General features: G+C 71.8%; 46 protein-coding genes (2 of these 46 running past the window's edge). 15 read left to right on the forward strand and 31 right to left on the reverse strand.

What is annotated here, in order from left to right; genetic code table 11:
* From CFP65_RS36535 to CFP65_RS36565, 7 genes are all read right to left on the reverse strand, one after another.
* On the reverse strand, window positions 1–806 hold the 5' portion of the coding sequence (locus tag CFP65_RS36535) for a ricin-type beta-trefoil lectin domain protein (RefSeq protein WP_104820196.1). 535 nt of this gene lie to the left of the window's left edge; only the first 806 of its 1,341 coding nucleotides appear in the window; it begins with the start codon at window positions 804–806; the stop codon falls past the left edge of the window.
* 102 nt (window positions 807–908) lie between these two features.
* The gene (locus CFP65_RS36540; RefSeq protein WP_104821383.1) at window positions 909–2,477 is read right to left on the reverse strand and encodes an alpha-L-arabinofuranosidase B; all 1,569 of its coding nucleotides are present in this window, start codon (window positions 2,475–2,477) and stop codon (window positions 909–911) included.
* A 154-nt stretch (window positions 2,478–2,631) separates the two neighbouring features.
* Window positions 2,632–3,636, reverse strand: a complete 1,005-nt coding sequence (locus tag CFP65_RS36545) for a LacI family DNA-binding transcriptional regulator (protein ID WP_104820197.1) — start codon at window positions 3,634–3,636, stop codon at window positions 2,632–2,634.
* Between the two features lie 121 nt (window positions 3,637–3,757).
* The gene (locus CFP65_RS36550) at window positions 3,758–5,212 is read right to left on the reverse strand and encodes a glycoside hydrolase family 1 protein (protein ID WP_104820198.1); all 1,455 of its coding nucleotides are present in this window, start codon (window positions 5,210–5,212) and stop codon (window positions 3,758–3,760) included.
* 61 nt (window positions 5,213–5,273) lie between these two features.
* Entirely contained in the window at window positions 5,274–6,215 is a 942-nt protein-coding gene (locus CFP65_RS36555) for a carbohydrate ABC transporter permease (protein ID WP_104820199.1), read from the reverse strand.
* Window positions 6,212–7,189, reverse strand: a complete 978-nt coding sequence (locus tag CFP65_RS36560; RefSeq protein ID WP_104820200.1) for a carbohydrate ABC transporter permease — start codon at window positions 7,187–7,189, stop codon at window positions 6,212–6,214. Before CFP65_RS36560 ends, CFP65_RS36555 begins: the two co-directional genes overlap by 4 nt.
* A 70-nt stretch (window positions 7,190–7,259) precedes the next feature.
* Window positions 7,260–8,579 carry an extracellular solute-binding protein gene (locus CFP65_RS36565; protein ID WP_104820201.1) on the reverse strand — a complete coding sequence of 440 codons (1,320 nt, stop codon included), beginning with the start codon at window positions 8,577–8,579 and terminating at the stop codon, window positions 7,260–7,262.
* A gap of 277 nt (window positions 8,580–8,856) precedes the next feature.
* On the opposite strand from CFP65_RS36565, the gene CFP65_RS36570 reads away from it, so the two are divergent.
* Window positions 8,857–9,891 carry a LacI family DNA-binding transcriptional regulator gene (locus tag CFP65_RS36570; protein WP_104820202.1) on the forward strand — a complete coding sequence of 345 codons (1,035 nt, stop codon included), beginning with the start codon at window positions 8,857–8,859 and terminating at the stop codon, window positions 9,889–9,891.
* Window positions 9,892–9,944: 53 nt separating this feature from the next.
* Here CFP65_RS36570 and CFP65_RS36575 read toward each other — a convergent pair whose 3' ends face one another.
* Complete coding sequence (locus CFP65_RS36575) at window positions 9,945–11,510, reverse strand: cellulase family glycosylhydrolase (protein ID WP_104820203.1); 1,566 nt, start codon at window positions 11,508–11,510, stop codon at window positions 9,945–9,947.
* 132 nt (window positions 11,511–11,642) lie between these two features.
* On the reverse strand, window positions 11,643–13,640 hold the full coding sequence (locus CFP65_RS36580) for a glycoside hydrolase family 6 protein (RefSeq protein WP_104820204.1): 1,998 nt from the start codon (window positions 13,638–13,640) through the stop codon (window positions 11,643–11,645).
* A gap of 358 nt (window positions 13,641–13,998) precedes the next feature.
* Here CFP65_RS36580 and CFP65_RS36585 point away from each other — a divergent pair, with 358 nt between their 5' ends.
* Window positions 13,999–16,983, forward strand: coding sequence for a glycoside hydrolase family 48 protein (locus CFP65_RS36585; RefSeq protein WP_104820205.1), 2,985 nt, complete (start codon window positions 13,999–14,001; stop codon window positions 16,981–16,983).
* 347 nt (window positions 16,984–17,330) lie between these two features.
* Here CFP65_RS36585 and CFP65_RS36590 read toward each other — a convergent pair whose 3' ends face one another.
* The 10 genes from CFP65_RS36590 to CFP65_RS36630 form a co-directional block, all read right to left on the reverse strand.
* Window positions 17,331–18,086, reverse strand: coding sequence for a hypothetical protein (locus CFP65_RS36590; protein ID WP_104820206.1), 756 nt, complete (start codon window positions 18,084–18,086; stop codon window positions 17,331–17,333).
* Entirely contained in the window at window positions 18,083–18,430 is a 348-nt protein-coding gene (locus CFP65_RS36595) for a PadR family transcriptional regulator (RefSeq protein ID WP_104820207.1), read from the reverse strand. The genes CFP65_RS36590 and CFP65_RS36595 overlap by 4 nt, the downstream gene beginning before the upstream one ends.
* Window positions 18,431–18,683: 253 nt before the next feature.
* Entirely contained in the window at window positions 18,684–19,916 is a 1,233-nt protein-coding gene (gene mmsB, locus CFP65_RS36600; RefSeq protein WP_104820208.1) for a multiple monosaccharide ABC transporter permease, read from the reverse strand.
* A gap of 3 nt (window positions 19,917–19,919) precedes the next feature.
* The gene (mmsA, locus tag CFP65_RS36605; protein WP_104820209.1) at window positions 19,920–21,467 is read right to left on the reverse strand and encodes a multiple monosaccharide ABC transporter ATP-binding protein; all 1,548 of its coding nucleotides are present in this window, start codon (window positions 21,465–21,467) and stop codon (window positions 19,920–19,922) included.
* 158 nt (window positions 21,468–21,625) lie between these two features.
* On the reverse strand, window positions 21,626–22,723 hold the full coding sequence (gene chvE / locus CFP65_RS36610) for a multiple monosaccharide ABC transporter substrate-binding protein (protein WP_104820210.1): 1,098 nt from the start codon (window positions 22,721–22,723) through the stop codon (window positions 21,626–21,628).
* 297 nt (window positions 22,724–23,020) lie between these two features.
* The gene (locus CFP65_RS41945) at window positions 23,021–23,152 is read right to left on the reverse strand and encodes a hypothetical protein (protein ID WP_256387295.1); all 132 of its coding nucleotides are present in this window, start codon (window positions 23,150–23,152) and stop codon (window positions 23,021–23,023) included.
* 334 nt (window positions 23,153–23,486) lie between these two features.
* Window positions 23,487–24,269, reverse strand: a complete 783-nt coding sequence (locus tag CFP65_RS36615; protein ID WP_254552757.1) for a hypothetical protein — start codon at window positions 24,267–24,269, stop codon at window positions 23,487–23,489.
* Window positions 24,266–24,796, reverse strand: a complete 531-nt coding sequence (locus CFP65_RS36620) for a SigE family RNA polymerase sigma factor (protein WP_104820211.1) — start codon at window positions 24,794–24,796, stop codon at window positions 24,266–24,268. The genes CFP65_RS36615 and CFP65_RS36620 overlap by 4 nt, the downstream gene beginning before the upstream one ends.
* Before the next feature lie 122 nt (window positions 24,797–24,918).
* Window positions 24,919–25,923, reverse strand: coding sequence for an expansin EXLX1 family cellulose-binding protein (locus CFP65_RS36625; protein ID WP_104820212.1), 1,005 nt, complete (start codon window positions 25,921–25,923; stop codon window positions 24,919–24,921).
* 180 nt (window positions 25,924–26,103) lie between these two features.
* A complete protein-coding gene (locus tag CFP65_RS36630) occupies window positions 26,104–26,502 on the reverse strand; it encodes a glyoxalase/bleomycin resistance/extradiol dioxygenase family protein (protein ID WP_104820213.1) in 399 nt (132 codons plus the stop codon).
* Window positions 26,503–26,596: 94 nt separating this feature from the next.
* Between CFP65_RS36630 and CFP65_RS36635 the strand changes: the two genes are divergently transcribed.
* From CFP65_RS36635 to CFP65_RS36645, 3 genes are all read left to right on the forward strand, one after another.
* Window positions 26,597–27,586: a YafY family protein gene (locus CFP65_RS36635; RefSeq protein WP_104821385.1), complete on the forward strand. Its 990-nt coding sequence runs from the start codon at window positions 26,597–26,599 to the stop codon at window positions 27,584–27,586.
* A 66-nt stretch (window positions 27,587–27,652) separates the two neighbouring features.
* Window positions 27,653–28,015 carry a DUF1304 domain-containing protein gene (locus CFP65_RS36640; RefSeq protein WP_104820214.1) on the forward strand — a complete coding sequence of 121 codons (363 nt, stop codon included), beginning with the start codon at window positions 27,653–27,655 and terminating at the stop codon, window positions 28,013–28,015.
* Window positions 28,016–28,193: 178 nt separating this feature from the next.
* Window positions 28,194–29,543, forward strand: a complete 1,350-nt coding sequence (locus CFP65_RS36645; protein ID WP_254552758.1) for a PHB depolymerase family esterase — start codon at window positions 28,194–28,196, stop codon at window positions 29,541–29,543.
* 26 nt (window positions 29,544–29,569) lie between these two features.
* On the opposite strand, the gene CFP65_RS36650 is transcribed toward CFP65_RS36645, so the two are convergent.
* The 8 genes from CFP65_RS36650 to CFP65_RS36685 all read right to left on the reverse strand — a co-directional run bounded on the left by CFP65_RS36650 (window position 29,570) and on the right by CFP65_RS36685 (window position 40,402).
* Window positions 29,570–30,501, reverse strand: a protein-coding gene (locus CFP65_RS36650; protein WP_371682383.1) for an IS5 family transposase whose coding sequence is annotated in 2 segments (ribosomal slippage) — window positions 29,570–30,066 and window positions 30,066–30,501 — 933 coding nt in all. Because the reading frame shifts where the segments join, the coding sequence is not laid out codon by codon here.
* 137 nt (window positions 30,502–30,638) lie between these two features.
* Window positions 30,639–31,844 (reverse strand): endo-1,4-beta-xylanase, encoded by a 1,206-nt coding sequence (locus CFP65_RS36655; RefSeq protein ID WP_104820215.1) that lies wholly within the window; start codon window positions 31,842–31,844, stop codon window positions 30,639–30,641.
* 202 nt (window positions 31,845–32,046) lie between these two features.
* Window positions 32,047–34,542, reverse strand: a complete 2,496-nt coding sequence (locus CFP65_RS36660; protein WP_104820216.1) for a glycoside hydrolase family 9 protein — start codon at window positions 34,540–34,542, stop codon at window positions 32,047–32,049.
* A 277-nt stretch (window positions 34,543–34,819) separates the two neighbouring features.
* Window positions 34,820–35,845 carry a LacI family DNA-binding transcriptional regulator gene (locus CFP65_RS36665; RefSeq protein ID WP_254552759.1) on the reverse strand — a complete coding sequence of 342 codons (1,026 nt, stop codon included), beginning with the start codon at window positions 35,843–35,845 and terminating at the stop codon, window positions 34,820–34,822.
* A gap of 321 nt (window positions 35,846–36,166) precedes the next feature.
* A complete protein-coding gene (locus tag CFP65_RS36670) occupies window positions 36,167–37,096 on the reverse strand; it encodes a class I SAM-dependent methyltransferase (protein WP_104820217.1) in 930 nt (309 codons plus the stop codon).
* Window positions 37,097–37,125: 29 nt separating this feature from the next.
* The gene (locus tag CFP65_RS36675; RefSeq protein ID WP_104820218.1) at window positions 37,126–38,232 is read right to left on the reverse strand and encodes an NAD(P)-dependent alcohol dehydrogenase; all 1,107 of its coding nucleotides are present in this window, start codon (window positions 38,230–38,232) and stop codon (window positions 37,126–37,128) included.
* 2 nt (window positions 38,233–38,234) lie between these two features.
* Window positions 38,235–39,638, reverse strand: coding sequence for an aldehyde dehydrogenase family protein (locus CFP65_RS36680; RefSeq protein WP_104821388.1), 1,404 nt, complete (start codon window positions 39,636–39,638; stop codon window positions 38,235–38,237).
* Window positions 39,639–39,646: 8 nt separating this feature from the next.
* Entirely contained in the window at window positions 39,647–40,402 is a 756-nt protein-coding gene (locus CFP65_RS36685; RefSeq protein WP_104820219.1) for a (5-formylfuran-3-yl)methyl phosphate synthase, read from the reverse strand.
* A 469-nt stretch (window positions 40,403–40,871) separates the two neighbouring features.
* Here CFP65_RS36685 and CFP65_RS36690 point away from each other — a divergent pair, with 469 nt between their 5' ends.
* The 10 genes from CFP65_RS36690 to tal all read left to right on the forward strand — a co-directional run bounded on the left by CFP65_RS36690 (window position 40,872) and on the right by tal (window position 53,024).
* Window positions 40,872–41,357 (forward strand): PxKF domain-containing protein, encoded by a 486-nt coding sequence (locus CFP65_RS36690; RefSeq protein ID WP_104820220.1) that lies wholly within the window; start codon window positions 40,872–40,874, stop codon window positions 41,355–41,357.
* A 512-nt stretch (window positions 41,358–41,869) separates the two neighbouring features.
* Window positions 41,870–42,853, forward strand: coding sequence for an ABC transporter substrate-binding protein (locus tag CFP65_RS36695; RefSeq protein ID WP_104820221.1), 984 nt, complete (start codon window positions 41,870–41,872; stop codon window positions 42,851–42,853).
* A gap of 96 nt (window positions 42,854–42,949) precedes the next feature.
* Entirely contained in the window at window positions 42,950–44,473 is a 1,524-nt protein-coding gene (locus CFP65_RS36700; protein WP_104820222.1) for a sugar ABC transporter ATP-binding protein, read from the forward strand.
* Window positions 44,470–45,549, forward strand: a complete 1,080-nt coding sequence (locus tag CFP65_RS36705) for an ABC transporter permease (protein ID WP_104820223.1) — start codon at window positions 44,470–44,472, stop codon at window positions 45,547–45,549. Before CFP65_RS36700 ends, CFP65_RS36705 begins: the two co-directional genes overlap by 4 nt.
* Complete coding sequence (gene yjfF / locus CFP65_RS36710) at window positions 45,546–46,517, forward strand: galactofuranose ABC transporter, permease protein YjfF (protein WP_174805606.1); 972 nt, start codon at window positions 45,546–45,548, stop codon at window positions 46,515–46,517. Before CFP65_RS36705 ends, yjfF begins: the two co-directional genes overlap by 4 nt.
* Before the next feature lie 189 nt (window positions 46,518–46,706).
* Window positions 46,707–48,404, forward strand: coding sequence for a ribulokinase (locus CFP65_RS36715; RefSeq protein ID WP_104820224.1), 1,698 nt, complete (start codon window positions 46,707–46,709; stop codon window positions 48,402–48,404).
* Between the two features lie 5 nt (window positions 48,405–48,409).
* Complete coding sequence (locus tag CFP65_RS36720) at window positions 48,410–49,081, forward strand: L-ribulose-5-phosphate 4-epimerase (protein ID WP_104820225.1); 672 nt, start codon at window positions 48,410–48,412, stop codon at window positions 49,079–49,081.
* A gap of 13 nt (window positions 49,082–49,094) precedes the next feature.
* Window positions 49,095–50,600, forward strand: a complete 1,506-nt coding sequence (gene araA, locus CFP65_RS36725; protein WP_104820226.1) for an L-arabinose isomerase — start codon at window positions 49,095–49,097, stop codon at window positions 50,598–50,600.
* 173 nt (window positions 50,601–50,773) lie between these two features.
* Window positions 50,774–51,883, forward strand: a complete 1,110-nt coding sequence (locus CFP65_RS36730) for an aldose epimerase family protein (protein ID WP_104820227.1) — start codon at window positions 50,774–50,776, stop codon at window positions 51,881–51,883.
* Between the two features lie 16 nt (window positions 51,884–51,899).
* Complete coding sequence (gene tal / locus CFP65_RS36735) at window positions 51,900–53,024, forward strand: transaldolase (protein WP_104820228.1); 1,125 nt, start codon at window positions 51,900–51,902, stop codon at window positions 53,022–53,024.
* A gap of 68 nt (window positions 53,025–53,092) precedes the next feature.
* On the opposite strand, the gene CFP65_RS36740 is transcribed toward tal, so the two are convergent.
* The 4 genes from CFP65_RS36740 to CFP65_RS36755 all read right to left on the reverse strand — a co-directional run.
* Window positions 53,093–54,514 carry a non-reducing end alpha-L-arabinofuranosidase family hydrolase gene (locus CFP65_RS36740; protein WP_104820229.1) on the reverse strand — a complete coding sequence of 474 codons (1,422 nt, stop codon included), beginning with the start codon at window positions 54,512–54,514 and terminating at the stop codon, window positions 53,093–53,095.
* 154 nt (window positions 54,515–54,668) lie between these two features.
* Window positions 54,669–56,141 (reverse strand): endo-1,4-beta-xylanase, encoded by a 1,473-nt coding sequence (locus CFP65_RS36745; protein ID WP_104820230.1) that lies wholly within the window; start codon window positions 56,139–56,141, stop codon window positions 54,669–54,671.
* A gap of 66 nt (window positions 56,142–56,207) precedes the next feature.
* On the reverse strand, window positions 56,208–57,140 hold the full coding sequence (locus CFP65_RS36750) for a glycoside hydrolase family 11 protein (protein ID WP_254553251.1): 933 nt from the start codon (window positions 57,138–57,140) through the stop codon (window positions 56,208–56,210).
* A 412-nt stretch (window positions 57,141–57,552) separates the two neighbouring features.
* Window positions 57,553–57,671 carry the final stretch of an FAD-binding protein gene (locus tag CFP65_RS36755; RefSeq protein WP_104820231.1) on the reverse strand. The gene runs 1,129 nt beyond the window's last position, so the window shows 119 of its 1,248 coding nt (coding positions 1,130–1,248); its start codon lies beyond the right edge, outside the window; it ends in the stop codon at window positions 57,553–57,555.

Genomic DNA, 57,671 nt, shown 5'->3' on the forward strand with positions numbered 1-57,671 from the left:
GGGTAGCCGGACTTGCAGCCCGAGTAGGCGGTGACGGTGTGGGTCAGACTGCCGGACGCCGGCTCGGGCGGACTCTGCGGGGTGCAGCCGTTGTTCCGGACGAACTGGTCGCGCAGGGAGCGTCCGAGGGAGATCGGCAGGACGTCGTCCCGCAGGCCGTGCAGCCCCATGTACGCGATCGACTGGGTGCCGCCGTCGCATCCACTGAGGTTCGCGCCGGAGTACACCGCGACCGCGCGGAAGACCGTCGGACGGGCGCAGGCGAGCTCGTAGCTCATCGCACCGCCGTAGCTGAAACCGGCGGAGAAGAGCTGGGTGGTGTCGATGCACAGGCCGCCCTCGAGCTGCCGGGTCAGGTCGTCGATGAAAGTGACGTCCTGGCCGCCCGAGTTGGCCCAGCCGTTGTCGAAGCCCTGCGGCGCGACGAAGACGGTGCCGTTGTTGTCGGCGTCGGCCAGCTTCCGGAGCCCGTAGTAGGACCAGTTGTAGCCGTCGGTGCCGCCGGAGTCGACGTCGCTCGCGGTGCCGCCGCGCCAGTGGAGGCCGAAGACCAGCCGGTAGGCGCGGTTCTGGTCGTAGCCTGCGGGGACTCGCAGGATGTAGCTGCGGGTCTGGCCGCTGCTGGTGAGGGTGTGGGCGCCGCTCGCCAGCGGTGCCTTCCCGCAGCCGGCGGTGCCGGCCGCCGCTACGGCGGGACTGGCCGGAGCGGCGCCGGCGCGAGGGCCGGTGCCGAGCGCCATGGTGAGCGCGGTCGTGAGGACGACCAACGCGGTGAGGACGGGGGTGAGTCGGGACCTGCGTTTCATCGGCTCTGCCTTCGCTGTGGGTGGACAGGAGGTGAGGTGCCGGCCGGCGGGGCGTCCGCCGGCCGGCTGAAACGGGTGCGGAGAAAGGGTCCTGGCTGTCCGTCAGCTCCAGGGAGCCGCGGTGAGCCAGCTGGTGTCCTGGGCCCAGGAGGTGGTGGCGTCCCAGGCGTTGGCCCCGCCGTTGGCGGCGATGTAGGCCGTGTAGTTGTAGTGGCGGAGGTACTTGGTCGGGTAGTTGGCGGACTGGAAGGAGGTGCCGGTGCCGCTGTTGCCCGGGGCGGTGCAGAAGGTGGCGTCCTGGGCGAAGTTGCCGCCACCGTCGTCGGCTTGCAGGTGCAGCTGGAAGTTGTAGTGGCGCAGGAAGCGGCCGGGCTGGTTGGCGGATTCGAAGGTCAGGCAGGAGCTGTTGGCCAGCCCGGCGCGGACGATCCAGCTGGCGTCGGCCTTGTCGGTGGCCGAACTGGCCGCACTGATGGGCGAGATGACCACCTTGTCGTCGGCGTCGTCGTGCCGCAGGTAGTCGCCGGTGCAGCAGGGGGCGGTGGTGGCCTGGAGGGAGACCCGGGAGCCGGGGGTGAGCGAGCCGGTGCCGGTCGATCCGCCGGCGTAGCCGGCGGCGGTGATGTTGGCCTGGACGGCGTTCTCGGTGGCGTCCGAGGGGTAGCCGGAGGTCATGACGCCCTCGTAGAAGGTGCCGGCCGAGCCGTTGCTGTTGTCGCCGCCGATGCCGAGGATGATGGCGCCCTCCTTGTGCATCGGGTTGTAGCCGGAGGCGTTGGGGCGCACGCCGCTGTAGTCGGTGGCCAGGCCGCCCGACTGCGCGTTGCCGGAGCGGATCGCCCACTGGCCCGGGCCGCCCTTGACGGCGGCGGTGACGAACCGGTCGCCGATCGAGGGGTCGCCCGCGTTGAAGCGGGTGTTGGCGCCGGAGAAGAGGCCATTCTCCAGGTCGGCCATCACCCAGGGGCCGTTGCCGCTGCCGTAGCCCCAGACCTTGCTGTTGCCGAAGTAGATGGCCTCCATGTGACCGTTGCCGGTGTCGGTGCTGCTGGTCTCGGCGTTGCCGTAGTCGAAGCAGCAGCCGCCGTTGAAGTGCGTGCCGTCGAGGATCGCGTACATGCCCTCGGGCTGGTCGCCGGTGGCGATGCCGTTGGTGTGGTTGTTGCGGTAGCCGGTGCCGGGGGCCACGTACACGCCGTACGCCTTGTGCCCGCCGACGGTGACCGGCGCCTCGACGGCGTTGGCCAGGTTGTCGTTGCCGCCCGCGGCCGGGCCGGAGAAGGCGCCCTTGGGGGCCTGGGTGAGGTGGTTGCCCTTGCCTGACTGGTCGTAGAGGACGGTGATGACGCAGCTGGTGGCCGCGCAGAAGGCGTCCTGCTGCGCGGCGTCGGCGTATCCGCCGGTGCTGAGCAGGCCGATGTCCTTGGTCGCGCCGTCGGAGGCGCGCATGACCTGGTAGAGCGGGCCGTTGTAGGCCGCGTACAGGGCTCGGGTGGTGGAGTGCGCGGCGACGCACGGGGTGTTGCCCGCGGCGTAGATGTCGCACGGCGCCTGGGTGGCGGCCTGGGAGGTGCCGGCCGTGGCGGTGAGCAGGCCGGCGGCGAGCACGGCGGTGCTGCCGGTGGCGAGCAGCGCGCGGGCGGCACGGCGGAGCCAGGGGGGTTTGGTCATGAGGTTGTACCCCTTCACGTGGGTGGGCGTGAGGTGAGCGTCTGACAACTCCGGCGCTCTGCGCCTGGATTACTGTTAGCGTCAACAGAGTCTTGTTAGCGCTCACATGATGCAGAAGTGTCCATGGCAAGCCGGAGGGCGTCAAGGGATCCGGTCAGCCCGAGGCGCGGGGGACGAGCCGGGTGGGCAGTACGACGGACTCGCCGACGGCGGGCCCCTGGAGCAGTAACTCGATTGCGCAGGCGCCGAGTTCCTCGACCGGCTGGCGCACCGTGGTCAGCCCGGGTCGGGACCTGGCCGCCACCGGGGCGTCGTCGAAGCCGATCACCGCGACGTCCTCGGGCACCCGGAGTCCGCGCCGCCGCAGGGCTCGGAGCACACCGGCGGCCATCTGATCGGAGGCGACGAAAACCGCGTCCAGATCGGGGCGTTGGTCGAGCAGCCGGTGCATCGCGTGCTCGCCCGAGGCGCAGGTGAAGTCCCCGTACGCCACGGCCGGCCGGGCGGCCGGGCGGTGCTGCCGGACCGCCTGGAGGTAGCCGGCCAGCCGGTCCGCCCCGACGGCGGTGTCCGGCGGCCCCGCCACGGTGGCGATCGAGCGGCGGCCCGAAGCGCAGAGCCGCTGAACCGCGTCCCGGGCACCGCCCAGGTTGTCGGCGTCCACGAAGGCCACCACGCCGGGCTCCGGCGGACGGCCGAGGGAGACCACGGGCATCCGGGCCGCGTGCAGCAGCCGGGCGAGTGCGACGTCGCCCCACGGGCCGACCAGCAGCACGCCGTCGGCGTGACCGCCGCACAGGTAGCGCACCAGGGGCGGTCGACGCGAGCGTCTGGGCACCGTGAAGACCGCCAACTCCCGGTCCGCGCCGGGGAGGGCGCGCCGCAGGCCGGCGAGGAGGCGGACGTGGAAGGCGTCCACGTGGTACTGGAGCGGATCGGCGAAGACCACGACGGCCAGCACCCCGGTGTCCCGGGTGCTGGGGGCCCGGCGCCGGACGTACGCCAGATCGTGCGCCGCGCGCTCCACCCGGGCGGCCACCTCGGCGGAGACCCGGGCGGAGCGGTTCAGCACCCGGGAGGCGGTCGCCGTGGAGACGCCGGCGTGCCGGGCGACCTCGGCCAGGGTGGGGGCGGATTCGGTACGGGGGATCGACTGCATGCGGGCCGTCCTGGATCGGTCCATGACAGGGAGGGACTGCGCGTCGGCCGTCACCCGCATCGGGCCACCCGCAAGCTTGGGCCGCCCGGCGATCAGCGTCAAGACATCTGACGCGAACCGTTCACTCCGTTCCGGGCAGGGCGTTGCGCCGGATCACCTCCGCGTACCAGTGCGCGCTGTCCTTGGCGGTGCGCAGCTGGGTCGCGTAGTCCACGTGGTAGAGGCCGAACCGCTTGGCGTAGCCGTACGCCCACTCGAAGTTGTCCATCAGCGACCAGAGGAAGTAGCCCCGCACGTCCGCACCGGCGGTGATCGCCGCCCGGAGCGCGGCCAGGTGCGCGTGCAGGAAGGCGATCCGCTCGGCGTCGTGGACGGCGCCGTCCGGGGTCAGGGTGTCCTCGAAGGCCGCGCCGTTCTCGGTGACCAGCAGCGGCAGGCCGGGGTGCTCGCGGTGCAGGTCGAGCAGCAGATCGGTCAGGCCGGTGGGGTCGATCGGCCAGCCCATCTCCGTCACCTCGCCCGGAGCCTTGTGGAAGAGCACGCCCTCGCTGCCCGGCCAGGGCGACTGGGTGCCGTTGCCGTGGCCGTCGTCGCGCGAGCCGTCGGCCGCCGGGTCGTAGCCGGGCGGCAGGGCGGAGACCACGGTGGGGGTGTAGTAGTTGAGGCCCAGCAGGTCGACCGGCTGGGCGATCTCGGCGAGGTCGCCGTCCTGCACCAGCTGCTGCCAGTCGACCAGGTGGGCGGTGTCGGCCAGCAGGTCCTCCGGGTAACCGCCCTTCAGCATCGGCCCGGTGAAGACGCGGTTGCCCACCGCGTCGATCCGCCGGGCGGCCTCCTGGTCGGCGGCCGAGCCGCTGAGCGGGCGGACGGCGTGCAGGTTGAGCGAGGGGCCGATCCTGGCGTCGGCCGGCAGCACGGCGCGCAGCGCGGCGATCGCGCGGCCGTGGCCGAGGTTGAGGTGGTGGGCCGCCCGCAGCGAGTCGGCCCAGTCGGAGCGGCCCGGGGCGTGCACGCCGGAGCCGTAGCCCAGGAAGGCCGAGCACCAGGGCTCGTTGAGGGTGATCCAGGTCTTGACCCGGTCGCCGAGGGCCTCCGCCACCAGTGCGGTGTAGTCGGCGAAGCGGGCGGCGGTGTCGCGGGCCGGCCAGCCGCCCGCGTCCTCCAACTCCTGCGGCAGGTCCCAGTGGTAGAGCGTGACCACGGGGGAGATCCCCTGCTCGAGCAGTTCGTCGGTCAGCCGGCGGTAGAAGTCCAGGCCCCGCTCCACCGCCGGCCCGCGTCCGGTGGGCTGCACCCGGGGCCAGGAGACCGAGAACCGGTAGGCGTCCAGGCCGAGATCAGCCATCAGCCGGACGTCCTCGCGGTAGCGGTGGTAGTGGTCGGTGGCCCGGTCGCCGGTGTCGCCGCCGGCCGTCCGGCCCGGGGTGCGGCTGAAGGTGTCCCAGATCGAGGGCGTCCGGCCGCCGACGTCGACCGAGCCCTCGACCTGGTAGGCCGCCGTCGCGGCGCCCCAGACGAACCCGGTCGGGAAGGTGGCGGTGCGGGTGGGGGCCGATTCGGCCCGTACGGCTGTCATGCTGGCTTCTCCCTAACGAAGTATGTTGTCTGACGGTACGTCAGTACTGCATGGCGCCACGTCAGCTCTTGACGGCGCCGGCGGTGATGCCGCCGACGATGTGCTTGCCGAGCAGGGCGAACACCAGGAGCAGGGGTGCGGTGCCGAGCAGGGCGCCGGTGAGGATGACGGCCTGGTCGGAGTCGTAGGAGCCGCCGCCGAGGCCCGCCAGCGCCACCTGGACGGTGGGGTTGCTCTGGCTGAGCGCGATCAGCGGCCAGAAGAAGTCGTTCCAGGACTGCACGAAGACCAGCATCCCGAGCACGGCCATCCCGGGCCGGGCGATCGGCAGCACCACGCTGCGCAGGATCCGCAGGCTGCTCGCACCGTCCACCCGGGCGGCCTCGACGAGTTCGATCGGCAGCGCCTCGGCGAGGAACTGGCGCATGAAGAACACCCCGAAGGCGGCGACCAGGTTGGGCAGGATCACCGACTGGAGCTGGTCGGTCCAGTGCAGCTTCGCCATGACCTGGTAGAGCGGGATGACGCTCAGCTGCGCCGGGACGGTCATGGTGGCCACGACCAGGGTCAGCAGCGCCGACCGCCCCCGGAACGGCAGTTTGGCGAAGGCGAAGCCGGCCAGGGTGGCGAAGAGCACGGTGCTGACGGTGACGCAGCCGGCCACCACGGTGGAGTTGAGCAGGGCCTGGCCGAGGTGGACCTGGTTCCAGGCGATATCCAGGTTGTGCCAGAGGTTGCCGCCCGGCAGCAGCGGGGGCGGCGTCTGGGCGATCCGGGTGCTGGAGGTGGAGGCGCCGACCAGCGTCCAGTAGAGCGGGAAGAGCGAGACGAAGGCGACGAGGACCAGGATCGCGTAGGTGAGCGGTCCGGCGCCGTGCAGGCCGCGGGCTCCGGTGCGGGCCCGGGCCCGGGGGCGGGGGCGGTGGGCGGCGGTGGCCGGGCCGCTGGGGACGGCCGGGGTGGCTTGGGTGGCTGGGGTGGCTGGGGTGGCTGGGGTGGTCAACTTCCCTCCTTGGCACGGCGGTAGCGCGCGAACGCGAGGTTGACGGCGCCGATCGCCAGCAGGAGGAGCAGCATCGTCCAGGCGACGGCGGCGGCCCGGCCGAGGTGGAAGGAGTACCAGCCCTGGTCGTAGAGGTAGAGGCCGAGCGTCTGGTACTGGTGCGCGGAGCCGCCGCTGTGGCCGGTCGAGCCGCCGAACAGCAGCGGCTCGCCGAAGAGTTGGGTGGCGCCGATGGTGGAGACCAGGACGGTGAACAGCACGGTGGGGCGGATCGCGGGCACGGTGACGTGCCGGAACTGCTGCCACCGGCTCGCGCCGTCGAGCGCTGCGGCCTCGTAGAGATCGTGCGGGACGGCCTGCATGGCGGCCAGGTAGATCAGCGCGTTGTAGCCCGTCCAGCGCCAGGTGACGATGGTGGAGACGGCGATCTGGGAACTCCAGGTGCCGGCCTCCCAGTCGATGTGGCCGATGCCGACCTGGCCGAGCAGCCAGTTGATCATCCCGTAGTCGCGGCCGAAGAGCAGCGAGAAGACCAGGGTGGCCGCCGCGATGGAGGTCGCGTACGGGGCGAGCATCGCGATCCGGAGGAAGGTGCGGCCGCGCAGGCGGTAGTTGAGCAGGTGGGCCAGGCCCAGGGCCATCAGCAGCTGCGGCACGGTGGACATCACGCCGATGGTGAAGGTGTTGCGCAGGGCGTTCCAGAACAGGTCGTCGTGGAGCAGCCGGGTGTAGTTGCCGAAGCCCCGCCACTGGAGCTGGTCGGAGGTCTGCAGGTCGACGCTGTGCAGCGAGACCCAGGCGGTGTAGATCAGCGGGAAGAGGCCGAAGGCGGCGAAGCAGAGGAAGAACGGGGCGATGTAGGCGTAGGGCGAGCCCTTGACGTCCCACCGGTACAGGCGGGTCCGCCAGGGGTGGGGCGGGGGAGCGGGACGGGGGACACCGACGGTGGTGGCCGGTACGGCCTCGTCGAGCATGGGGTGGCCTCTCTCGGGAGCGGGCCCTGCCCGGGAAGTCCCGTGCAGGGCCGGGGCGTTGGCGCCGTGGTCAGCCGCTGACCTTGTCGTCGATCTCCTTGACGGCCGCGCTCCATGCCTTGGCCGGGTCGGTGTGGTGCTGCTCGATGCCGAGCAGGCCGTTGGAGAGCGCGTCCTTGACCATGGCGTCCCACTCGCCGATCACCGCGGGCTGGATGGAGCCGGCGGTGGCGGCGTAGATCTTGCCGGTCGGGGTGTCGGCGAAGTAGTCGAGCTTGGCGTCCTGCACCTCGGGCCGGCTCAGCGCGGCCGTGTTGGAGGGCAGGTTGCCGACCTTGGCGAAGACCTTGGCCTGCTGCTCGGGCGCGGTGAGCCAGGCGGCCAGCGCCTGGGCCTCCTTCTGGTGCTTGCCGGCCTTGGGCACGGCGAGGAAGGAGCCGCCCCAGTTGCCGGCCGCCGGCGGCGCGGCGATGTCCCACTTGCCCTTGTTGGCGTCCCCCGACTTGCCGGAGACGATGGCGGTCATCCAGGAGGGGCAGGCGACGGTGGCGAACTTGGAGTTGGCGTAGCCCTGGTTCCAGGGGGTGTCGAACTGCTTGAGCCCGGCGCTGATCCCGGACTGCGCGGCACTGACCGCCAGATCCCAGCCGGACTTGACCGCGGCGCTGGTCTTGTAGGCCAACTGTCCGCTGCTGTCGGCGTACTGGGTCGTGCTGGAGGAGACCACGGCGTTGAAGAGGCCGCTCGCGGAGTCGGTGAAGAAGGTGCCGGCGGGCGCTTTGGCCTGGTACTGCTTGCCGACCTCGACGAACTTGGCCCAGTCGCCCTGCCAGAGCTTGGCCACCTGGTCGCGGTCGGTGGGCAGCCCGGCCTGCTGGAAGAGGTCCTTCCGGTAGCAGACCGCCATCGGGCCGATGTCGGTGCCCAGGCCGATGGTCCGGCCGTCGGCGGTGGTGCCCTGCTGCCACTTCCAGGGCAGGAAGTCGCCCTGGTGGACGCCCTCGGCCTTGCCGAGGTCGGCGAACTTGTCCGCCTGCTTCTTCACCACCTGGGCGATCCGCCCGACCTCGATCGCCTGGAGGTCGTCCAGGCCGCTGCCGGCGGCCAGGTGGGTCTGGAGCGCGGGGTAGTAGTCGCCCTCCTGCTGGACGTTGTGCTCGACGATGGTGATGTCCGGGTGGGCCTGCTGGTAGGCGTCGAACAGGCCGGCTTCCTTGTAGCCGAAGGTGCCGAAGTCACCGACGGTCAGCGTGATCTTGCCGCCCGCGGCGGTGTCGCCGGGGGCGCTGGAGCCCGAGCTGCTGCACCCGCTGACCAGCAGGGCGCTCAGAGCCAGGGCCGCAGCTGTGGTCAGGGCGCTTCTGCCCGGGGTGGTGCCGGAGTTCCGCATGGCCGAATCTCTCCTCGTCCAGGGTGGTTCGTGAATGCGCCGCACTGGGCGGCCGGCTGTGCTGCGAAGTGAAGAGCGTGGAGTGGGGGTGGGAATTTCGGTGGCGCTCGGAATTTCGGTGGTGCAGGGTGGGAGCACATTTGGGAGCGCTCCCACTACGATGTGGGAAGATTGCTGCGTCGTACGAGGGAGTGTCAAGGGTGCGAGTCGGCTCTGTTACCGGAACGTGTCCGGCGCCCCTCGGAGCAGCCGCCCGCCGCCCTCCGGGAGACCGATCATGAGCCGAGCCGAACAACAGCCCGCCGCCGCCCGACCGACCCTGGAGGCGGTGGCCGCGCGGGCCGGAGTGGGGCGGGGCACCGTCTCCCGGGTGGTCAACGGCTCGCCGAAGGTGAGCGCCAAGGCCAGGGCGGCCGTCGAGCAGGCCATCGCCGAGCTCGGGTACGTGCCGAACCAGGCGGCCCGCTCGCTGGTCACCTCGCGGACGGACTCGGTCGCGCTGGTCATCCCGGAGAGCGTCGCCAGGCTCCGCTCCGAGCCCTACTTCTCCGACATCATCACCGGCGTCTCCGGCGAACTTGCCGAGACCGAGATGCAGTTGCTGCTGATTCTGGTCCGCGACGAACGCGAGCGGGAGCGGCTGACCCGGTACCTGACCGCCCGCCGGGTGGACGGCGTGCTGCTGGTCTCGGTGCACGAGGACGATCCGCTGCCCGAGCTGCTCGAGCAGCTGGAGATGCCCGCGGTGCTCGGCGGCCGCCGGTCCGGCGAGGAGTCGCTGAGTTATGTGCACGCCGACAACCGGGGTGGCGCCCGGGCGGCCGTGCGGCACCTGCTGGCGCGCGGGCGGACGACGGTGGCCACCGTCACCGGCCCGCTCGACATGGAGGCGGCCGAGGCCCGCCTGGCCGGGTACCGGCAGGCCCTCGCCGAGGCCGGCCTGGAGCCGGACGAGGGGCTGGTCGGCCACGGTGATTTCACCGAGCGCGGCGGCCGGGAGGCGATGCGCGAGCTGCTCGCCCGGCGCCCGGAGCTGGACGCGGTGTTCTGCGCCTCCGACATGACGGCGGCCGGCGCCCTCCAAGCCCTGCGGGAGGCGGGCCGGCGGGTGCCGGAGGACGTCGCGGTGGTGGGTTTCGACGATTCGGCGGTGGCCAGGCACACCGAGCCGGCCCTCACCAGCATCCGCCAGCCGACCGAGGAGATGGGCCGGTTGATGGTGCAGCTGCTGCTGAAGGAGATCGCCCAACCGGGCCGGTTCCGTCGGCAGGTGGTGCTGCCGACGGAACTGGTGGTGCGGGCCTCGGCCTGAGCCGCGGCCGCCGGGCTGGAACGGCCGTCAGGGCGTGGCCGCTGGAACTGCCCTCAGAGCGTGGCCAGATGGGCGCGGTAGCCCGCGCCGAAGGCGGTCGGAGTGCCGTCGTAGGCGCTGATCAGCGAGGGGCCGCTGCTGCAGTCCCAGGTGTTCCAGGTCCAGGCGAGGTAGGAGACGCCGTGCTGGTCCAGCCAGGGCAGCAGGGTGTCCAGGTAGCCGTGGGCGCAGTCGTTCTCGCCCAACTCGCCTGCCACGAGCGGGATCTGGCTCGCCAGCGGGGCGATCTGGGAATCCCAGCAGGAGCTGTTGGCGCAGGTGTTGAAGTTGTACGAGTGCCAGGAGGCGGCCAGGTTGTGCTTCGGGTCGGCGGGCTGGTAATTCGCCCACTGGGTCAGGTCGTTGGCGTACTCCAGGCCGCCGAGCAGTAGCACGTTGTCCGCGCCGGTGGAGCGGACGGCGTCGACCATCGCCTGCATCCCGGCGACCTGGTAGCCGATCCCCGCGCAGCTGCCGCCGTCCCGCCAGCAGGCCCAGCCGGAGGCGGTGCTGCCGGTGGCCCGCGAGGGGTAGGGCTCGTTGAACAGGTCGAGTACGGTGGCGTCGTCGCCCTTGAAGGTCTGGGCCACCGAGGTCCAGAACGGCAGGGCGCCGGCTGCGTCCGGCATCGGCTTCTGGCAGGTGGCGGCGGCGTCCGAGCAGCCGGCGGAGGGGCCGGTGTACACCCCGTCCGTCCAGTGCAGGTCCAGGACGGTCACCAGGCCGTTCTGGTGCAGCAGGTCGACGTAGCTCTTCACCGCGGCGATGTAGGCCGCACCGGCGTACTCCGGCTTGACGTTGGAGTGGCCGAGCCAGCAGTCCTCGTTCAGCGGGATGCGGACGGTGTTGATCCGCCAGGACTTCATCGCGGTGACCGAGGCCTGGTCCACCGGACCGTCGAAGAAGCCGTAGCCCTGGACGCACATGAACTCGGCGCCCGAACGGTCCACCCCGTGCAGGGTGATGGGGCTGCCGGTGGCGGTCACCAGCTTGTTGCCAGAGACGTGCACGGCTGGGGCCGGGCCGGGCGGGGGCGGGGTGGGGGTCGGCGTGGGAGTCGGCGTGGGGGTGGGCGTCGGCGTCGGGGTGGGGGACGGGCTCGACTGCGGGCCGCAGGTGGTGCCGTTGACGGTGAAGGTGGTGGGGGCGGTGTTGGTGCCGCTGTAGCCGAAGTTGGCGCTGGTGGTGTAGGAGGTGCCGGGGTTGATGGTGGCGGCCCAGCTGGGGCTGGTGACGGTGACGTTCTTGCCGGTCTGGGTCCAGGTGCCGTTCCAGCCGTTCTGGAGGGTCTGGTTGCCGGTGTAGGCGTAGCCGAGGGTCCAGCCGTTGATCGGGGTGGTGCCGGTGTCGGTGATGGTGAGGTTGGCGGTGAAGCCACTGCCCCAGTCGTTGCCGAGGGCGTAGCTCACGTTGCAGCTCACCCCGGCGGCGGCCCCGGCGGCCGGGGGAGTGGTGGCCGAGGGGGCGGTGGCGGCCGAGGCGGTGAGGGGGAGCAGCGCCAGGGTGCAGCAGGCGGCCGTGGCGGCCGCGATCCTGGCGGGTGAGAGTCTGAAGGAGCGGGGCACGGCAGTGCGAGTCATGTGGGGGCTCCTCTGGGTGGGAGGAGGCCGGGGCCGCCTGGGGCGGCCCCGGCCGGGGATGCGGCTCGCTTGCGGGTGAGCGTCTGGGTGGGGGTCAGCTCGCCGCGCAGGTGAGCCTGGATGGAGCGGGGCTCAGCTCGCGGTGCAGCTGAGGGTGGGGGCGGGGTTGGCTCCGGAGTAGCTGCCCTGGAAGCCGAAGCTGGTGGTGGCGCCCGGGGCGAGCGTGCTGTTGTAGGAGAGGCCGGTGGCGGAGACCGAGGCGCCGCTCTGGCTGGTGGTGGCGTTCCAGCTGTTGGTGAGCTGCTGGTTGCCGCCCCACTTCCAGGTGACCGTCCAGGACTTGGTGGCCGCGCTGCGGGTGTTGGTCACCGTGACGTTGGCGGTGAAGCCGCTGCCCCAGTCGTTGGCGACCGCGTAGGTCGCGGAGCAGCCGCTGCTGCCGCCGCCGCCCGAGCTCGCGGTGGTGGCGGTCACGGCGGCCGAGGCGGCGGAGACGTTGCCGGCCGCGTCCTGGGCGGTGACGGTGTACTGGTAGGCGGTGGCCGCGGTCAGCCCGGTGTCGGTGTAGCTGGTGCCGGTCACGGTCGCGACCTTTGCGCCGCCCCGGTAGACGGTGTAGCCGGTCACCCCGACGTTGTCGGTGGAGGCCGTCCAGCTCAGCGAGACGCTGCTGGTGGTGGTGCCGGTGACGGCGAGCCCGGTCGGGACGCTGGGCGCGGTGGTGTCGCCGCCGCCGGTGGAGCCGCCGACCGGCGGGTAGGCGTTCTGCACCAGCTGCTGGAACTGGGCGCCGAACCACTGCCCGGCCGGCACGTCGTAGCCCGGGATGGCGTCGGTCGGGTAGGTGTTGCCGTTTCCGTCGCTCTGGGTGCCGGCCGGGTCGCAGTGCGGGTCGCCGTGCGGGTGGGCGGCGGTGGGGTAGTCGCCGTCGGACTCACCCGGGGGCTTGACCCAGAGGAAGGCGATGATCGGGCTGTTCGCGCCGTACGGCTGGGCCTGCGGGCGCGCGCCGAGCCCGGCGCCGTTGATGTTGCACCAGCTGCCGCGGAAGTGCTTCTGGTCGACCTTGTTGGCCGCGACGTAGGTGTCCACCGTGCTCGGAGCGGAGTTGAGCGCGGTGGGCCTGGCCGAGCCGCCCCAGCCGTTGCGGGAGGTGTCGACCAGCATGCCGATGGTGCTCGGGAAGCCGTTGGACACCAGGGTGGAGTACATCGCGTTGTCGTAGTGGTACTCGTCGAACTGGGGGTTGTACTGGTAGAAGTTGGCCGACTTGAGCGGCTGGCCGCCCACCGTCAGCCCGGAGTCGGGCAGGAACGGCTCGCTCAGCGGGGTGGTGTTGGCGGTGTCGCTGATGAAGCCGTCGATGCTGGCGAAGCCGGCGGTGGTGGCCTTGGCGATCTTCGCGTACTCCTGGCCGGCCGGGACCATGTTGGTGGACCAGCCGAGCCAGCCCGCGTGGCCGATGTCCAGGTAGTTGTAGACGTTGGGGATGGGGTGCAGCTTGTTGAGCGCGTACTCGACGCCCGTTTCGTAGAACGGCGCGGCCGTGGCGCAGGCCGGCTTGGACTGGTTGGTCACGGTGTTGGGCAGCGAGTCGGGCTCGATGACGGCCGCGACCCGGACGTCGGCATACTTCGGATTGGCCAGCAGCGCCGCGATCGGGTCGATGTACTGGCTCTCGTAGGTGGTCAACCCGGCCGCGGTGGCCGGGATCTCTCCGTTGGAGGCGAGGGCGGCGCAGTCGCGGCCCGGCAGGTCGTAGACGACGATCTGGAGGACCACCGGGGTACCGGCCTGCTGCTGGGCGAGGGCGCGGTCGAGGTGCGCCTGCAGGCCGAGGTGGGTGGAGTCGCCGGCGATGGCGCCGATGTGGTCCAGCCAGATGGCGGTCGGGTTCGTCGCGACCTGGGCTTCGAGCGCGCCGAGAGTGCCGCCGTCGGCGGCCGCCTGGGCCTTGACCTCGGCCACGTAGTCGGGGTTCAGGTAGCCGGTGGCGCCGACGAAGGGGTTGGTCAGGTGGACGGTGGCCGCGTGGGCGGGGGTGGCGCCGATGCTCGGCAGCAGCCCGGTGGCGCCGAGCAGGGCGGCGGCGGTCGCCGTTCCGAGGCGACGCAGGACAGGGTGGGGCACGTCCGGGTCCTTTCTGACGGGTGGGTGGGGCCCGAATCGGTGGGAGCGTGTCCATGCGGGGGACACTCACCGTTCCCACATCAAGCCAGTGCTGGCGAATCCTCGTCAAGACGTTGGGGAGCGCTCCCACGGCGGCGCTGTAAGTTACACGGCGCCCGGCCGGGCCCGGCGGTGATCGCCGCGGTGGTTCCGGCGCTGGTCGCCGGGCGGGGCCGCGCCGCCGGGCGGCCCGGGGGCGTCCGCCCCGGTACGGTGTGCGCTTCCCAAGTGTCCCCGAGCGCCCCACGATCGCAGCCAACACCTCCGTCCGCCGCACGCCCCGCAGTGCGGCGGCACCCACCCACCTGGAGGAAGACGCATGCGACGTACAGCACGGCGTTCGCGCGACAGACGGCTCACCGTCACGGCCACGGCCACCGTCCTGGCCCTGCTCGGTGCGGCGGGCGGCGCGCTCTCGGCCCCGGCCGCCGAGGCGGCCGCCGGGGTGAGCTGCAACGTGAGCTACGCCCTCGGCAACGACTGGGGCAGTGGCTTCACCGCCAACCTCACCATCACCGACACCGGCACCACCCCGATCAACGGCTGGACCCTCGGCTACGCCTACACCGGCAACCAGACCCTCCAGAACGGCTGGAACGGCACCTGGACCCAGACCGGCAAGAACGTCACCGTCACCAGCCCCAGCTGGGCCGCCACCATCAACCCCGGCACCTCCTACACCACCAGCGCCAACTTCGGCTACAGCGGCACCAACACCGCCCCCACCACCTTCACCGTCAACGGCACCACCTGCCACGGTGCGAACCAGGCGCCGACCGTCTCGCTCACCTCGCCGACGGCGGGCCAGACCTTCACCCCCGGATCCACCGTCAAGCTCGCGGCCGACGCGGCCGACGCCGACGGCACCGTCTCGAAGGTCGACTTCTACGCCAGCACCTCGGCCGGCAGCAACACCCTGATCGGCTCCACCACCACCGCGCCGTACGGCGCGAGTTGGGCCAACGTGCCGGCCGGGGACTACTCGCTCACGGCCGTGGCCACCGACAACTCCGGGGCCACCACGACCTCCAGCCCGGTGGCGATCAAGGTGAGCGGGCCGACCCTGCTGGTCAGCCCGGCCACGCTGGCCGTCCAGCAGGGCAGCACCGGTACCTTCACCGTCGCGCTCTCCCAGGCGCCCGCCGCCGACACCACCGTCACGGTGGCCCGTTCGGGCAGCGACACCGACCTGAGCGTGAAATCCGGCGGCACGCTGACCTTCACCACCGCCAACTGGAGCACCCCGCAGACGGTCACGGTCGCGGCCGGCACCGACGCCGCCCAGGTGGGCGGCACGGCCACCTTCACCGCCTCGGCCACCGGCTTCGGCTCGGCGGCGGTCGCGGTCACGGAGGCGGCGAAGAGCTCGGGCTACGACCAGTACTTCCTGGACCTCTACAGCAAGATGAAGAACCCGGCGAACGGCTACTTCAGCCCGCAGGGCATCCCGTACCACTCGGTGGAGACCCTGGTGGTAGAGGCCCCGGACTACGGCCACGAGACCACCTCCGAGACGTACAGCTACTGGCTGTGGCTGGAGGCCGACTACGGTCGGGTCACCGGCGACTGGACGGCCTTCAACAACGCCTGGACCAGCCTGGAGACGTACCTGATCCCCAGCCACGCCCAGCAGCCGGGCCAGAGCACCTACAGCCCGTCGAAGCCCGCCACCTACGGCCCGGAGAAGGCCCAGCCCGACCAGTACCCGATCAAGCTCAACAGCGGCGTGCCGGTCGGCTCCGACCCGCTCGCCGCCGAGCTGTCCAGCACCTACGGCACCTCGGACCTGTACTCCCCGGCCTGGCTGCTGGACACCGACAACCGGTACGGCTTCGGCCAGTGCGAGGACGGCACCACCAAGCCCAGCCTGATCAACACCTTCCAGCGCGGGCCGGAGGAGTCGGTCTGGGAGACGGTGCCGCAGCCCGACTGCGACGTCATGAAGTACGGCAGCCCGGGCTCCGGCTTCCTCAGCCTGTTCAACGACGGCGGCGGCTCGTTCTCCAAGCAGTACAAGTACACCGACGCCCCGGACGCGGACGCGCGGCTGGTCCAGGCCGCCTACTGGGCCGAGCAGTTCGCCAAGGCCCAGGGCAAGAGTGCGGCGATCACCGCGACCCTGGGCAAGGCCGCCAAGCTCGGCGACTACCTGCGGTACTCGCTCTACGACAAGTACTTCAAGCAGGCGGGCAACTGCCTCGGCTCGACGGCCTGCCCGGCCGGCAGCTCCAAGGCGAACGAGCAACTCGGCCTGCTCACCTGGTACTTCGCCTGGGGCGGCGACACCGGCGGGGCCTGGTCCTGGCGGGTCTCCGGCTCCGCCGCGCACCAGGGCTACCAGAACCCGATGGCGGCCTGGGTGCTGGCCAACGACCCCGGCCTGAAGCCGAGTTCGCCGACGGCCTCGACCGACTGGGCGGGCAGCCTGGACAAGCAGCTCCAGTTCTTCCAGTGGCTGCAGTCCGGCGAGGGCGGCATCGCGGGCGGTGCGACCAACAGCTGGGGCGGCAACTACGGGGACGACGCGGCCCCGCCGGCCGGTGACCCGACCTTCTACGGCCTGTACTACGACTGGCGGCCCGAGTACCACGACCCGGCCTCCAACCAGTGGTTCGGCTTCCAGACCTGGTCGATGGAGCGGTTCGCCGAGTACTACAACGCCACCGGCGACGCCCGGGCGAAGGCGATCCTGGACAAGTGGGTGCCCTGGGCGATGTCGGTCGCCAAGGCCGATCCGGCCACCGGCACGCTGACCACCCCGGACGCGCTCACCTGGACCGGCGCGCCCGACACCTGGAGCGCCACCAGCCCCGGCGCCAACGCGGGGCTGCACGTCACGGCCGCCGGCGGTGCCACCGACCTGGGTGTGGCGGGTTCGCTCGCCAAGACGCTGGCGTACTACGCGGCCAAGTCCGGCAGTAGCACGGCCCAGAAGTTCGCCCAGAACATCCTGGACACCATCCACGCCAAGTTCGCCGACAGCCTCGGCTACTCGGCGCCGGAGACCCGGACCGACTTCAACCGGTTCACCCAGCCGTACTCGGCCACGACCCACCAGGGCCTGTACGTCCCGTCCGGCTGGACCGGGACGTACCCCGACGGCACCAAGATCAACTCGTCCAGCACCTTCCTGTCGATCCGGCCCTGGTACACCAGCGACCCGCAGTGGTCGAAGGTGCAGACCTACCTCGACGGGGGCGCCGCGCCGACCTTCAACTATCACCGGTTCTGGGCGGAGGCGGACATCGCGACCGCCTTCGACACCTTCGCCCAGCTCTTCCCGGGGGTGAACCCGGGAAGCTGAGCGATCCGCCCGGCAGCCCTGGTCCCGTCCGGTCCCGCCCCGGCCCTGGCTGGTGCGGGGTCGGGCGGGCCTTGACAGGTATGTTGTTAGCGTTAACAATTACCGTGGTGTTAACGGAACGGCCGCCCGTCTCGGCCCTTCCCATCCACTCCGTCGGCTCGGGGGCGACCGCAACCCGCTGCGGTCCCGTCCGCCCGGCGGCTCCCGTTCCGCGCTTCTTGAGGGTGAGGCGGCGGAACGGACGGCCGGTCGCCGGCACTTCCGCCACTTCGCGGAGCGTCGGCGACCGGTCTCGTCGGCATCGGCCGATCGCCCGGTCCGGGCAGCGCGGGGGTCCGCCCCCGGGTTCAGCTCTCCTCGCGGCCGGCGGTGACGTCGCGCTTCATCCGGTACCAGCCGGTGACGGCGCCGATCGGGCCCGCGACGGCCGCGCCGATGAGGATGGGGGCGATGCGGTCCGGGCCGCCGTAATGGATGACCAGGGCGCTCATGGTCCCGGAGATCACGGCGACGACCAGGAGCGGCTTCAGCTTGTCGCGGTAGGTGCGGCTGAGGAAGAGCTGCTTGTCGGGCCGTGCCGTCAGCTCGTCAAGTTCCGCTGCCGGTCCGGACATTGCCGCCTTCGGGCGCTTGAAGTACATGAAGTACATCCAGTGGCCGCACGCCTCCCAGCCGTCCGGGGCGAGTCCGGCGGCGGTCGCCTCGCGCTCCTTGGCGTTGTCGGCGGTCTCGCGGCGGTACTCCCAGCGCATCGCCGCACCCGGCGTGCGGCGGCAGACGAAGCGGCCGAGCCGGTCGAGGCCCTCCACCTCCCAGCCCTGGTCGCCGTAGTGGTTGAGGTGCCGGCGATCGGCGTAGATGTCGGTGGCCCACTTCCAGGTCTCCACCCCGGCGCCGGGCTCCTCGACGGTGTGGCCGCCGGTGAGCCGCTCGGCGAAGTCCGCCGGCGTGCCGAACTCCTCCTGGGCGTCCGGCGATCCGCTCTCCAGGAGGTAGTTGGCGAGGTCGGCGACGGTGGCCGTGACCTCCTGCTCCGGCCGGCCGGCGGCGCGCAGCCGCTCGGCGAGCTCGGTGAAGTAGTCGGTGCTGCTGTTCGGAGTCATGACGTCCCCCCTGGACGGGTGTTGTTCAGCATGGTGGTGACGGCGGCGTGGAAGGCCAGCCAGGACTCGCCCTGTTCGGCGAGCGCCTGGCGGCCCTCATCGGTGAGGCGGTAGTAACGGCGCCCCGGGCCTCGCTCGGCGGCCCTGAACTCCCCGACTGCCAGGCCGGCTTCTTCGAGCCGGTTGAGGACGGGGTAGAGCGTGCCGCCCTTGATCTCGCCGAGCCCGGCCTGCGCCAGGGCTTTGGAGATCTCGTACCCGTAGCTCTCGCCGTCGGTGAGACAGGCGAGGACGAGGAGGTCAAGGACGCCCTTGAGCCAGCTGGATCTGCGGTCTGCGGCCATGGATGTATTCCAGCACCATCTAGGTAGGAATGCAATCTAGCTAGGGGATCTACTTTCCGAGCGGGCCCGTCGGGCGGTCGTGTCGGCTGCCGACGGGCCGCAGACACACCGGCAGCCGGGCGTAGCGGCACCGTGGGGGCCGCTACGCCCGGCTGGGGGGCTCAGTTGGGGCCGGACTCCGGCACGGGCGTGGGCCGCCGCGTCCGGGTCCGCTGCCGGGCAGGCCGTGCCGGCCCGCCCGGTCGAGGTGGTGTCAGGATCCGCCCTTGCGCTTGTTGTAGACGTCGAAGCCGACGGCGGCGAGCAGGACCAGGCCCTTGATGACCTGCTGGTAGTCGGTGCCGACGCCGACCAGGGACATGCCGTTGTTGAGCACGCCGAGCACCAGGCCGCCGATGATGGCGCCGAAGACGGTGCCCACGCCGCCGCTGGCCGAGGCGCCGCCGATGAAGGCGGCGGCGATGGCCTCGAGCTCGAAGTTGATGCCGGCCTGCGGGGTGCCGGCGTTGAGGCGGGCGGCGAAGACCAGGCCGGCGAGGGCCGCCAGGACGCCCATGTTGACGAAGGCCAGGAAGACGACCCGCTTGCTCTTGACGCCGGAGAGCTTGGCCGCGGCCTCGTTGCCGCCGATCGCGTAGGTGTGGCGGCCGATGATGGAGTTGCGCATCAGGTAGCCGAAGCCGACCAGCAGCGCGCCGAGGATCAGCAGCACGACGGGGAAGCCGCGGTAGCTGGCCAGCAGCAGGGTGAAGACGGCCACGGCGGCGGTGATGACCGCGAGCTTGACCAGGAAGAGGCCCGTCGGCAGGACCTCTATGCCGTAGGAGGCGGCGCGCCGGCGGCCCCGGAACTCCTGCAGGACGGCGACCGCGAGCACGGCCGCGCCGAGCAGCAGGGTCAGATTGTGGTAGTCGGTGTGCGGGCCGACCGCGGGGAGGAAGCCGTTGCCGATCTGCTGGAAGCCGCGCGGGAAGGGCGCGATCGACTGGCCCTGCAGGATGATCTGGGTGCCGCCGCGGAAGAGCAGCATCCCGGCCAGGGTGACGATGAACGAGGGGATGCCGATGTAGGCGATCCAGAAGCCCTGCCAGGCGCCGGCCGCCGCACCGATCAGGAGGGCGAGGACGAGCGCCACCGGCCAGGCCATCCCGTGCTTGACCATCAGCACCGCCGAGACGGCGCCGATGAACGCGGCCAGCGAGCCGACCGAGAGGTCGATGTGCCCGGCGATGATGACGATCATCATGCCGATGGCCAGGATCAGGATGTAGCTGTTCTGCTGGATCAGGTTGGTGACGTTGAGCGGCTGGAGCAGGATGCCGTCCGTCCAGATCTGGAACAGCACCACGATCAGCGCGAGCGCCAGCAGCATGCCGTACTGGCGGACGTTGCCGCGCAGCGCCTGCAGCAGGACGGCGCCCACGGTGGGGCGCTCGGCGGCGGGCGGGGCGCTCGCCGTGATCTCGGGGGTTTCGGTCTGGGCCATCGGTTACACCTGCTCGTTCGGGGTTGCCGCGCTCACGGTCAGGAGGCGCATGAGTGATTCCTGGGTGGCGTCCGCGCGGTCCAGCTCACCGGTGAGCCGGCCCTCGGCCATGGTGTAGATGCGGTCGCACAGGCCCAGGAGTTCGGGGAGTTCGGAGGAGATGACGAGCACCGCCCTGCCCTGGGCGGCGAGGTCGGCGATCACCTCGTAGATCTCGGCCTTGGCGCCGACGTCGATGCCGCGGGTCGGTTCGTCGAGGATCAGCACCTCGGGCTCGGAGAAGATCCACTTGCTGAGGACGACCTTCTGCTGGTTGCCGCCGCTGAGCTTGCCGGTCTGCGCGAACACCGAGGGGGCCTTGATGTTCATCGACTTCCGGTACCGCTCGGCGACCCGGTGCTCCTCGTGCTCGTTGACCACCCCGCGCCGGGAGACCTTCTGCAGGGCGCTGAGCGAGATGTTGCGGCTGATGTCGTCCATCAGGTTGAGCCCGAGCTGCTTGCGGTCCTCGGTGACGTAAGCGAGCCCGTGCCCGATCGCCTCGGGCACGGTGCGGGTGGAGACCTCCTTGCCGTGCATTAGCACCCGGCCGCCGGTCCAGCGCCCGTACGAGCGGCCGAAGACGCTCATCGCGAGCTCGGTGCGGCCGGCGCCCATCAGCCCGGCGATGCCGACGATCTCACCGTGCCGCACATGGACTGACACACCGTCAACCACCTTGCGCTGGTGCTGGATCGGGTGCTGGACCGTCCAGTCCTCGATGGCCAGGGCGACCTCGCCGATCTGCGGGGTGCGCTCGGGGTAGCGGTGTTCGAGGTCGCGCCCGACCATGCCGCGGATGATCCGGTCCTCGGAGATGCCCGACGGTCCGACCGCGAGGGTCTCGATGGTCTGCCCGTCCCGCAGGATGGTGACGGAGTCGGCGACCTTGGCGATCTCGTTCAGCTTGTGCGAGATGATGATGCAGGAGATGCCCTGGGCCTTGAGCTCCAGGATGAGGTCGAGCAGCTTGCGGCTGTCCTCGTCGTTGAGCGCGGCGGTCGGCTCGTCCAGGATGAGGAGCTTGACCTCCTTGGCCAACGCCTTGGCGATCTCGACCAGTTGCTGCTTGCCCACGCCGATGTCGGCGATCCGGGTCTGCGGGTTCTCGGTGAGCCCCACCCGCCCCAGCAGCTCGGCCGCGTGGCCGAGCGTGCGGTGCCAGCTGATGATGCCGCGGGTGGCGTGCTCGTTGCCGAGGAAGATGTTCTCCGCGATCGACAGGTACGGCACCAGGGCGAGTTCCTGGTGGATGATCACGATCCCGCGCTGCTCGCTCTGCCGGATGGACCTGAACTGGCAGGGCTCGCCCTGGAAGAGGATCTCGCCCTCGTAGGAGCCGTGCGGGTAGACCCCGCTGAGCACCTTCATCAGGGTGGACTTGCCGGCGCCGTTCTCGCCGCAGACGGCGTGCACCTCGCCTGCGGCGACCGAGAGGTTGACGTCGGAGAGGGCCTTGACACCGGGGAAGGTCTTGGTGATCGAACGCATCTCGAGGACGGGTCCGGCCATGGCTGTGCATCCGTTCGGCTGGGGGGAGGCGCGGGCGGGGGCGGACCGGGCACAGGTAGGTCGGCCGGCCCGCCCGCGCCTCCCGGCTGGGGCGGCCCGAGGGCCCGTCTTCGCGCCTCCGGAGGGGGAAGACGGGCCCTCGGGCCCCGGGAGGTGGGCTACTTGAGCTGGTCCGCGGTGTACTGGCCGCCGTCGACGAGCACCTTCTGGTAGTTGTCCTTGTCCACGCTCACCGGCTGCAGCAGGTAGGCCGGGACGGTCTTGGCGCCGTTGTTGTACTGGGTGGTGTCGTTGGTCTCCGGCTTGCCGCCGGTGAGCAGCGCGTCGCCCATCTGCACCGCGACCTTGGCGAGCTCCCGGGTGTCCTTGTAGACGGTCTGGGTCTGCTCGCCGGCGATGATCGACTTCACCGAGGCCAGCTCGCCGTCCTGGCCGGTGACGATGGGCAGCGGCTTGCCCGAGCCGCCGTAGCCGACGCTCTTGAGCGAGGAGAGGATGCCGATGGAGATGCCGTCGTAGGGCGAGAGCACGGCGTCGACCCGGGCGGAGGTGTAGGACTTGCTCAGCAGGTTGTCCATCCGGGACTGGGCGAGACCGCCGTCCCAGCGGAGCGTGGCGACCTGGTTGAAGCCGGTCTGGCCGCTCTGGACCACCAGCTTCTTGCTGTCCAGGTACGGCTTGAGCACGCTCATCGCGCCGTTGAAGAAGAAGGTGGCGTTGTTGTCGTCCGGCGAGCCGGCGAAGAGCTCGACGTTGAACGGGCCCTTGCCGTCCTTGAGGTCCAGCTTCTGGGCGATGTAGTCGCCCTGGAGCACGCCGACCTTGAAGTTGTCGAAGGTCGCGTAGTAGTCGACGTTCTTGGTGCCGCGGATCAGCCGGTCGTAGGAGATCACCGGGATGTGGGCGTCGGCGGCCTTCTGCAGGACGTCGGTGAGCGAGGAGCCGTCGATGGCCGCGACCACCAGCAGCCGGGCGCCCTTGGTGATCATGTTCTCGAGCTGCGAGACCTGGTTCTCGACGACGTTGTCGCCGTACTGCAGGTCGGTCTTGTAGCCCTTGGCCTGGAACTGCTTGACCATGTTGTCGCCGTCGTTGATCCAGCGCTCGGACGACTTGGTGGGCATCGAGATCCCGACCAGCCCGCCCTTGGTGTCGGCCTTGGGAGCATCGCCCCCGACGCCGTTGGCACCCTGGCCGCAGGCGGCCAGCGTGAGCGACAGGGCTGCGGCGGCGAGAGGCGCCACAAGCTTCCGCACAGTTCCTCCAGTGGTGTACCGGGATCGACCCAGCCCGCGCGGACGCCGTGGATCGGTCGAGCAGCGATTGAGCGTGAGGTTCAGAGGTGAACGCCGTGTTGCGGCCCGGTGGCGCGGGACGGACCGTCCCGGGCCCGTCCTGGCCTGGCGTTACCTGAGTGTTAACGCTCACACTCCGGTCGTCAAGGGCCCTTGGGATCACTGTTGGATATCGTGCGGCCGCGCCGGTCGCGGCGGTGCGGGGGGAATTGACCCGGCGGTATTGTTAGCGATAACAATGCGGCTGGGACCGTTGGTTCACCTCCGGCGGCCCTGCCCGCGCCAGCGTCGGACGGCACGTCCGAGCAGCACCGGCCCGAGCGCGGTCACCGTGGTCGGCAGCGCCTCGCGCGCGTCGGTCTCCGTGGCGAACGCGAACCGGCCGCCCACGCCGCCCTCGGTCTGCCGAGGTTCTGCAGGGACTGCATGGTGTCGTCGCGCTCCCGGTTCGCCATCACGTCCGAGTAGCTGTCGCAGACCCGGGCGACCAGGGGCAGTTGGAGCCCGCCGCCCGCCCTCGGTGCGGCCGCAGCGGTGGTCGTGGCGGCGCCGCAGAGCAGGAGCGGTGCGGAGCAGACCAGGACACGGCGTCGGGATCTCATGCCACCACCGTGCGGCGCCCGGCCCGCCGCCGCAGTGTTCGGGCCACCGTGCCCGGGCAGCTTCACCCTGTCGGTGCGCCCGGCCCGCCGGACGGCCCGGGCGCACCGTGGCGGCCGGCCCCTCACTGTGCCGGGGCGAACCCTCCCCAGACCGTGGCCGGTCCGGCCGCCGACCTGCCGTCGACCCGGTAGCTGTCGTTCGCGGCGTCGCGGGCCCCGGTGGCGTGGTTGAACTGGGCGGCGAACTCGTGCTGTCCGGTCGGCACGGTGCGCCCCGACTTGAGCACCCAGCGGTAGACCAGAACGCCGCCGGACTCCTGGGCGGTGACGGTGAAGTCCACGTCCGGCAGGGTCCGCCAGTTGCCGGTGTCCCGTACGCCGCCGGTCTGGGCGATGCGCAGTTCGACGGTGAGCGAGGTCAGCGGCTGGGCGCTCCGGAGGGTGAGGTTCTGCTGCGACCAGTAGACGCTGCTGTGCGCGTCCACCGCAGCCTGCGACCAGAGCGGCCCGAACTGGGGCCGGCTGCTCGCCGACGGGGTGGGGCGCGGGGTGACCGCCGGGGCGCTGGCCTTGGCCGGGGTGGAGGAGACGGCCGACGGGGTGGCCGAAGGAGTCGGGGTGGGGGTCGGGGAGGGGACGGCCGGGGCGACGGTGGGCTCGGCGGGCGGCGGAGTCCGCACGATGGCGGCGACGGCCAGACCGCCGGTGGCCAGGATGCCGGCGGCGGCCAGCGAGGCGAGTGCGGCCCTGGGCCAGGACCGCAGGCCGGAGCGCTGCCGGTGCCGGACGGCGGGGCCGGCAGCGCCGCGCTGCACGCGGGCCAGCATCCGGGCGCGGTCGGGCCGGTGGGCCTCGGCTGCCTCGCGCAGGTGCTGGGCGATGTGCTCGTCGATGTTGTCGTTCACCGGGTCCTCCTTCCGGTCGCCAGGGCGCCGACCACTCCGGCGCCGAGCAATTGTTCCAGCTCGGCCATGCCCTTCGAGGTCTGGCTCTTCACCGTACCCACCGATATGCCCAGCGCCGCCGCGGTCTCCTTCTCCGAGAGGTCGAAGGCGTGCCGCAGCACGACGCAGGACCGCTTGCGGAACGGCAGCCGACCGAGCGCGGTCCGGACGTCGAGGACGGCGGCCACATCCGGTCCGGCGGTCTTCTCCGGGTGGCGGGACCAGAACAGCCCGACCCGCCGCCGCTCCCGGACGGCACTGCGGATCCGGGTCCGGGCCAGATTGGCGACCACCCCGCGCGCGTAGGCGAGGGGGTGGTCGGCGGCGCGCAGGCGGTCCCACCGCTGCCACAGGGCGAGCAGGGCGTCGGCGGCGAGGTCGTCCGCCGCGTCGGTCTCGCCGGTCAGCAGGTGGGCGAACCGGGCGAGTTCGGCGTAGTGGCGTTCGAAGAAGTCGTGGAACTCCGCGGAAGCGTCATCGAGGAGCATCTCCCTCGGTAGCCCTCTCCCTGCATGGTGATGTGCGATGTGGTCGTGCCGGTGGTCGTGATCCGCGCGGCCGTCGTGGTGGGCTGCTATGTGATCGCTAACAAGCAGCCCGAGCATACCGGTCAATGTTGGGCGAACTGCACGCGGGTCGCCTGGACGACATCGGGCCGCACCGCGATCCCGTCCACGGTCAGCTGCTCGCCGTAGATGTCGGTGACCCGGATCGGGCCCCCGCACCCGCTGCCGTCCGGCGAGAGGAAGTAGTTGTAGTCGGTGCGGTCGAGCCGGCGCCAGCCGCCCCCGGCCCGAACCTCCAACCGCGCCACCGGATTGCGGTGCCCGAGCACCTGGATCCCGCACCACCACTGCGTGGACCCGGGCTTGTACCGGATCGACATCGTCCCCGCCGCTCCCGGGCTCTGCAGCGACCAGGTGATCGGGAGCCGGCCCACCGAGAGGGCGGCGAGCTTGGCGAAGGCCTGGTGACTGAGGTCGAGCTGCCCAGGCGCACAGGGCAGCGGGCACTCGTTGACGATCCGGACCGTGATGCTCGCTCCGTCGGCCGCGCGGACCAGCACCGTGGCTCCGCACGCCTGCGAGGTCTCGTAGTCCGTGTGGTTCATCGCCGCGACCATCAGATCCTCGGTCGGGCCGAACGAGCAGGCGCCGTTGCCGTCCGCGGCGTCGTACGAGGTGGCGACGCCCGGGTAGCTCGTTCCGGGCTTGATCCGGCCGGCCAGGGCGGTGGCGGTGCGGGTGGTGTCGCCCGGGCTCGGGCTCGGGCTCGTGCTCGTGGCGGCGCTCGGGGGTTGGGACGGGGCGGACGGGGTGTCGGCCGACGGGGTCGGCGAGGAGGACGGGGATGCCGTGGCGGAGGCGGGGGGCGGGGTGGTCGCGGGCGGCGGGGCGGTGGACGGTGCGGCGGCGACCGGGAGGCCGGCCGCGACGGCGGTCGGGGCCGTCGCGGCGGCTGCGGCCACGGGGTGGCCGGAGGCGTCGCGGCTCTCAGACAGCAGCATGGCGGTCAGGCAGAGCAGCAGGCTGACGGCTGCCAGCGCGAGCGAGAGGCCCGTCCTCGGTCCTCGGCCGCGTCGGGCGTGCGGGGCAGTGTGTCTGGTCGTCCTCATGCCAGTTCCATCCGGTAGATCGAGTCGCGTTTCACCGGCCAGTGGTCGCAGCGCGCGGAAAGGTTGCCGCCCGCCGAAAATTTTTCGCGGGGGAGCGTCCCGCCACCCGATTCGGTCCCTGCGGAGGGTGCCGTGCCGGGACCGGCCCCGCGCCGGCCCGCCCCTGCGGCCGCGCCGTCGTCAGCGAGCGAACTTCTCGATGGCCGCCGGCGTGACGGGAGTGAAGAAGTTGACGAGGTTGCCGTCGGGGTCTCGGAGCAGGAGCGACCGGTTGCCCCAGGGCATCGTGGTGGGCTCGGTCACGAAGTCGGCGACGAGATCGACCAGGTTCCGGTACACGCCGTCCACGTCGGCGACGAGGAATTCGATGATCACGGTGTGGTTGTCGGCCGGACGGGCGGAGCCGGGTGCGAAGAGCGCCACCGTGCGGGTACTGCCGATCGCGAGGGTGCCGCCGGCGGTCCGGAGTTCGGCGAAGTCCTCGGTGGACCAGTCCGCCCGCACTCCGGTGGCTCGCTCGTAGAAGTCGACAAGGCGTGCGATGTCGCCGGTGATGATCCGGATCGAAACCAGGTCCATGGTGCTCTCCTCAGGTGGGTGAAGCCGTTGCACCTCGGACGCTAGAGCAGATAGTGGACAGAATCGGTCCGGTATCGACGCTAGGCTCGTGGACATGGCTCGACCCACCGGCCGCGTGCTCACCCTCCTGGAACTCCTGCAGTCAGGCGGCATCAGAACGGCGGCCGAACTCGCCGACCGGCTCGGCGTCGACGGGCGCACCGTGCGGCGGTACGTGGAGCACCTGGTCGACCTCGACATCCCCGTCGAGACGGTCCGTGGCCGCTACGGCGGATACCGGCTCGCCCCCGGATACCGCCTGCCGCCGCTCATGCTCAACGACGACGAGGCGCTCGCCGTGCTGCTCGGACTCGTGGCCGGCCGCAGGGCGGGGTTGCTGACGGCGACGGAGACCGCGGGGGAGACGGCGGCGGCCAAGATCCGCCGGGCGCTGCCCGAGCGGCTGGCCCGTCGGCTCGACGCGGTCATGGAATCCCTCGCCTTCACGGCTGCGCCCGGCGAGTCGGCCACCCCGGAGACGGGGGTGCTGCTCGCCGTCTCCGACGCGGTACGACACCGCCGCCCGATCTCGATCAGGTACACCGCCCGGGACGGCCGACGGAGCGAACGCACGCTGCACCCGTACGGGATCGTCACCCATGAGGGCCGGTGGTACGTCACGGGCACCGATCCCGGGGTCGGCCAGGACCGGACGTTCCGGCTCGATCGCATCGCGGACGCGAGGACCCTGCCCGGCTCGTTCGAGCCCCCCGCCGGACTCGATCCGGCCGAGCGGGTCCTGTCAGGGCTCGCCACGGCCGCGTACCGGCACGAAGTGACGCTGCGGATCCTCGGGACGGTCGAACAGATCCGGGCCCGGCTTCCCGCCAGCGTGGCGAGCGTGTCGGAGCTCGCCCCCGAGGCAGGGACGGATCCGCACACCGAGCGTTGGCTGTGCGTCGAACTGCGGGCGGAGCGGCTCGACTGGCTGCCTCCGGTACTCGCCTCGCTCGACCGGCCGTTCGTGGTCGAGCGACCGGAGGAACTCCGAGACCTCGTCACCGCGCTCGCCGACCGGCTCGCAGCCTCGGCCCACCGCGTCTGACCTCGCCACCCGACGGGGCGCCGGGCCTCGCCTCGGTCGGGCCGTCGGCTGCGTAGTATGCGCGTCATGTCCACAGCTGCCGTGATCGCGGTCCTCGCCCTTGCCGTCCTGCACGTCTACATCCTGGTCCTGGAGGTCTTCCTCTGGACCACGCCCCGGGCCAGGGCCTCCTTCGGCACGACGGAGGAGTTCGCGCTCTCGACCAAGGCGATGGCCGCCAACCAGGGCCTGTACAACGGGTTCCTGGCGGCCGGCCTGTTCTGGGGCGCCTTCGCCGGTGACCCGGTGGGGTTCCAGGTGCGGCTGTTCTTCGTCTCCTGCGTGGCCGTGGCCGGGCTGTTCGGTGCCGTGACCGCCTCCCGCAAGATCCTCTTCGTCCAGACCGTGCCCGCCCTCGTCGTGCTCGCCCTGGTGCTGGCGGCGCACTGACGGTCCGTGAAACTTTCACCCCGGCAGGCAGGGTGAATCCGCAGGTGGCGGGCGTTCGGCCGGGCCGACGGCCGCGGGAGCGTTGACGGCGGAGCTAGATCGACATCAGCATCGGCATGTTTCGGTCGGATTGCCGGAACATTTCGATCGACTGTACGTTCTCGGACGGAGAGCTCCTGTGCGCCCACCCCGCCTCATATCCCGTCTCCTCGGCCTGGCCGCCGCCGTCGGCCTGGCGGTCGGCCTGAGCCTGCCGGCCGCCTCGCCCGCCGCCGCCGCCTCGCTGACGCAGATCGGCAACTTCGGCACCAACCCGACCGGCCTGGTGATGAACCTGTACGTGCCGGCCGGCGCCAAGGCCAACCCGCCGATCCTGCTGGCCCTGCACGGCTGCCAGGGGTCGGGTCCCTACCTGTACTCGAGCACCGACTTCGCCTCGCTGGCCGACCGGTACGGCTTCCTGGTGATCTACCCCTCGACCAACCCGAGCGGCAGCTGCTGGGACGTCTCCTCCGGCCAGGCGCTGACCCGGGGCGGCGGCAGCGACCCGGTCGGGCTGATGTCGATGATCACCTACGCGGAGCAGCACTACGGCGGCAACGTCAACGCCGTGTACGTGACCGGCGAGTCCTCGGGCGCCATGATGACCAACGTGATGCTCGCCGACTACCCCGACGTGTTCAAGGCGGGCGCGGCGTTCATGGGCGTGCCGTACCACTGCTTCTACACCGGCACCGTCCGGGGCTGGAACTCGGCCTGCGCCCAGGGCCAGGTCTCGATGACCCCGCAGCAGTGGGGCAACCTGGTGCGGGGCACGGGTGACCCGGGGTACACCGGCCCGCGTCCGCGCGTGCAGCTGTGGCACGGCACCGCCGACACCATCCTGAACCACAACAACCTCGGCGAGGAGACCAAGGAGTGGACCGACGTCCTCGGCGTCAGCCAGACCCCGTCGGCCACCGACACCCCGGCCGCCAACTGGACCCGCACCCGGTACGACAACGGCGCCGGCACCACCCAGGTCGAGGCGTACAGCATCGCCGGCGCCGGGCACGAACTGCCGATCAAGGGCACCGCGATGGCCGCCACCGCGATCCGCTTCATGGGCCTGGACGGGGCGAACTCCGGTGGTGGCGCGACCGGTGCGCTGCACGCGGTGGCCGCGGGCAAGTGCCTGACCGATGCGAACAACACCACGCTGGGCACCCAGCAGCAGATCTACGCCTGCAACGGCGGTGCCAACCAGACCTGGACCCACACCGCGGCCAACCAGCTGACCGTGAGCGTGGGCGGCAGCACGCTCTGCCTGGACGCCGAAGGCCACGGCACCACGGCCGGCACCAAGGCGATCGTCTGGTCCTGCAACGGCCAGGCCAACCAGCAGTGGCAGCTCAACTCGAACGGCACCGTCACCGGAGTGCAGTCGGGGCTCTGCCTGGACGTGAGCGGTCTGGGCACCGCCGACGGCACCCCCGTTCAGCTGTGGAACTGCAGCGGCGGCACCAACCAGCAGTGGACCCTGAGCTGAACTCCGCCTAGGGGCTGTCCGGTCGATCATGTTCGGAGCCAGATGACGAGGGCTGCCGCGGTGACAGTGCCGAGGTAGACGTAGCCGCGTTTGTCGTATCGGGTGGCGACGGCTCTGGCGTGCTTGAGCTTGTTGATGGCCCGTTCGACGGTGTTCCGCTTCTTGTACCGCTCCTCGTCGAAGCCCGGTGGCCGTCCGCCGCGTGATCCCTTGCGCAGGCGGGCGGCCCGGCTGTCGGTCTTCTCCGGGATGGTGTGCGGGATGCCGCGCCTGCGCAGGTAGGTGCGGCACGGCCCGTTGCTGTAGGCCTTGTCGGCGGCCAGGCTGTCGGGCGTCTTGCGGGGCCTGCCCGGGCCGGTCCGCGGGACGCGGATCCTCTCCAGCACGGGCTCGAACTGCGTGCAGTCAGCCCGCTGCCCCGCGGTGACGACCAGGGACAGCGGGCGGCACCGGCCGTCCGCGCTCAGGTGGACCTTGGTGGTGAACCCGCCGCGCGAGCGGCCCAGGCCCTCACCTCCAGCACCACCTCCGCCAGACGGGCGACGAGGCTCTGCCACGGTGTCTCGTCCTGGTGTTCTCCTGGCCCATCCCCCTTTGGGGCGAGGGCTGGCGGCAGGTCGGTAGGGGCGCCGGCCGCGTGCTGGTGGGCCCGCACGACGGTGGAGTCGACCGAGATGTCCCAGTCGATGTCGCCGCTCGCGTCCGCCTCGGCCTGGACCCGCTGGAGCAGGCGCTCCCAGGTCCCGTCGGCCGACCACAGTCGGTGGCGTTCGTAGATGGTCTTCCAGGGACCGAAACGCTCGGGCAGGTCACGCCAGTGCACACCGGTCCGCACCCGGTGCAGAATCCCGTCGATCACCTGCCGGTGGTCCCGCCACCGCCCGCAACGCCTGTTGCTGACCGGCAGGAACGGCCGCAGCCGTTCCCACTCGGCATCTGTCAGATCACCCCGCCCCATGACCGAACCAACGACCAGAGCAAGCGAAAGTCACATGATCGGCCGGACAGCTCCTAGTCGAGCCGCGCCTGGTCGAGCTTCGCCGAGTCGAACTCCGCCGGGCCCGCAGGGGTACGCCCCCGCGGGCCCGGCCGCGGTCACTCCTGCCCGGTGGCGCTCCGGCCGTGGCGCCCGTGGCCCGCCGCCGAAGCCAGGTCCTGCCGGAGCGCGAAGTAGGCGGCCTTCGGCTGGTACTTGGCGTCGTAGAGCAGGCCGTAGCCCTCCCCGGCGAAGGTGCCCGGGATCCAGGAGTCGCCGTCGTAGACGCCCCAGGCCGTGAACGAGATGCACTGCCGGACGAGTTGGCAGCCCTTGAGCATCTCGGAGAACTCGTACGGCTGGGCGAGCTCGGCGAGCGGGCTGGTCGGCACCTGGTCGGTCGCGTTGTTCACGAAGGTGCGCACGTCCGCCTCGGTGACGGCGGTCTTCAGCCCCAGGTCGCCGTAGCCCTGGAGGTCGGCCTGGAAGCGCTGGGCGTCGAAGCCGTACTGGGTGTCCAGGTGGCCCTGCTCGCCGATGCCGTCGATCGGCACCCCCTGCGCGCGCAGCTTCGCCACGTAGTCGTGCACCGCCTGGTACTTGGCGTTGGTGCCGTCCTGGCCGGCGATGTTGTAGTCGTTGTAGAACAGCAGCGCCTTCGGGTCGGCCTGGTGCGCCCAGCGGAAGGCGTCGGCGATGACGTCCTCGCCCAGGTGCTGGACCCAGAAGTCCTTGCTGTTCAGGCCGTTGGGCAGGGCGGCGTCCCAGGAGTTGGAGAAGACCTCGTTGGCCACGTCCCACTGCCAGATCTTGCCGCGGAAGTGGCCGACCTCCTCGGTGATGTGCCGGTGCAGGATCTCGCGCAGCTGCGCGTCGGTGATGGAGCCGTCGCTCACCCCGGTGGTGAGCCAGGCCGGCAGCTGGTTGTGCCACAGCAGGGTGTGGCCGCGGACCTCCTGCCCGTGCTGCCGGGCGAACCGCACCAGCTGGTCCGCGGCCTTCCAGTCGTAGCTGCCCCGAGTGGGCTCCACCGCCTCCCACTTCATGACGTTCTCCGGGGTGACGACGGAGAACTGGTCGGCGGCGATCCGGGTGTACGCCTGGTCGGACCCCAGCAGGGCCATGTCGACGGCGGTGCCGATGCGCAGGCCCTGCTTCGCTCCCAGCGCCCGCAGGGAGTCGCTCGGCGCCCGGTAACCGGCGTCCGCGGCGGCGGACCCGGCTGCGGACCCGGCTGCGGACGGGGCGGACGCGGCGGCGGACGGGGCGAGCATGAGGACGGCGGCGATGCCGGCGGCGGTGGCGAGCTGACGGCGTAGCTTCACGGCGTACTCCTTGGATCACGGGTGGGGTGGGGGCTCGGCAGCCCGAAAGTTTCGAGAATGTTGCCGAACTTCGGGAAAGCTAGCCCCAGGAATCCACTGGCGTCAATGGTCTTGCAGACGAGGGGAGTTGGCGCCGACCGGCCGAACGCAGGTCGGCCGCAGCACCGTGACGGTGCTGCGGCCGACGGATCGCGTGCAGTGCTCAGGCGCAGTCGGCGCCGTTCAGGGTGAACTTGGCCGGGGCCGGGTTGCTGCCGGAGTACGTTGCCTGGAAGCCGAGGCTCGCACTCGCGCCGGGGGCGAGGGTGCCGTTCCAGCCGGCGTCCCGGGCGGTCACGGTGGCGCCCGACTGGGTCACCGTGGCGTTCCAGGCGTTGGAGATCCGCTGGTCACCGGCGAAGCTCCAGCCGAGCGTCCAGCCGGAGACGGTGGACGTGCCGGTGTTCTTCACCGTCACGGTGGCGGTGAACCCGTTGCTCCACGCGTTGTCGACCCGGTACGCCACCGAGCAGGAGGCCGCCGGGGGCACCGGGTCGTCGTCCGCCTCGGTCGCGGTGAAGCCGCCCGCCTGCACGCCCGGGCCCGCGACCGAGAACACCGCGCTGCCCGCCACGCTGTCGGCGTCCTGCGCCGCCGCGAGTGAAATCTGCTGCGGGGTGGCCCAGTTGGCCGGGGTGAAGAGCAGCGAGGAGGTGGTCGCCGACAGGTCGGTGTCCCCCGAGACCCGGGTGACGGTCAGGGTGACGTTCTGGGTGGGCGCGGCCGAGAGCCGTGCCGCCACCGTGGCGGAGCCGCCCTCGGGGACGGTCACCGACGCCGGGGTGACCTGGACGGCGGGGGTGGCCGGTGCGGGCCGCCGCTCGGCGGCGAAGGCCGCGAGCCAGGCCAGCGAGGCGTTCCAGTTGATCGCCACCTCGTTGGTCGAGTACGAGCCGATGTCGTCCACGTAGCAGGCTGCCGGTGCGCAGCCGGTCAGTTGGGCCTTGGCCACCGGGTCCTCCAGGCCCGCGTCCGGGCCGCCCGCGAAGGCGCCGGCCGGCGGGTGCGGCAGGGAGGGGTCGTTCTCGTGCGCCCAGAACCGGTGGTGCTCGTTCTCCGAGGCCCGCGCGCCGTAGCCGGAGACGTAGGAGCGGTCCAGGGCGTTGCGGCCCAGCAGGTAGTCCATGGTCTCCAGCGCACCCGCCCGGTAGCGCTGGGCGCCGGTCAGCTCGTAGGCCACGGCCAGCACCATCGCGTTGTTCGCCACCGCGCCGTTGGACCCCCAGACGTAGCCGTCGGCGGGGAGCGGCACCGCGTAGCCCTGCCCGGCCATGGTGGCCAGGTAGCCGTCGGCGGCCGAGGTCAGCAGGCCCCGCAGCCGGGTCAGGTCGGTGGCGGGCAGGGCCACCCCGGGCACGGTGGCCAGGGTGATCCGGCCGAGGGTGGCCGTGCCGCCCCAGTAGAAGGCGTCGGCCGGCTCGGTGTGGTGCGGCGAGGAGGTGACCGCGTCCCGGTACTGCGACTCGCCGGTGGTGGCGAGGAGTTCGGCTGCCGCCCAGTAGAACTCGTCGGAGACGTCGGAGTCCTCGTAGGCGCCGCCGCCGGTGCTGTCGCTCGCCGGGGCGAGCAGGTTCGGGTTGGCCTTGGCCGCCGTCCAGGCGCGGCGGGCCGCGTCCAGGCAGCGGGCGGCGAAGGCGGCGTCGTACGGCGCGTACACCCGGGCGCACTGGGCGGCGGTGGCGGCCAGGTTGAGCGTGGCGGCGGTCGAGGGCTTGTGCAGCTCGCGCTGCTGGTCGTCGAGGTCGGGCCGGGTCGGCAGCCCGGTCCACTGCGCGTCGTGGATCTTGTGGAAGGCCATCCCGGCCAGCGGCTGGCCCGCCGGCACCTGCATCCGCAGCAGGAACTCCAGCTCCCAACGGGCCTCGTCGAGCACGTCCGGCACCCCGTTGCCGCGCTCGGGTACGCGCAGCGTGCTGTCGCCGACGGCCGCGTCGCCGCCCGAACGGTGCGCCCGCTCGAAGGAGTTGACCAGCTCCCAGGTGGCGATGCCGCCGTTGACCACGTACTTGCCCTGGTCGCCCGCGTCGTACCAGCCGCCGCGCACGTCCAGCCGGTAGTCGCAGACCCCGGCCTGGCAGGGCACGCTGGTGTCACCCTTGTTCGGCGCCACCCCCAGGTGGCCGGCCGGGCGGGCGTACGCGCTGCCGGCCAGGGCGGCGTCGATCGGGATGCCGCTGCGCTGCTGGTAGAAGAACGACATGCTGTCCGCGCGCAGCCCGTCGTAGAGCGCGGGCGAGATGTCGAAGGGGTGGCTGGCCTGGCCGTTCACGGCCAGGGTGTAGCCGGAGCCGGTGCCGGTGTACGCGCCGAAGTCGACCAGGTGGGTGGACTGGCCGGAGGCCGGGTCGGCGCCGTGCACGGTGGTGGTGCCGGTGGCGACCTGGGTGCCGGCTGCGTCGCGCAGCTGCCAGGTGAGCGGGGTGGTGGCGGTGCTGACCACGGTGGCCCGCTTGGGGCCGTCGGGGAGGTAGCCGAGCTGGTTCACCCGGACCGGGACGTCGGCGGCGGAGCCGACGGCGCCCGAGGTGGCGGCGGTGGCGGCGATGGCGGTGGCCGGGGTGAACGCGGCGGCGGTCACCCCGCCGGCGGCCAGGGCCAGGCCGGTCAGCACGGCGGCCGCGCGGTGCGGCAGCCCGCGGCCGGAGGGGACGGGAGGCATGGGTGGGCCTTCCTGCACGGGGGAGGGGAAGGCGGGAGCCCCGAAGACATCTGGGAGCGCTCCCACTTGGTCCCATGAAGCCAGCAGGACGACGGGTGCGTCAAGATGCGGTGAACGAGCAACAGGTGACGTCTCGTCAGAGAACCTGGGCCGCGGAGCGGGTCGACCGGCGGCCGGCGAGCTCGGAGGGTGACCCCGGCGCGGCGGCCGGCGAGCTCGAAGGGTGACCCCAGTGCGGCGAGCTCGGAGGGTGGCCCCGGCGCGGCGGCCGGCGGCGTCAGCCTCGGCGGGCGGGCGCGGTGCTGCGGCGCAGCACCAGCTCGGGGGCGATCTGGACCCGGGTGGCGGGGTGGGCGGTGCCGCCGAGCTCGGCCACCAGCAGTTCGAGGGCGCGTCGGCCGAGCTCGCCGAAGTCCTGGCGGACGGTGGTGAGCGGCGGGATGAAGTAGGCGGCCTCGGGGATGTCGTCGAAGCCGGCCACGCTGATGTCGCCGGGCACCGAGCGGCCGGCCTCGTGGAGCGCGCGCAGCAGGCCGAGGGCCATGTGATCGTTGGCGCAGAAGACGGCGGTGACCTCCTCGAGTCGGGCGATCCGCTGCCCTGCCTCGTAGCCGGACCGGGCGGTCCAGTCGCCGAGCTCGACGGGCGGGATCCAGGCCCCGGCGGCCTTCAGGGCGCGCTGCCAACCCTCCCGGCGGTCCTGGCTCTCCAGCCAGCCGGCCGGTCCGGCCAGGTGGTGGACGGTGCGGTGGCCGAGGTCGAGCAGCTGCCGGGTGGCGGCGTCGGCGCCGGAGCGGTTGTCGACCGAGACCATCGGAATGGTGGAGCGGGTGCCGGAGCCGACCGCGACCACCGGGATCGAGCTGGAGAGCCGGCCGACGGCGCTGACGGCGGAGGTCTGCGGCGCGATCACCACGACCCCTTCCACGCCCTGGTCGCGCAGCCGGTCGACGGCCTCCTGGAGCGAGCGGCTGTCCAGAGAGCGCAGGCTGGCGACGCTGACGAAGTATCCGGCGCTGCGGGCGGCCCGCTCGATGCCGTCGAGCATCGAGGCGGGGCCGTAGAGGGTGGAGTCGAAGCTCACCACGCCGAGGGTCTGGGAGCGGCGGGTGACCAGCGCGCGGGCGGCGGAGTTGGGCCGGTAGTCCAGCTCCCGGATGGCGGCCAGCACCCGCTCGCGGGTGTCCGGCCGCACGTGCGGGGCGCCGTTGAGTACCCGGGACACCGTCTGATGGGACACGCCCGCCAGTTTCGCCACGTCCGCCATCACCGGCTGCCGGGCCTCGGCCGTTTCGGTCTCCACTTGCCCTCCTCGCCGGCAGCGGACGCCTGGGGCCCGCCGGTTCGCCCCGTGCGGGTGCCCGGGAGGGCGGCGAGATCATCGCGCGCCGGTGCTACAGAGTACCTGGTCATGATTGATGTGTGCGTTAACAATTGCGGCTCCGGATGGCCGGCCGACCGTCGGGGCAGCGCTGCGCCGCCGCCGACCCGGGCTCGGCGCCCGGGCCCCCTGGTCGGCCGGACTGGTCGGTGGGTGCTGTCGGTCAGTGCGAACAGGGCTGGTCAGTAGGGGAGCTGCCCAAGGTGCGCTGGGGCTGCACCCCGGTGCGGGTGCACCGGGGCGTCACGGCCGGGGCTTGTGGGCGAACACCCACCGGTTGCCCTCCAGCGCGTCGTTCGGTTCGGGGAGGGGGCCGCGCCGGTGCCGCCGGGTGAACTCGAACGGCGTGTGGATCGAGGTCGACCAGCCCTTGGCCGTCAGGTCGCCCGCGGAGTCGGGACGTGGACCGGGATCGAAGAGGCGGAGCAGGTCGATACCGATCTGCTCCCGCGTCGCCGTGTAGATCGCGCTGTCGCGGTACGCCAGCAGGTCCTTCTCCAGCTTGGCCTCGAAGGCCAGAGCGCTGCCTGCGGTGGTGAGCCGGTCCACCGTGTCGATGAGGCGCGTCTCGGCGGGGCCCGGCAGGTAAAAGAGGAGCCCCTCGGCCAGCCAGACGCTCGGCGCGGCCGGGTCGAAGCCGGCGGCGGTCAGCGCGCCGACCCAGTCCGCGCGCAGGTCCACCGGTACGGGGACGCGCTTCACCTTCGGGGCGGCCGCCAGGTCGGTCAGCACCCGCTGCTTGAAGGCCAGCACGCCGGCCCGGTCGATCTCGAAGACCGTCACGTCGGACGGCCAGTCCAACCGGAAGGCGCGCGTGTCCAACCCCGCGCCCAGCAGCACCACTTGGCGGGCCTCGGTGCCGGTCGACCGGGGCTCGGTGCCGGTCGACCGGAGGAGGAAGTCGTCGAGGACCCTGGTCCGCAGGCCGAAGTAGCGGGCGAACCGCCCCCACAGCGGGTTGTCGTCCCCGCCCGGGACCTGCTCGATCCGTACCGGCCAGTCCGTGCAGGCCGGGGCGGCGTGCACGAAGTGCTGGGCGTAGACGTCCTGGGCCAGGCTGTCGTGGCGGTGGGTCTCGATCGCCCGTGCCGCGGCGACCAGGAGGGCGGTCAGGCCCACCCCGCCGTCCACGCCTTCCGCCTCTGGCTGCTGCTGCGGCGCTGTGCGAGCCATGTTTCCTCCGTCGGTGTCGCGTGCCTCGTTCATCGGGTGGTCCGCTCCGGTAGCAGGACGGGCTTCACCACGCGGCCCGCGTCGCAGTCGCGTTCGGCCTCGTTGATGTCGGCCAGCGGGTAGGTGCGGATCAGCTCGTCGAACGGGAAGCGACCGGCCTGCCACAGCCCGGTCAGCCTGGGTATCAGCAGCCCGGGTACGGCGTCCCCTTCGCAGATGTGGCGGATGCTGCGGCCCCGGTCGAGCGTGCCCGGTTCGAGCGGCAGGGCGGTGTGCAGGCGTGCCACCAGGCCGAGGCAGCCGGTGGGGCGCAGCGCGTGGAGCGCGTCGTTGACGAGCCGGGCCGAGGCGGTGGTGTCCAAGGCGTACTGCGCGCCGCCGTCGGTGAGCCGACGGATCCGTGTCCGCAGACCGGGCGCCTCGGCCGGCAGGGGGAGCGCGCCGAACCGTTCGGCCAGGGCGAGCCGCCCCGGATGCCGGTCGACGGCCACGGTCCGGACGCCGGCGGCGGTGGCCGCCATCACCGCGGCCAGGCCCACGGCTCCGGCACCGAGGACGGTCAGGGTGTCGCCGGGGCCCGCACCGAAGGTGTTCAGCACGGCTCCGGCGCCGGTGAGGAAGCCGCAGCCGAGGGGCCCGAGCAGTTCGAGCGGCAGTGCGGGGTCGACCCGGACGGCGTTGCGGGCCGGGACGAGCGCGTACTCGGCGAACGAGGACTGGCCGAACCAGCGGGGGGCCAGTGCCTTCCCGGCCGCGTCGGTGAGCCGCGGCGGTTCCTCCTCGCGTCCCCCGTAGAGGTTGAGGGAGGCGAAGGAGTCGCAGTAGGCGGGGGCCGCGCCGCGGCAACTCCGGCAGTGTCCGCAGGAGTCGAAGCTCAGCACGACGTGGTCACCCACGTCGATCGCAGCGTCCGGGCCGCCGCCCGTGCGCACCACGACCCCGGCGCCCTCGTGGCCGAGGACGGCAGGCAGCGGGCTGCGGCCGGCGGATCGCCGGACCGCGAGATCGGTCCGGCACATCCCGGAGCCGGCGATCTCGACCAGGATCTCGCCGGCGGCCGGCTCCGGTGGCAGGTGCACCTCCTCGACCGTGAACGGGCTCTCGGACGAGCGCAGTACGGCCGCCTGGAACTTCATCGTCACGCCTCCTGCGGGCGGTGGACGACGAACGGCCGCAGGTTGCCGTAGAGCCCCCACGGTCCGCCCGCGACGCCGACCCCGCTGTCCTTGACGCCGGCGAAGGGCTGGGCGAGGGAGAGTTCGGCGTGGTGGTTGATCCAGGCCGTGCCGCATTCGAGCCGGTCGGCCACCGCCTCGGCCCGGTCGAGATCGGTGCCCCAGACGGAGCCGCCCAGCCCGAAGCCGGTGCCGTTGGCCGCGTCGACGGCGTCGTCGACGCTCCGGTACGGCAGCACCGGGAGGACCGGTCCGAACTGCTCCTCGGTCACCACCGCACTGCCGGGCGGGAGGTCGGTCAGGATGGTGGGAGCGAAGAAGTACCCCGGCCCGTCCAGCCGGTGGCCACCGGCCGCCGCCCGGGCGCCGCCGGCCAGGGCCTGCGCCGTGACCTGCTCGACCCGGGCCAGCTGCGCGGCGTTGTTGAGCGGCCCCAGCCGGGTTTCGGGGTCGAGGCCGGGCCCGACGGCGACGGTTTTGGCGCGCTGGGCGAGGGCCTCGACGACCTCGGCGTGGAGCCGGGCCGGGACGTAGACGCGTTTGACCGCCATGCAGACCTGCCCGCAGTTGCGGAACGCCGCCCAGAACAGCCGGTCCGCGATCCGGTCCACCTCGACGTCGTCGAGCAGGACGGCGGCGTCGTTGCCGCCCAGCTCCAGGGTGACCCGGGCGAGCGAGGCCGCCGCCGCAGCGGCGACGGCCCGCCCGGTGGGCACCGAACCGGTGAAGGTGACGTGCCGGATGCCCGGATGGGAGGCGAGGCGGGCCCCGAGGGGTTCGCGGCCGGTGACGACGGTCAGGACGTCCTCGGGCAGGGCGGTGGCGAGGACGGAGCCGAGCAGGCGGGTGGCGAGCGGCGTGAACGGCGACGGTTTGAGGACCATGGTGTTGCCCGCCGCCAGCGCGGGCGCGAACTTCGCCGCCGCGAGCTGGAGGGGGAAGTTCCACGGCACGATCGCGGCAACGGGCCCGAGCGGGCGCCAGCGGATCTCGCTGTGCACGGGCCGACCGTCCTCGATCCGGCGGGTCCGGGGGGCCAGGTCGGCGAAGTAGCGCAGGCGGGCCGCCGTACGGGCGACCTCCGCGTGCGACTCGGCCAGCGGCTTGCCCTGTTCCCGGGTGAGCAGCCGGGCGAGGTCCTCGCCGGCCGTCTCCACGGCTTCGGCGGCGCTGCGCAGCGCGGCGGTACGGGCGGCCGGGTCGGCCCGCCAGCCGGGCCAGGCGCGCTGGGCGCGGGCGACCACCTCGTCCAGCTCGCCCGGCTGCTGGTCGGGAGCCTCGTCGAAGGACTCCCCGGTGGCGGGGTCGACGACGGGGAGGCGGCCGGCCCGGTCACCGGGCACGTGGTCGGTCTCGGGCATCGGCATGCCGGAGGTCACTTCACGGCGGAGACGCCGACGGCCGCCTCGCGCGCCTGCCGGTCCATCTCCGCCCGGAAGGCGGTCACCAGGTGCGGCCGGATCCGCCCGGCGTTGCGGTCGCCGCCCTCGCAGACCGCTCCCCGCACGCCCACGATGTCCGTGCCCATGCGGGTCAGCGGGCCGAGATCGGCCTGCCTGACGCTGCCCGCGAGGGCCGCGAGCAGGCCGGCGGCGTGGGCCCGCCGGACGAACTCGGCACAGACCTCCGGCGGAACGTGGTCGAACAGCCGGGTCCCGTCCTTGATGGCCGTGTCAAGCATGGCCGCGTCGGCGCCGGAGCGGGTGGCGATGTCGGGCAGGGCGAGCGGGTTGACGCAGCCGATGCGGTGGGCGTCGGCGTAGCCGGAGGCCACGACCAGGGCGTCGGGGCGGTGGTCCTTCACCGCCCGGACGACCGCGCGCATGACCTCGATGCCCTGATCGGGCGTCGTGCACCCGTAGAGGCCGACCTTGATGTACGTCGCGCCGGAGACGACGGCGCCGAGCGCGGCCTGCGCCACCGTGCCGGGCTTGTACGGGACGTCCCCCACGGTGGCGGACACCGGCTTGTCCGCCGGCACCGCGTCGCGGATCTCCCTGATGACCCAGGGGAAGTTGGCGCCGAGCGAGCCCTCGTCCGGCTTCTTGACGTCGACGATGTCCAGGTGCTCCGCTGCCTTCGCGCAGTCGAGGGCCTCCTCGACGCTGTCCGGGGAGATGAGAAGCAACACCGTGAGCTCCTTCCGCCGCAGGCCCGCCTGGCCGAGGCACAGGGGCGCGGATCGTCTGGGTCGTGTGCGGTGCGCTCATCATTTCCGCTACCCGTGGGCGCCGGTAGGGCGCGCCGTGTTCGCCGGGGGCGCTCGGATCGACGTGGTGTGCGCCGTGAAGGCCGGAGCGAACGGAGCTCACGGCGACGCTCTGCCCGCCGGATTCCGCCCGGAGTGCGGCGTCGGCAAGGGGCGCGGCGGGGTGTCAGTGCGCCTGGAGCGTGCACCTGGCATGTGCCAGTGCGCCCTGGTGCCGGTGATCGGGGACAGGACAGGAGGTCGAGTACATGGCATTGGTCGATCGCGGCAGCACCACCCCGTCCGGACGCCTGCGGCGGCTGCGCCGCAGGACAACGGCCGCCCTGGCGGTCGGGGCGCTCGGCGCCGTGGGAGCGGTCGTCCCGCCGGCGTCGGCGCAACCCGCGCGGTCATGTTCGGCGGCGCGCCCGCCACCGGGGTCACCGTGGTCAACGACTTCACCGTCACGGCCACCGCCCCGGCCTCGACCGCGGTCGGCGCCGTCGACGTCACCGTCACCACGCCGGGCGGCACCAGCACCGCCTCCGCCGCCGACCAGTACACCTACGCCTACGCCTTCTTCGGCTTCGACGCCCCGGTCGGCAACTCGCCCACCGTCAACAAGGCCCACGCCGGCCGGTCGATCCCAATGAAGTTCAGCCTCGGCGGCAACCACGGCCTGAACATGCTGGGCCCGGGCCAACCGACCGCCCAGCAGATCGACTGCACCACCGGTACGGCGACCGGGCAGCCCGTCCCGCCCTCTTCCAGTTCAGCTGACCCGGCGCCGCCCGCGCCACCGCCTCGGGGGAAGCCCAGCCACACCGCGCCCCCGAGGCCGGCACGATCAGCCGTGGGCGGCGGCCAGGGTGATGCGGTCGAGTGCGGCACGTGTTAGCGCTAACAGGGCGGCGCACGGTCGATCACGGCCCGGAGGTAGGCGCCGTCGGTGACGGGCTGTCAAGGTGCGCCCGCGATTCCGGCCGCGAGTCGTGGGCGAGTCGCGGGTGGCCAAGTGCACCGGCCGTCGGTCCGATTGACGGTGCGGTGAGCTGCGACTGCGGAAGCCGGCTGCCACCGGGGTGGCGGAGTGGTGGAGTGGGGCGGGCGGCAGTCCGGTGGTGGACGGAGGAGCCGGAAGGGGCGCGACGGGTCGGCCTCGGCGGGCGGTCAGATCGGGTGGCTCAGGCCCGAAGTCCGGCACTGGTGGCGCCGGTCAAGATTGGGTAACGGGCTGGAAGGGGGCTTGTCGGCCCCGATTGTGAGCGCTAACAATTTCTCTCGAGCGAAACGGCGCCGCCACACCGCGTTCACATGGACGAGATGGAGCGCCCCGGATCTCGCCCCACCCCGTGAACGCCCGGCTGGTGCTGCTGTCGGTGCGATCGACGAATCCGAGAGGAAGTCCCCATGTCCAAGAGAGCTGCGGCGGCCCTGGTCGCCGGCGCGATGATCACCGTGCTGACCGCGTGTGGTTCCGGTGGTGGCGGAGGCTCGGCCGACAAGGGCTCCGGCCACAAGCTCGTCATGGGCTTCTCGCAGGTCGGCGCGGAGAGCGGCTGGCGCACCGCCAACACCAAGTCGGTCCAGGAGTCGGCGAAGAAGGCCGGCATCGAGCTCAAGTTCTCCGACGCGCAGCAGAAGCAGGAGAACCAGATCAAGGCCATCCGCTCCTTCATCCAGCAGAAGGTCGACGTGATCGCCTTCTCGCCGGTGGTGGAGTCGGGTTGGGACACCGTCCTGAAGGAGGCCAAGGACGCGCACATCCCGGTCATCCTGACCGACCGCGCGGTCGACTCCAAGGACGAGTCGCTCTACGCCTCCTTCCTCGGCTCCGACTTCGTCGAGGAGGGCAAGAAGGCCGGCGACTGGCTGGTCAAGCAGTACCCGGCGGGCGGCGGCGAGGTGAACATCGTCCAGCTGGAGGGCACCACCGGTTCGGCGCCGGCCAACGACCGCAAGTCCGGCTTCGCGGACGCCATCAAGGGCGACCCGCGGTTCAAGATCGTCGCCTCGCAGACCGGTGACTTCACCCGGGCCAAGGGCAAGGAGGTCATGCAGGCCTTCCTGAAGTCCCAGCCGAAGATCGACGTGCTGTTCGCGCAGAACGACGACATGGCGCTGGGTGCGATCCAGGCGATCGAGGAGGCCGGCAAGAAGCCCGGTACCGACATCAAGATCGTCTCGGTGGACGGCGTGAAGGACGCGTTCACCGCGATGAGCCAGGGCAAGATCAACTACGACGTGGAGTGCAACCCGCTCCTCGGCGACCAGCTGATGGACCTGGCCAAGAAGGTCAAGGCGGGTGAGCAGGTGGAGCGGCGGATCAAGACCACCGAGGGCACCTTCACGCCCGAGCAGGCCACCGCGGCCCTGCCGAACCGCCAGTACTGACCCACCCCGGCCGGGTGGGGCCGCGCGGCGGTTCGGCCCCACCCCGGCCCGGAGTTCGGGCGGGACGCGTCCGGCAGAGACGAGAGGAGTACCGGCGTGCGGCAGCAACCGGTCCTGGAAGTGCGGGGGATCCGCAAGGAGTTCCCCGGGGTGGTGGCGCTGGACGGGGTCGACTTCCGGCTCTTCCCCGGCGAGGTGCACGCCCTGATGGGGGAGAACGGCGCCGGCAAGTCGACGCTGATCAAGGTGCTGACCGGGGTGCATCCGGCGGACGGCGGCGACGTGGTGCTGGCCGGGCGGCCGGTGCGGATCGCCGGGCCGCTCCAGGCCCAGCAGGTCGGCATCAGCACGGTCTACCAGGAGGTCAACCTCTGCCCGAACCTTTCGGTGGCGGAGAACATCTTCATCGGGCGGGAGCCCCGCCGGTTCGGCCTGATCGACTGGGCCGCGATGCGTCGGCGGGCCGCCGAACTGGTCGACGAGCTGGACCTGGACATCGACGTCACCGCGCCGCTGAACAGCCACTCGATCGCCGTCCAGCAGCTGGTGGCCATCGTCCGCGCGGTGGACGTCAACGCCAAGGTGCTGATCCTGGACGAGCCGACCTCCAGCCTCGACCGCGACGAGGTGCGCCAACTCTTCACCGTCATGCGGCGGTTGCGCGACCAGGGCGTGGCGATCCTGTTCGTCTCGCACTTCCTCGACCAGATCTACGAGATCTGCGACCGGATGACGGTGCTGCGCAACGGCCGGCTGGAGGGCGAGTACCGGATCGACGAGCTGAACCAGGTCGAACTGGTCTCCCGGATGATCGGCGCCGAACTCGCCGGACTCGACCAACTCGGCGGCGGTGGCCGGCGCGAGCGTGCCGCGGCCGCCACCGGACCGGCCTTCCTGGAGGCCGCCGGGCTGGCCCGCCGGGGCGCCGTCGAGCCGTACGACCTGGTGATCCGGCCCGGCGAGGTGATCGGGCTGGCCGGGCTGCTGGGCTCGGGGCGGACCGAGGCCGCCCGGCTGCTGTTCGGCGCCGACCAGAGCGACGGCGGAAGCCTGCGGATCGAGGGCGCCGGCGCCGTGCTGCGCAGCCCGCGGGACGCGATCCGCCGGGGCATCGCGTTCTGCTCGGAGAACCGCAAGACCGAGGGCCTGGTCGGCGAACTGACCGTCCGGGAGAACATCGTGCTGGCGCTGCAGGCCGCCCGGGGCTGGGCCCGCCCGCTCTCGCGCACCGTCCAGGACGAGTACGCGCTGCGCTGGGTCCGCGCGCTGGACATCCGTCCGGCCAACCCCGAGGCGCTGGTGCGCAACCTCAGCGGCGGCAACCAGCAGAAGGTGCTGCTCGCCCGCTGGCTGATCACCGACCCGAAGCTGCTGATCCTGGACGAGCCGACCCGCGGCATCGACATCGGGGCCAAGGCCGAGATCCAGAAGCTGGTGGCCGGTCTCGCCGAGGACGGCATGGCGGTGCTCTTCATCTCCGCCGAGCTGGAGGAGGTGCTGCGGCTCAGCCACCGGATCGGCGTGCTGCGCGACCACCGGATGGTCGCCCAGCTGGACAACGACGGCGGGCTCACCCCGGAGCGCGTCATGGCCACCATCGCGAGCGGAGCGGACCAATGAGCACGGCCACGGCGAGCCCGGTGAAGGCGGTGACCAGGTACCGGCTGTTCTGGCCGGCCGTGGTGCTGGCCGTCCTGCTGCTCGCCAACCTCGCCTTCACCCCGGACTTCTTCGCCGTCCACCTCCAGGGCGGCCACCTGTACGGGTCGCTGATCGACATCCTGCACTTCGGCGCCCCGCTGATCCTGGTCTCGCTCGGGATGACCCTGGTGATCGCCACCGGCGGCATCGACCTGTCGGTCGGCTCGACCGTCGCGATCGCCGGCGCGCTGGCCTGTCTGCACATCAGTCAGTCCGCGAGCCCGGGCAGCCTGGGCACCGTGCTGACCGCCGTCGGCATCGCGCTGGGCACCGCGCTGGTGCTCGGCTTCGTCAACGGGGTGCTGGTGGCCAGGATCGGTGTCCAGCCGATCATCGCCACGCTGATCCTGATGGTCGCCGGGCGTGGGGTGGCGCAGCTGATCACCGACGGCCAGATCATCACCGTCACCAGCGATCCGTACAAGCTGATCGGCGGCGGCTACTGGCTGACCATGCCCTTCGCGATCCTGCTCAGCGCGGTGGTGGTGCTGGCCACCGTGCTGCTGACCCGCTCGACCGCGCTCGGCCTGCTGCTCGAATCCGTCGGCGGCAACCCGGTGGCCAGCCGGCTGGTCGGCATCCGGGCGGCGCGCCTGGTGGCGCTGGTCTACGTGTTCAGTGCGCTGTGCGCGGCGCTGGCCGGCCTGATGGTCTCCTCCAACGTGTCGGCCGCCGACGGCAACAACGCCGGCCTGTGGATCGAGTTGGACGCCATCCTCGCGGTGGTGCTGGGCGGGACCTCGCTGAACGGCGGCCGGTTCTCGATCGGCGGCACCGTGCTGGGCGCGCTGATCATCCAGACCCTCTCCACCACGGTCTACACCATCGGCATCCCGCCGGAGACCACCCTGGTGTTCAAGGCGTTCGTGGTGATCGTGGTCTGCCTGATCCAGTCGCCTGCCTTCCGCGCCAAGCTCGCCGGCCGCGGCGCCCGGGCCCGGCGCACCGCCCGGCCGCACGCCGCGGCCCCCAAGAACCGGGAGGTCGGCGCATGAACGCCAACGCCCTGCTGACCCGCCTGCGCGGGCAGATCCCGCTGCTGGTCACCGCGGTCCTGCTGGTGTCGATGTTCAGCGTCGGCTCGGTGCAGTACGACGGCTTCTTCTCCGGCCAGGTCGTGCTCAACCTGTTCATCGACAACGCCTTCCTGCTGGTCGTCGCGGTCGGCATGACCTTCGTGGTGCTGACCGGGGGCATCGACCTCTCGGTCGGCGCGGTGGTGGCGCTCTCCACCATGGTCTCCGCCTGGCTGGTCGAGAAGCATGGCTGGCCGCCGCTGCTGGTGATCCCGCTGGTACTGCTGATGGGCACCGTGGGCGGGTGGGTGATGGGCTGGGTGATCCACGTCTTCGAGATCCAGCCGTTCATCGTCACCCTGGCCGGCATGTTCCTGGCCCGCGGCCTCTGCTACACGATCAGCATCGAGTCGATCTCCATCACCAACCCGCAGTACACCGCGATGGCGCAGACCCGGATCCCGCTCGGCAGCCTGTTCGTCTCGCCGAGCGCGGTGATCGCGCTGCTGGTGGTGGCCGTCGGCTTCGTGGTGCTGCACTACACCCGGCTGGGCCGCAACGTGTACGCGCTCGGCGGCAGCGAGCAGTCGGCGCTGCTGATGGGCCTGCCGGTGCAGCGCACCAAGACCGCCGTCTACGCGATCAGCGGCTTCTGCTCCGCGCTCGGCGGGGTGCTGCTCACCTTCTACATGCTCTCCGGCTACGGCCTGCACGCGGTGGGTCTGGAGCTCGACGCGATCGCCGCGGTGGTGATCGGCGGCACCCTGCTGACCGGCGGCTCCGGCTACCTGCTGGGCACCCTGCTCGGGGTGCTGGTGCTCGGGCTGATCCAGACCGTGATCAGCTTCCAGGGCACGCTGAGCTCCTGGTGGACCAGGATCGTGATCGGCGCGCTGCTGTTCGTCTTCATCGTCCTGCAGCGGCTGATCACCGCCCGCCGGCGCTGACAGCGCTGACGACAGCGCACCAGCCTTCAGAACCCCGCTCGGCCGTCCGCCATCCGCTTCTTCGGCCGGCCCTGCGGCCCCCGGCCGGCCGTCGGCCCGCAACGACGCGGAACCGCCGACGGCCGCCGAACCCACCAGCCCGACGCACCCTCAGACACCCCGTCCGACGCCAAGGAAGAGACCGTGAGCATGACGTCCCACCAAGACCAGGCCAACGGGCCGGAGAGCTACGTCGTCGGCGTGGACTTCGGCACCCTGTCCGGGCGCGCGGTCGTGGTCCGCACCAGCGACGGCGAGGAGCTCGGCACGGCCGTGCACGCCTACCCGCACGCCGTGATCGAGCGCGAGCTGCCCGGCACCGGCCTGCGGCTGCCCCCGGACTGGGCGCTCCAGCACCCCGAGGACTGGCGGGAGGTGCTGCGCACGGCCGTCCCGGCCGCGCTGGCCGCCGCCGGGGTCGACCCGCAGCGGGTGATCGGCATCGCCACCGACTTCACCGCCTGCACCGTGCTGCCCGTCCGGGCCGACGGCACCCCGCTGGCCGAGACCGCCGAGTGGGCCGCACGCCCGCATGCCTGGCCCAAGTTGTGGAAGCACCACGCCGCCCAGGCCCAGGCCGACCGGATCAACGACCTGGCGCACGCCCGGGGCGAGAAGTGGATCGGCCGCTACGGCGGCAAGATCTCCGCCGAGTGGCAGTACGCCAAGGCGCTGCAGGTGCTGGAGGAGGACCCGGCGGTCTACGCCGCCTGCGAGCGCTGGATCGAGGCCGCCGACTGGATCGTCTGGCAGCTCACCGGCGCCGAATCCCGCAACACCTGCACGGCCGGGTACAAGGGCATCTTCCAGGACGGCGGCTACCCGAGCGAGGAATACCTCGCCGCGCTGCACCCGGAGTTCGCCGACTTCGCCCGCACCCGCCTGGAGCACCCGCTGGCCCCGCTCGGCTCCCGGGTCGGCTCGCTCACCCCCGAGGCCGCCGCCTGGACCGGCCTGCCCGCCGGCATCGCGGTGGCCGCCGGCAACGTCGACGCGCACGTGGCCGCCCCCGCCGCGCAGGCCGTGGAGGACGGCCAACTGCTGGCCATCATGGGCACCTCGACCTGCCACGTGGTCAACGGCCCCGCCCTGGCGGACGTACCCGGCATCTGCGGGGTGGTCGACGGCGGCATCGTGGCGGGATCCTGGGGCTTCGAGGCCGGGCAGAGCGCGGTGGGCGACATCTTCGCCTGGTGGCTGCGCCAGGGCCTGCCGGCCGACTACCTCGCCGAGGCCGAGGCCACCGGCGAGGACGCGCACCAGCTGCTCACCCGCAAGGCCGCCAGGCAGCGGATCGGCGCCCACGGCCTCGTCGCCCTGGACTGGATGAACGGCAACCGCTCCACCCTGGTCGACCACCACCTCTCCGGCGTCATCGCCGGCCTCACCCTGGCCACCACCCCCGAGGACGTCTACCGCGCCCTGCTCGAGGCGACGGCCTTCGGCACCCGCACCATCGTCGAGGCGCTGGAGCAGGGCGGCGTCCCCGTCACCGAGTTCATCGTGACCGGCGGCCTGAAGAAGAACGTCCTGCTGATGCAGATCTACGCCGACGTGCTGCGCCGCCCGGTCTCGCTCGCGGTCTCCGAGCAGGGCCCGGCCGTCGGCTCGGCGATCCACGCGGCCGTCGCCGCCGGGGCCCACCCCGACGTCCGCGCGGCCGCCGCCGCGATGGGGCGGGTGGAGCGCGCCGCGTACCTGCCCAGCCCGGCCCGCGCCGACGCGTACGACCTGCTGTACGCCGAGTACCGCGCCCTGCACGAGCACTTCGGCACCGGACCCGACAAGCTGCTCCACCGCCTGCGCCGGCTGCGCAACGACGCCCTCACCCACGACAGCGAGGACTGACCCCCATGACCACCCAGATAGAGCTGATTCGGCGTCAGGTCGCCGAGCTGCATCAAGAGTTGGTCCGCTACGGCCTGGTGGTGTGGACGGCCGGCAACGTGTCCGCCCGGGTGCCGGGCGAGGACCTGCTGGTGATCAAGCCCAGCGGGGTCTCCTACGAGGAGCTGACCCCGGAGAACATGATCCTGTGCGACCTGGACGGCACGGTGGTCGAGGGCGAGCACTCGCCCTCCTCCGACACCGCCGCGCACGCCTACGTCTACCGCCACCGCCCCGACGTGGGCGGCGTGGTGCACACCCACTCCACCTACGCCAGCGCCTGGGCCGCCCGGGGCGAGGCGGTGCCGTGCGTGCTCACCGCGATGGCCGACGAGTTCGGCGCCGAGATCCCGGTCGGGCCGTTCGCGCTGATCGGCGACGACTCGATCGGCCGGGGCATCGTCGAGACCCTGGACGGCCACCGCTCGCCCGCGGTCCTGATGAAGAGCCACGGCGTGTTCACCATCGGCAAGGACGCCAAGGCCGCCGTCAAGGCCGCCGTGATGTGCGAGGACGTCGCCCGTACCGTGCACATCTCCCGCCAGCTCGGCGACCCGCTGCCGATCGCCCAGGCGGACATCGACCGCCTCAACTACCGCTACCAGAACGTCTACGGCCAGCAGCCCGCTGCCAAGTGAAGGAGTACCACCCGTGACTGAGGTTTTCACCGGGCGTGAGATCTGGTTCCTCACCGGCAGCCAGGGCCTGTACGGCGAGGAGACGCTCCAGCAGGTCGCCGAGCAGTCCCGGCAGGTCGTCAACCAGCTGGCCGTGGCCGGGCTGCCGGTCCGGCTGATCTGGAAGCCGGTGCTCACCGATGCCGGAGCGATCCGCCGGGTCTGCCTGGAGGCGAACGCCGACGACGCCTGCGTCGGCCTGATCGCCTGGATGCACACCTTCTCCCCGGCCAAGATGTGGATATCCGGCCTCGACGCGCTGCGCAAGCCGCTGCTGCACCTGCACACCCAGGCCAACCGCGACCTGCCCTGGGCGTCCATCGACATGGACTTCATGAACCTGAACCAGGCCGCCCACGGCGACCGCGAGTTCGGCTACATCCAGTCCCGCCTCGGCGTCACCCGCAAGACGGTGGCCGGCCACGTCAGCGACCCGGTGGTGGCCCAGCGGATCGCCGGCTGGTCCCGCGCGGCGGCCGGCCGGGCCGACCTCGGCTCGCTCAAGCTGGCCCGCTTCGGTGACAACATGCGCGACGTCGCCGTCACCGAGGGCGACAAGGTCGAGGCCCAGCTGCGGTTCGGCGTCTCGGTCAACACCTACGGCGTCAACGACCTGGTCGCCGCCGTGGATTCGGCCGCCGACGCCGAAGTCACCGCCCTGGTCAAGGAGTACGAGGAGCTCTACCGGCTGGCCCCCGAGCTGCGCCTGGGCGGCGACCGGCACGACTCGCTGCGCTACGCCGCCCGGATCGAGCTCGGCCTGCGCGGCTTCCTGGAGGCCGGCGGCTTCGGGGCCTTCACCACCAACTTCGAGGACCTCGGCGGGCTGCGCCAGCTGCCCGGCCTCGCCGTGCAGCGGCTGATGGCCGACGGCTACGGCTTCGGCGGCGAGGGCGACTGGAAGACCTCCGTCCTGCTGCGCACCCTCAAGACCGTCGCCACCGGGCTGCCCGGTGGCACCTCCTTCATGGAGGACTACACCTACCACCTCGAGCCGGGACGGGAGCTGATCCTCGGGGCGCACATGCTCGAGGTCTGCCCGACGATCGCCTCCGCCACCCCGTCCTGCGAGATCCACCCGCTGGGCATCGGCGGCCGCGAGGACCCGGTCCGTCTGGTCTTCGACGCCGAGCCCGGCCCGGCCGTGGTGGTCGGCCTCGCCGACCTGGGCGACCGGTTCCGGCTGGTGGCCAACGAGATCGACGTGGTGGACCCGGCCGAGCCGCTGCCCAACCTGCCGGTCGCGCGTGCCGTCTGGCAGCCCCGGCCCAACCTGCGGACCTCCACCGAGGCCTGGCTGACGGCCGGCGGCCCGCACCACACCGTGCTGTCCAGCGCCCTCGGCACCGAGGAGCTGGACAACCTCGCGGAGATGCTCGCCACCGAGCTGGTGGTGATCGACGCCGACACCACCATGCGCGGCTTCACCCGCGAACTGCGCTGGAACCAGGCGTACCACCGCCTGGCCCAGCGGCTCTGACCGCTTCTTCCAGCAGGACCGACGACGCCCGTCCACCCGCGGGCGTCGTCACCCGTTTCCAGGCCTCACCGTTTCCAGGCCTCGCCGCTACCAGGCCCCGCCGTTGCCAGGTCGCCCCGTCCGCAGCCCGCCGCTTCCAGCCCCCTTTCCCGTACGTCGAACGGAGCCCGCCAGTGCCGCCCGCCAACCCCGCTCGCCTGAGGGTCACCCAGGCCGAGGTCGCCGTCCTGCCTGACGGGCAGCCGATCACCCGCTGGACCTTCGGCGCCCCGGACGGCGTGACGGCCGAGGTGCTCAGCCTCGGCGCCCGCCTCGAAGCCCTGCACGCTCCCGACCGGGACGGGCAGTCGGCCAATGTCGTCCTCGGCAGCGGGCAGATCGACCAACTGTTCGGCGAGGGAGCCTACTTCGGCGCCACCGTCGGGCGCTACGCCAACCGCATCGCGGGCGGCGTGCTGCCGCTGGAGGGCACCCGCCACCGCCTCGCCACCCAGTCCACCGGCCACACCCTGCACGGCGGCCCGGACGGATTCGCCACCCGGCCGTGGGAGGGGGAGCCCGTCCGGGAGGTCGGGCGGGTCGGCGTGCGGCTGCGGCTGCACAGCCCGGACGGCGACCAGGGATTCCCCGGTGCGCTCACCGCCGAGGTCACCTACCTGCTTGACGCCCAGGGCGAGTTGACCATCGACTACCGGGCGACCACCGAGGCGCTCACCGTGGTCAACCTCACCAACCACGCCTACTTCAACCTCGCGGGCGAGGGCAGCGGCACGGTGCTCGACCACCTGCTCCAGGTGGAGGCGGTCGGCTACCTGCCGGTCGGCGAGGACCTGATCCCGCTCGGCCCCGTCGCACCCGTGGCCGACAGCCCCTTCGACCTCCGCCAGGCCCAGGTGATCGGCGACCGGTTCGCGCTGCGCCACCCGCAGCTCGGCCCGGCCGGCGGGGGCTACGACCACAACTGGGTGCTGGACGGCATCGGCCTGCGGACCGTCGCCGTCCTCGAGGACCCGGCGGGCGGGCGCCGGCTGGAGTGCCGGACGACCGAGCCCGGTCTGCAGATCTACACCGGCAACCTCTTCGAGGGCTCGGTCACCGGCCGGTCCGGCCGCCCCTACCGCGCCCACGCGGGCATCGCCCTGGAGACCCAGCACTTCCCCGACTCGCCGAACCGGCCCGACTACCCCTCCACCCTCCTGCACCCCGGGCAGGAGTACCGCTCCACCACGGCCTACCGGTTCACCACCGACCGGGCCACGGCCTCCCCACAGCAACACCGATGAAGAGGGATGAAGCACCATGACTGACGCACTGAAGCGCCTCAGCGACGAAGGCGTGGCCATCTGGCTGGACGACCTCAGCCGCAAGCGTCTGAACACCGGCAACCTCGCCGAGCTGGTGCAGACCAAGCACGTGGTCGGCGTCACCACCAACCCCACCATCTTCCAGAAGGCCATCGGCGGCGGCGACGACTCCTACGACGGCCAGCTCCGCGACCTGGCCGTCCGCAAGGTCACCACCGACGAGGCCATCCGCATGATCACCACCTCGGACGTGCGCGACGCGGCCGACGTGCTGCGCCCGGTCTACGACGCCTCCAACGGCCGCGACGGCCGGGTCTCCATCGAGGTCGACCCGCGCCTGGCCCACCGGACCGAGGCCACCGTGGCCGAGGCCAAGCAGCTGTGGTGGCTGGTCGACCGGCCGAACGTGCTGATCAAGATCCCCGCCACCCTGGCCGGCCTGCCCGCCATCTCCGCCGTGCTCGCCAAGGGCATCAGCGTCAACGTCACGCTGATCTTCTCGCTGGCCCGCTACCGCGCGGTCATGGACGCCTACCTGACCGGCCTGGAGCAGGCCAAGGCCGCCGGCCTGGACCTCTCGCAGATCGAGTCGGTCGCCTCCTTCTTCGTCTCCCGCGTGGACACCGAGATCGACAAGCGCCTGGAGAAGATCGGCGGCGAGGCCAAGGACCTCAGGTCCAAGGCCGCCCTCGCCAACGCCCGCCTCGCCTACCAGGCCTACGAGGAGGTGTTCGGCTCCGCCGACCGTCGATCGGAGCCCTCCGACCGCTGGAAGGCGCTGGAGGCCGCCGGCGCCAAGCCGCAGCGTCCGCTCTGGGCCTCCACCGGCGTCAAGGACCCGGCCCTGCCGGACACCCTGTACGTCACCGAGCTGGTCGCCCCCGGCACCGTCAACACGATGCCCGAGGCCACCCTGGACGCCACCGACGACCACGGCGTGGTCACCGGTGACACCATCACCCCGAACTACGCCGACGCCCAGGCCGTGATGGACGCCATCGCCGCCGCCGGGGTCGACTACGACGACGTCGTCCAGGTGCTGGAGGACGAGGGCGTCGAGAAGTTCGAGCAGTCCTGGACCGAGCTGCTCGACACCGTCACCGCGGCGCTCGGAGCGTAGCTCGGGCAGCGGCAGCAGCCGAGGAGCCCCGGCCGTCGGACGGCCGGGGCTCCTCAGGGGTGGGCGGGTCAGTGCTGGAGGGTGAGGAGGCCCGGGCGCCAGGGCAGCTGGTCGTAGGGGCCGCTGGCCGTGGGGGACTTGCCCTGGTAGAGGAGCTGGAGGTTGCAGGGGTCGATGGTCATGGTCTGGTCGGGGTTGTTGCGGACGAGGTCGCCGTGGCTGATGTCGTTGGTCCAGGTGGCGCCGCTGTTGGCCTTGCCGGCGAAGGGGCTGGCCTCGGTGGCGGCCTGCGGGGTCCAGGAGCCGTTCAGGCTGGTGGCGGTGAAGGAGCGGAAGTAGCGGTCCTCGTTCGCTCCGCGCGCCTCGACGATCATGAGGTACTGGTTCTGGCCCTGGACCTTGTAGACCTGCGGGGCCTCGAAGAGGTTCTTGACGGTGTCGGTCATGACCGTGGTGTAGGAGGACCCGAAGCTGCCGGGGAAGTTGCCGATCGGCATGCTGGCGCGGTAGATGCTGCCGTTGTCACCGGCGAAGAACAGGTACATGTTCTGGCCGTCGCCGATCAGGGTCTGGTCGATCGGGCCGGTGCCGGAGCCCGGGATGCTGCCGGTGAACAGCGCCTGCGGGGCGGACCAGCCGTTGGGGTTGGTCGGGTCGCTGGAGGTGCGGTAGGAGAACGGCGAGGCGCCCCACTGGTAGGTCAGCACCCAGGTGTTCTTGGGCGCGAAGTAGAACAGCTGGGGGGCGACGGCGGCCTGGCTCATCCCGGTCTGGCCGGTCGAGGCCATGTCGGACCAGTTGGTGAACGGGCTGAACATCATCGAGCCGTAGGAGGAGCCCGAGACGTTCGAGGCGTAGACCAGGTGCTTGCCGTTGTAGACCACGTCGGTGAAGTCCTTCACCGAGGCCCACCCGTTCGCCGGCTGCGCCAGCACGCCGGTGGAGCTCCACCGGTAGGAGGAGGGGAGGGCGCAGGTGCCGCCGCTGCCGCCGGAGAGGCCGGTCCACTGCTGGTTGCTGCGGCCGTTGCAGGTCCAGAGCTCCACGGCGCTGCCGTTGGCGGTGGCGCCGCCGGTGACGTCCAGGCAGAGGCCGGACTCGACACCGACGATCGAGCCGTCGGCGTTCACCTTCCACTGCTGGTTCGCCCCGCCGCTGCAGCTCCAGATCTGCACCCGGGTGCCGGCGGTGGTGGCGTGGTTCGGCACGTCCAGGCACTTGTTGCCGTAGACGGTCAGCTGGTTCGCGGAGGTCAGCGTCCACTGCTGGTTGGCGCCGCCCGAGCAGTCGTAGATCTGTAGGGCCGCGCCGTCGGTCGTGGCGGCGTTCTGCACGTCGAGACACCGGCCGGAGCCGGTGCCGCGCAGGGCGCCGGTGGTGGCGGCCTGCGCGGGGCCGGCGACGACCATCGTCGCCAGTGCCGCCACGGCCGCGAGGGCGGCGGTCAGGGCCGCGGGGAGCGGCCTGTGGCGGGAAGTTCGGCTGTGCATGGAGACACCTTTCGCTCGCAATGGGTGGAGTTGTTCGGAAAGGGTGGCCTGTTAGCGCTCACAAATAGGACTGCAAGCGGGGCGGTGGCGGAGGCCGGGGCGCAGACGGGGGCGGCTCGGCTCGGGGCTCGGACGCTCGGCTGCGCGGCTCAGCTCAGCGGAAGGTCCAGTGCTGGTTGGCGCCGCCGTTGGAGTCCCAGATCTGGACGGGCGTGCCGTTCGAGGTCTGACCGCTCGGCAGTTCGAGCGCCCGGCCGCTGGCGGCGTTGGTCAGGGTGTAGGAGCCGTCGCTGTTGCGGGCGGCCTTCCAGTGCTGGTTGGCACCGCCGTTGGCGTCCCAGACCTCCATCCGCGTCCCGTTGCCGGTCTGACCGCCCGGCTCGTCAAGGACCCGGCCGCTGGCGAGGTTGGTGAGGGTGTAGGAGCCGTCGCCGTTCTGGTCGGCCCGCCACTGCTGGTTGGCGGCGCCGCTGGCGTCCCAGACCTGGAGCTGGGTGCCGTTACCGTTCTGCCCGGCGGGCTCGTCCAGCACCCGCCCGGCAGCCGCGTCGGTGAGCGTGTAGACGGTGCCGGAGGTGATGCCGCCGCCCGGCGTGCCCCCGGTGCTGCCGCCCAGGGTGTTGAGCACCGCGCCGTAGGCGGACTTCTTGTTGCCGCTGCCGTCGAAGAGCAGCGGGCTCTCGCCGCTGCGCCAGGAGTCGCTGTCGCGGATGCCCCAGACCGTGATGCCGGTGCAGCGGGCGACGGCGAGACAGGCGCCGACCGCGTTGGCGTAGTTGGTGGGCGAGGCCTGGGCGATGTCGAGCTCGGTGAGCTGGACGTCCACGCCGAGGGCGGCGAAGCTGGCCAGGGTGGTCTGGAAGCTCGACGGCGGGCCGCCGGCGCCGAAGTGGCTCTGGAAGCCGACGCAGTCGATGGGCACACCACGGGACTTGAAGTCCTTGACCATGCGGTAGACGCCCTGGGTCTTGGCGTCGGACCAGTTCTCGATGTTGTAGTCGTTGTAGCAGAGCTTGGCCGAGGCATCGACGCCCCGGGCGGTGCGGAAGGCCTGCTCGATGAAGCCGTCGCCCAGCAGGTTCTGGAAGACCGAGCCGCGGTGCCGGCCGCTGCCGTCGTCGGCGAAGGCCTCGTTGACCACGTCCCAGGCGTAGATCTTGCCCTTGTAGTGGGACATCTCCTGGGTGATGTGGTTGTCCATCACGCCGCGCAGCGTGTTCGCGTCGCCGATCGAGCTGACCCAGGAGGGCAGTTGGGAGTGCCAGACCAGGGTGTGGCCGCGCATCCGCTGGCCGTGGGCGGTGGCGTGGGCCACGATCGAGTCGCCCGGGCCGAAGTTGAACGACCCCCGGGCGGGCTCGGTGGTGTCCCACTTCATCTCGTTCTCCGGGGTGATCATGGTGAACTCCCGGTCGAGGATGCCCGCGTAGGTCGAGTCCCCGAGGCGGCCCGAGGCCACGGCGGTGCCGAAGTAGCGGCCGCTGCCGGCCGCCGCCGCGCCGAGGGTGGTGGCCCCCGCGGCATGGGCGGCGGGCATCGCGGTGAGGGCGGTGACCGAGCTGACGGCCAGGCAGGCGGCGGCCGTGAGGGTCTTGCGGAGGAGGGGCTGCTGGGTGGGCCAAGACATGACGGATCGTTCTCCTCGTGGGGTGGGGGTGGCACTAGCGGTGAGTGCCGACACGGAAGAGCCGGGTCAGTTGGTGCTGCAGGAGACCGTGGGCCAGGTGGTGCTGCCGTTCTTCATCACGGTCATGCCCCAGTTGTTGCCCGCGCCGTTGGGGGTGGCGACGAGCGTCTGGGCGTCGGGGTAGGAGGTGTTGACGTTCCAGGTCGAGCCGATGTTCTCCGGAGCGGGCACCTTGACGGTCACCTTCCAGGTGTTGGAGCCGGCGACCGAGACGTTCAGGTTGTAGCGGTCGCTCCAGGAGGCGCCGGCCGAGAGCGTCGCCGTGCAGCCGCCGGTGCCGCCGCCCGTGCCGCCGCCGGAGGAGCCCAGCGTGAGGTTGGAGCTGCCGCTGCTCTGGTAGCCCTCGGTGGCCAGGATCTCGTAGTTCATGGTGCCGAGGTTCATCCCGGACCTGGCCCAGGCGTCGAAGTGGTTCCCGACGGTGATGGTGCCGCCGGTGCGCCTGGCCTGGCGGACGCTCCAGTACTGGTTGAAGGTCTTGATGCCTTCGATGGAGGGGGCGTTGTACCGGGTCGTCTCGTAGATGTCGTAGGTGCCGCCGTCGCTGGTGACGGTGCCCTTGTACGTGCCGCTGGGCCGGTAGGAGCCGTAGTTGTCGACGATGTAGTACTCGACGAGCGGGTTGGTGCTCCAGCCGTAGAGCGACAGGTAGGCGTTGCCGTTGGTGCTCCAACTGCCCGAGTAGGTAACCGGGTTGCGTGAGCCGGTGCTCCAGCCCTTGCCGGCGACGAAGTTGCCGACGTTCGACCAGGAGGTGCCGTAGCTGCCGCCGCCGTTGAGCGACATCGAGGCCGCACCGTTGCCGTCGGTCCAGAACGAGTAGAAGTACCCGCCGTCGGAGCCGGTCTGGTTGGTGCTGACGGTCGCGGCCTCGGCGGCGCCGGGCAGGACCAGGACGGCCGCGAGGGCCGGTGCGAGCAGGTGAGCCTTGCGGGCGATCCGCCGGGCGCGGCTGGTCCGGGGTGCCGTGGAGCGGGGGATCCGGGGGTGAGGGGAGTTCACGGTGGTGATCCGTCCTGCCGGTGGGTGGGGAGGGTGCAGCCCCGCGCCACCGGTGACCGTGGGGGCGGTCTGCCAGAGGGGAGTCGCGCGGCGTTGCACGAGCCGACCCGTCCTCGACCTCGCTGCGCCCACAGGAGGCCGGTGAACTCGCCCCGGCTCCAGGGCTGTTCGGACTCGTCGGTGGCGCCAGTCTTGGCCTGAGCCCGACAGGCTGTCAACACTTTCGACCGCCGCGCCGATAGATTCGCTGGCTGCCGGGCTCGCCTCGGCGCACAAAGCTGCAGCTCAAGCCGCGGCTGCCCAAGGGGGCCTCGAGAACCAGACCGACACCTCGTCAGAAGACTGAAACTTACAACGGACTGCCGCCGAAAGTGTCGGTCAGCGCCTCGGTGAAGCGGTTGCCGAACTTCCCGGCCGGATCCAGGGCCCGGCGCAGGGTCAGGAAGTCGGGCAGGCGCTCGTAGTTGC

The sequence above is a fragment of the Kitasatospora sp. MMS16-BH015 genome (assembly GCF_002943525.1).
Taxonomy (GTDB): Bacteria; Actinomycetota; Actinomycetes; order Streptomycetales; family Streptomycetaceae; genus Kitasatospora.

Coding starts and splice junctions, on each gene's coding strand:
- CFP65_RS36570 (WP_104820202.1), top strand. CDS start 8,857: ATGAGCCGAGCCGAACAACAGCCCGCCGCCGCCCGACCGACCCTGGAG.
- CFP65_RS36585 (WP_104820205.1), top strand. CDS start 13,999: ATGCGACGTACAGCACGGCGTTCGCGCGACAGACGGCTCACCGTCACG.
- CFP65_RS36715 (WP_104820224.1), top strand. CDS start 46,707: ATGACGTCCCACCAAGACCAGGCCAACGGGCCGGAGAGCTACGTCGTC.
- CFP65_RS36670 (WP_104820217.1), bottom strand. CDS start 37,096: ATGGCTCGCACAGCGCCGCAGCAGCAGCCAGAGGCGGAAGGCGTGGAC.
- CFP65_RS36575 (WP_104820203.1), bottom strand. CDS start 11,510: ATGACTCGCACTGCCGTGCCCCGCTCCTTCAGACTCTCACCCGCCAGG.
- CFP65_RS36640 (WP_104820214.1), top strand. CDS start 27,653: ATGTCCACAGCTGCCGTGATCGCGGTCCTCGCCCTTGCCGTCCTGCAC.
- CFP65_RS36720 (WP_104820225.1), top strand. CDS start 48,410: ATGACCACCCAGATAGAGCTGATTCGGCGTCAGGTCGCCGAGCTGCAT.
- CFP65_RS36675 (WP_104820218.1), bottom strand. CDS start 38,232: ATGAAGTTCCAGGCGGCCGTACTGCGCTCGTCCGAGAGCCCGTTCACG.
- CFP65_RS36560 (WP_104820200.1), bottom strand. CDS start 7,189: ATGCTCGACGAGGCCGTACCGGCCACCACCGTCGGTGTCCCCCGTCCC.
- CFP65_RS36620 (WP_104820211.1), bottom strand. CDS start 24,796: ATGCTCCTCGATGACGCTTCCGCGGAGTTCCACGACTTCTTCGAACGC.
- mmsA (WP_104820209.1), bottom strand. CDS start 21,467: ATGGCCGGACCCGTCCTCGAGATGCGTTCGATCACCAAGACCTTCCCC.
- CFP65_RS36595 (WP_104820207.1), bottom strand. CDS start 18,430: ATGGCCGCAGACCGCAGATCCAGCTGGCTCAAGGGCGTCCTTGACCTC.
- mmsB (WP_104820208.1), bottom strand. CDS start 19,916: ATGGCCCAGACCGAAACCCCCGAGATCACGGCGAGCGCCCCGCCCGCC.
- CFP65_RS36550 (WP_104820198.1), bottom strand. CDS start 5,212: ATGACAGCCGTACGGGCCGAATCGGCCCCCACCCGCACCGCCACCTTC.
- CFP65_RS36660 (WP_104820216.1), bottom strand. CDS start 34,542: ATGCCTCCCGTCCCCTCCGGCCGCGGGCTGCCGCACCGCGCGGCCGCC.
- CFP65_RS36625 (WP_104820212.1), bottom strand. CDS start 25,923: ATGAGGACGACCAGACACACTGCCCCGCACGCCCGACGCGGCCGAGGA.
- CFP65_RS36690 (WP_104820220.1), top strand. CDS start 40,872: ATGTTCGGCGGCGCGCCCGCCACCGGGGTCACCGTGGTCAACGACTTC.
- CFP65_RS36695 (WP_104820221.1), top strand. CDS start 41,870: ATGTCCAAGAGAGCTGCGGCGGCCCTGGTCGCCGGCGCGATGATCACC.
- tal (WP_104820228.1), top strand. CDS start 51,900: ATGACTGACGCACTGAAGCGCCTCAGCGACGAAGGCGTGGCCATCTGG.
- CFP65_RS36590 (WP_104820206.1), bottom strand. CDS start 18,086: ATGACTCCGAACAGCAGCACCGACTACTTCACCGAGCTCGCCGAGCGG.
- CFP65_RS36740 (WP_104820229.1), bottom strand. CDS start 54,514: ATGCACAGCCGAACTTCCCGCCACAGGCCGCTCCCCGCGGCCCTGACC.
- CFP65_RS36680 (WP_104821388.1), bottom strand. CDS start 39,638: ATGCCGATGCCCGAGACCGACCACGTGCCCGGTGACCGGGCCGGCCGC.
- CFP65_RS36635 (WP_104821385.1), top strand. CDS start 26,597: ATGGCTCGACCCACCGGCCGCGTGCTCACCCTCCTGGAACTCCTGCAG.
- CFP65_RS36630 (WP_104820213.1), bottom strand. CDS start 26,502: ATGGACCTGGTTTCGATCCGGATCATCACCGGCGACATCGCACGCCTT.
- CFP65_RS36545 (WP_104820197.1), bottom strand. CDS start 3,636: ATGCAGTCGATCCCCCGTACCGAATCCGCCCCCACCCTGGCCGAGGTC.
- CFP65_RS36565 (WP_104820201.1), bottom strand. CDS start 8,579: ATGCGGAACTCCGGCACCACCCCGGGCAGAAGCGCCCTGACCACAGCT.
- CFP65_RS36705 (WP_104820223.1), top strand. CDS start 44,470: ATGAGCACGGCCACGGCGAGCCCGGTGAAGGCGGTGACCAGGTACCGG.
- yjfF (WP_174805606.1), top strand. CDS start 45,546: ATGAACGCCAACGCCCTGCTGACCCGCCTGCGCGGGCAGATCCCGCTG.
- CFP65_RS36540 (WP_104821383.1), bottom strand. CDS start 2,477: ATGACCAAACCCCCCTGGCTCCGCCGTGCCGCCCGCGCGCTGCTCGCC.
- CFP65_RS36745 (WP_104820230.1), bottom strand. CDS start 56,141: ATGTCTTGGCCCACCCAGCAGCCCCTCCTCCGCAAGACCCTCACGGCC.